Annotated in this window: 37 protein-coding genes, 1 other RNA gene and 3 pseudogenes; 22 read left to right on the top strand and 19 right to left on the bottom strand. The window is 44.0% G+C overall.

The features are described from left to right. From VZ94_RS08080 to VZ94_RS08070, 3 genes are all read right to left on the bottom strand, one after another. On the bottom strand, positions 1-669 hold a 669-nt coding region (locus tag VZ94_RS08080), incomplete at its 3' end, for a magnesium transporter MgtE N-terminal domain-containing protein (protein ID WP_045778832.1). 363 nt (positions 670-1,032) lie between these two features. Continuing rightward, positions 1,033-3,621, bottom strand: a complete 2,589-nt coding sequence (locus tag VZ94_RS08075; protein ID WP_082081464.1) for a glycogen/starch/alpha-glucan phosphorylase — start codon at positions 3,619-3,621, stop codon at positions 1,033-1,035. After that, a complete protein-coding gene (locus VZ94_RS08070; protein WP_045778831.1) occupies positions 3,575-4,327 on the bottom strand; it encodes a ParA family protein in 753 nt (250 codons plus the stop codon). The genes VZ94_RS08075 and VZ94_RS08070 overlap by 47 nt, the downstream gene beginning before the upstream one ends. Before the next feature lie 344 nt (positions 4,328-4,671). Here VZ94_RS08070 and ffs point away from each other — a divergent pair. From ffs to apbC, 11 genes and pseudogenes are all read left to right on the top strand, one after another. After that, an RNA gene (gene ffs, locus VZ94_RS24320) (signal recognition particle sRNA small type) lies at positions 4,672-4,768 on the top strand. 31 nt (positions 4,769-4,799) lie between these two features. Beyond that, a complete protein-coding gene (dnaX, locus tag VZ94_RS08065) occupies positions 4,800-6,401 on the top strand; it encodes a DNA polymerase III subunit gamma/tau (protein ID WP_045778836.1) in 1,602 nt (533 codons plus the stop codon). Between the two features lie 14 nt (positions 6,402-6,415). Next, positions 6,416-6,739 carry a YbaB/EbfC family nucleoid-associated protein gene (locus tag VZ94_RS08060; RefSeq protein ID WP_045778830.1) on the top strand — a complete coding sequence of 108 codons (324 nt, stop codon included), beginning with the start codon at positions 6,416-6,418 and terminating at the stop codon, positions 6,737-6,739. Positions 6,740-6,742: 3 nt separating this feature from the next. Beyond that, on the top strand, positions 6,743-7,339 hold the full coding sequence (gene recR, locus VZ94_RS08055; protein WP_045778829.1) for a recombination mediator RecR: 597 nt from the start codon (positions 6,743-6,745) through the stop codon (positions 7,337-7,339). A gap of 7 nt (positions 7,340-7,346) precedes the next feature. Beyond that, complete coding sequence (locus VZ94_RS08050; protein WP_045778828.1) at positions 7,347-7,685, top strand: histidine triad nucleotide-binding protein; 339 nt, start codon at positions 7,347-7,349, stop codon at positions 7,683-7,685. 82 nt (positions 7,686-7,767) lie between these two features. Continuing rightward, positions 7,768-8,061 carry a phytoene desaturase family protein gene (locus tag VZ94_RS28470; protein ID WP_239649751.1) on the top strand — a complete coding sequence of 98 codons (294 nt, stop codon included), beginning with the start codon at positions 7,768-7,770 and terminating at the stop codon, positions 8,059-8,061. A gap of 48 nt (positions 8,062-8,109) precedes the next feature. Next, positions 8,110-9,261: pseudogene (locus tag VZ94_RS08045) on the top strand (phytoene desaturase family protein); the annotation flags it as partial. Between the two features lie 69 nt (positions 9,262-9,330). After that, positions 9,331-9,528 carry a BrnA antitoxin family protein gene (locus VZ94_RS33180; RefSeq protein ID WP_157844878.1) on the top strand — a complete coding sequence of 66 codons (198 nt, stop codon included), beginning with the start codon at positions 9,331-9,333 and terminating at the stop codon, positions 9,526-9,528. A gap of 308 nt (positions 9,529-9,836) precedes the next feature. Then, entirely contained in the window at positions 9,837-10,367 is a 531-nt protein-coding gene (locus tag VZ94_RS08040) for a hypothetical protein (RefSeq protein ID WP_045778827.1), read from the top strand. 185 nt (positions 10,368-10,552) lie between these two features. Continuing rightward, positions 10,553-10,759, top strand: coding sequence for a type II toxin-antitoxin system HicB family antitoxin (locus VZ94_RS08035; protein WP_045778826.1), 207 nt, complete (start codon positions 10,553-10,555; stop codon positions 10,757-10,759). A gap of 811 nt (positions 10,760-11,570) precedes the next feature. Then, positions 11,571-12,662: an iron-sulfur cluster carrier protein ApbC gene (gene apbC / locus VZ94_RS08030; protein WP_045778825.1), complete on the top strand. Its 1,092-nt coding sequence runs from the start codon at positions 11,571-11,573 to the stop codon at positions 12,660-12,662. Positions 12,663-12,668: 6 nt separating this feature from the next. Here the strand turns inward: apbC and VZ94_RS26920 are convergent, their stop codons facing one another. Genes VZ94_RS26920 through VZ94_RS30430 form a run of 4 tightly spaced genes read right to left on the bottom strand, consistent with a single transcriptional unit; the run spans position 12,669 to position 15,495 of the window. Then, entirely contained in the window at positions 12,669-13,643 is a 975-nt protein-coding gene (locus VZ94_RS26920; protein ID WP_052700323.1) for a putative bifunctional diguanylate cyclase/phosphodiesterase, read from the bottom strand. Between the two features lie 43 nt (positions 13,644-13,686). Then, a complete protein-coding gene (locus tag VZ94_RS26915) occupies positions 13,687-14,208 on the bottom strand; it encodes a diguanylate cyclase domain-containing protein (RefSeq protein ID WP_052700322.1) in 522 nt (173 codons plus the stop codon). After that, positions 14,205-14,594, bottom strand: a complete 390-nt coding sequence (locus VZ94_RS30435; protein ID WP_082081462.1) for a PAS domain-containing protein — start codon at positions 14,592-14,594, stop codon at positions 14,205-14,207. Before VZ94_RS30435 ends, VZ94_RS26915 begins: the two co-directional genes overlap by 4 nt. After that, positions 14,530-15,495, bottom strand: a complete 966-nt coding sequence (locus tag VZ94_RS30430; protein ID WP_045778824.1) for a PAS domain-containing protein — start codon at positions 15,493-15,495, stop codon at positions 14,530-14,532. Before VZ94_RS30430 ends, VZ94_RS30435 begins: the two co-directional genes overlap by 65 nt. A 117-nt stretch (positions 15,496-15,612) precedes the next feature. Between VZ94_RS30430 and VZ94_RS26910 the strand changes: the two genes are divergently transcribed. Together VZ94_RS26910 and VZ94_RS08010 are read left to right on the top strand one after the other, a co-directional pair. Then, positions 15,613-15,951 carry a hypothetical protein gene (locus VZ94_RS26910; protein ID WP_045778823.1) on the top strand — a complete coding sequence of 113 codons (339 nt, stop codon included), beginning with the start codon at positions 15,613-15,615 and terminating at the stop codon, positions 15,949-15,951. A 37-nt stretch (positions 15,952-15,988) separates the two neighbouring features. Continuing rightward, the gene (locus VZ94_RS08010; protein ID WP_204369081.1) at positions 15,989-17,272 is read left to right on the top strand and encodes a sensor histidine kinase; all 1,284 of its coding nucleotides are present in this window, start codon (positions 15,989-15,991) and stop codon (positions 17,270-17,272) included. Between the two features lie 145 nt (positions 17,273-17,417). On the opposite strand, the gene pssA is transcribed toward VZ94_RS08010, so the two are convergent. The 3 genes from pssA to VZ94_RS07995 form a co-directional block, all read right to left on the bottom strand. Further along, positions 17,418-18,158, bottom strand: coding sequence for a CDP-diacylglycerol--serine O-phosphatidyltransferase (gene pssA, locus VZ94_RS08005; protein WP_045778822.1), 741 nt, complete (start codon positions 18,156-18,158; stop codon positions 17,418-17,420). Between the two features lie 183 nt (positions 18,159-18,341). Beyond that, positions 18,342-20,012, bottom strand: coding sequence for an ATP-binding protein (locus VZ94_RS08000; RefSeq protein WP_045778821.1), 1,671 nt, complete (start codon positions 20,010-20,012; stop codon positions 18,342-18,344). A 99-nt stretch (positions 20,013-20,111) separates the two neighbouring features. Further along, complete coding sequence (locus VZ94_RS07995) at positions 20,112-20,702, bottom strand: YigZ family protein (protein ID WP_045778820.1); 591 nt, start codon at positions 20,700-20,702, stop codon at positions 20,112-20,114. Positions 20,703-20,846: 144 nt separating this feature from the next. Between VZ94_RS07995 and VZ94_RS07990 the strand changes: the two are divergent. Beyond that, a pseudogene (locus VZ94_RS07990) lies at positions 20,847-21,420 on the top strand (gamma carbonic anhydrase family protein). 350 nt (positions 21,421-21,770) lie between these two features. Here the strand turns inward: VZ94_RS07990 and VZ94_RS07985 are convergent. The 5 genes and pseudogenes from VZ94_RS07985 to leuS form a co-directional block, all read right to left on the bottom strand. Further along, positions 21,771-25,091 (bottom strand): transglycosylase domain-containing protein, encoded by a 3,321-nt coding sequence (locus VZ94_RS07985; RefSeq protein ID WP_052700320.1) that lies wholly within the window; start codon positions 25,089-25,091, stop codon positions 21,771-21,773. Between the two features lie 258 nt (positions 25,092-25,349). After that, the gene (gene holA / locus VZ94_RS07980; RefSeq protein ID WP_045778819.1) at positions 25,350-26,402 is read right to left on the bottom strand and encodes a DNA polymerase III subunit delta; all 1,053 of its coding nucleotides are present in this window, start codon (positions 26,400-26,402) and stop codon (positions 25,350-25,352) included. Beyond that, positions 26,392-26,568, bottom strand: a complete 177-nt coding sequence (locus tag VZ94_RS33465; protein WP_239649748.1) for an LPS-assembly lipoprotein LptE — start codon at positions 26,566-26,568, stop codon at positions 26,392-26,394. The genes holA and VZ94_RS33465 overlap by 11 nt, the downstream gene beginning before the upstream one ends. Continuing rightward, positions 26,537-26,908 carry an LPS-assembly lipoprotein LptE gene (locus VZ94_RS33460; RefSeq protein WP_239649747.1) on the bottom strand — a complete coding sequence of 124 codons (372 nt, stop codon included), beginning with the start codon at positions 26,906-26,908 and terminating at the stop codon, positions 26,537-26,539. The genes VZ94_RS33465 and VZ94_RS33460 overlap by 32 nt, the downstream gene beginning before the upstream one ends. Positions 26,909-26,913: 5 nt before the next feature. Beyond that, a pseudogene (gene leuS, locus VZ94_RS07970) lies at positions 26,914-29,374 on the bottom strand (leucine--tRNA ligase). An 81-nt stretch (positions 29,375-29,455) separates the two neighbouring features. Between leuS and VZ94_RS07965 the strand changes: the two are divergent. Further along, a complete protein-coding gene (locus VZ94_RS07965) occupies positions 29,456-29,938 on the top strand; it encodes a zinc ribbon-containing protein (protein ID WP_045778818.1) in 483 nt (160 codons plus the stop codon). A gap of 43 nt (positions 29,939-29,981) precedes the next feature. After that, positions 29,982-30,773, top strand: coding sequence for a ParA family protein (locus tag VZ94_RS07960; RefSeq protein ID WP_045778817.1), 792 nt, complete (start codon positions 29,982-29,984; stop codon positions 30,771-30,773). Positions 30,774-30,951: 178 nt separating this feature from the next. Here VZ94_RS07960 and VZ94_RS28445 read toward each other — a convergent pair whose 3' ends face one another. Genes VZ94_RS28445 through VZ94_RS07950 form a run of 4 tightly spaced genes read right to left on the bottom strand, consistent with a single transcriptional unit; the run spans position 30,952 to position 34,747 of the window. After that, entirely contained in the window at positions 30,952-31,344 is a 393-nt protein-coding gene (locus VZ94_RS28445; RefSeq protein ID WP_239649746.1) for a carbonic anhydrase, read from the bottom strand. Positions 31,345-31,358: 14 nt separating this feature from the next. Next, complete coding sequence (locus VZ94_RS28440) at positions 31,359-31,505, bottom strand: carbonic anhydrase (RefSeq protein ID WP_239649745.1); 147 nt, start codon at positions 31,503-31,505, stop codon at positions 31,359-31,361. After that, positions 31,486-33,147: a SulP family inorganic anion transporter gene (locus VZ94_RS07955; protein WP_239649744.1), complete on the bottom strand. Its 1,662-nt coding sequence runs from the start codon at positions 33,145-33,147 to the stop codon at positions 31,486-31,488. Before VZ94_RS07955 ends, VZ94_RS28440 begins: the two co-directional genes overlap by 20 nt. 13 nt (positions 33,148-33,160) lie before the next feature. Beyond that, positions 33,161-34,747, bottom strand: coding sequence for a SulP family inorganic anion transporter (locus VZ94_RS07950; protein WP_045778816.1), 1,587 nt, complete (start codon positions 34,745-34,747; stop codon positions 33,161-33,163). 82 nt (positions 34,748-34,829) lie between these two features. Between VZ94_RS07950 and VZ94_RS31830 the strand changes: the two genes are divergently transcribed. The 6 genes from VZ94_RS31830 to VZ94_RS07930 all read left to right on the top strand — a co-directional run. Then, positions 34,830-35,141 carry a response regulator gene (locus VZ94_RS31830; RefSeq protein WP_338040305.1) on the top strand — a complete coding sequence of 104 codons (312 nt, stop codon included), beginning with the start codon at positions 34,830-34,832 and terminating at the stop codon, positions 35,139-35,141. 65 nt (positions 35,142-35,206) lie between these two features. Further along, on the top strand, positions 35,207-35,497 hold the full coding sequence (locus VZ94_RS31825; protein WP_338040304.1) for a winged helix-turn-helix domain-containing protein: 291 nt from the start codon (positions 35,207-35,209) through the stop codon (positions 35,495-35,497). Further along, a complete protein-coding gene (locus VZ94_RS07940; RefSeq protein ID WP_045778815.1) occupies positions 35,490-36,872 on the top strand; it encodes a sensor histidine kinase in 1,383 nt (460 codons plus the stop codon). The genes VZ94_RS31825 and VZ94_RS07940 overlap by 8 nt, the downstream gene beginning before the upstream one ends. Before the next feature lie 607 nt (positions 36,873-37,479). Beyond that, positions 37,480-39,255, top strand: coding sequence for a beta-ketoacyl synthase N-terminal-like domain-containing protein (locus VZ94_RS07935; protein ID WP_052700319.1), 1,776 nt, complete (start codon positions 37,480-37,482; stop codon positions 39,253-39,255). 119 nt (positions 39,256-39,374) lie between these two features. After that, entirely contained in the window at positions 39,375-40,064 is a 690-nt protein-coding gene (locus tag VZ94_RS22485; protein ID WP_052700318.1) for a phosphopantetheine-binding protein, read from the top strand. Then, a partial coding sequence (locus tag VZ94_RS07930) for a non-ribosomal peptide synthetase (RefSeq protein ID WP_131655503.1) occupies positions 40,009-43,128 on the top strand: 3,120 nt, incomplete at its 3' end. The genes VZ94_RS22485 and VZ94_RS07930, both read left to right, overlap by 56 nt.

Below are 43,128 nucleotides of genomic sequence, written 5' to 3'. Positions count from 1 at the left end.
TAATAAGCGTTGTAGTGGCAAAATTCCTTTGACTTCATTGTCTTGATTCACGACAAATAGCTTATCAGTATGACTCGGTAATTTACCCATTTTGCGGATATACGCTGATATTGCGGCTAGGCTCATATCATCGCGTATGGTAATCATGCCGAAATCCATAAACGCACCGACTTGATCGTCTTGATATGACAAAATCGCGGTTAAATGCGTGCGTTCAGTAGAGTTTAGCGAGCGTAAGATTTTTAACATCGCTCGCTTAGGCAAGTCGGCGGCTAAATCGGCTAATTCATCCGCATCTAAATTACTGGCAACAGAGGCGAGTTCTTCCTCCGCCATGTCAGAAATCAGTGTTTGTCTGACAGCGTCAGAGACTTCCAGTAACACTTGGCCGTCTAGGTCAGATTTAATCGCATCCCACACGGTTTTGCGTTCGGCTAACGGTAACGATTCTAAAATAAATGCAATATCGGCTGGGTGTAAAACGGAAAATTTTTCTTGTAATCGGGTCTGATGCTGCTTATGCAGCACGGCTTCGATAAGCTCGTGTTTGGTGGCGGGGCCTCTATCGACTAAGGATTTTTCTAAACTTTGCTTTGCGAGCAACGTCAGCACTTCCTGTAATTGATGCTGCAAAAATTGCGCGGTATGAAGTTTATCGGTTGTTTCCATAATTAACCAGTGTGTCGAGAGAGTAATAACATGCCGTGGCTTTAATTGTAGGTTGGGTTAGGCGATAGCCGTAACCCAACACCACCGGGTATGGCGTTGAGTTACGTTACCGCTAACTCAACTTACGAGAGATAGGTAAAATTTTCGGTATCCTGGGTTGCTGTAGGGTACGCTGTGCGTACCTTTTTCATTGATTATTAATGATTTTATAAGGTGCGCGTAGCGCACCCTACCTACTCAACTTACAAGATATAGTCGCAAACTTGACCACGCAAAATGTCAGTCGTTATTTAAACGGGAGATGTCATGCATGGCAGCGACGCCTTACCCTCTATCCAGAAACATCAGGTACGCGCGAGTGGCTTAAGTAAATTTTAACCCATAAGGAAATTTAATGGCTTTAGATTGTAGTTTCCAAATGTCATTGTTGTATTCCGTAATTGTTCTATCAGTTGAAAATCTACCGCTATTGGCACAGTTTAAGATACTCATTTTTGTCCATAATTCGGTATTTTGATAAGCATGTTCTACGCGTCGTTGAGCGTCTAGGTAGCTTCTGAAATCGGCTATGGTCATCCACGGATCATCAGGGCTTTTTAACGAGGTAATGAGCGCATCAAAAATGCCTGGCTCGAATTGATTAAAATGGCCTGATTCTAATAAATGCATGACTCGATGTAAGTCTTGGTCTTCGTTGATAATCGTCACAGGATTATAATGGCTTCGTTTAACTTCAATCTCAGCTTCAGTTAAGCCAAATAAGAAAAAGTTTTCCTCGCCCACTTCCTCGCGAATTTCAATATTGGCACCATCTAACGTACCGATAGTAATCGCGCCGTTCATCATGAATTTCATATTACCCGTGCCTGAGGCTTCTTTGCCCGCAGTGGATATTTGCTCGGATAAATCAGCGCCTGGGCAAATCTTTTCCATCGCGGATACTCGATAATCGGTTAAAAAAATCAACGATAATTTACCATGCGTATCCGGGTCTGAATTTATCACATGCGCAACATTATTAATCAATTTAATAATTTTTTTCGCCATAAAATAACCTGGCGCGGCTTTGCCACCGATTAACACACATCTAGGTGTCCAATTTTGCGTGTCACCTCGTTTAATACGGTCGTATAAATGAATGACGTGTAGAACATTAAGGGTTTGGCGCTTATATTCGTGTATGCGTTTGACTTGTACATCGAACAATGCCCCTATGTCGAGATGGACGGGCTCTTGATGTTGTTTTTTGTAATCGATTAAGCGTTGTTTGGCGTTTTGTTTGATTTGACGCCAACGCGCTCTGAATTCAGCATTATCGGCATACGGTGTTAGCTTCTTCAATTCTGATAAATCCGTAACCCATTGTTCACCAATAGTTTCGGTAATAAGCTGAGCTAATTCAGGATTACAGCCAGCAAGCCAGCGTCTAGGGGTCACGCCATTGGTTTTGTTATTGAATTTATGCGGCCATAAGTCGTAAAAATCTTTGAACAAGCCTTGTTGTAATAGCTTAGAGTGCAAATGGGCGACGCCGTTAACGGAAAAACTACCGACAATCGCTAAATAAGCCATGCGTACTTGTTGCACCGGGCCTTCTTCAATAATCGACATTCTACGCAGCCGCTCGTTATCGCCAGGCCAGTGCGCGGCGACTTGCGATAAAAAGCGCGCATTAATTTCAAAAATAATTTCGATTAAGCGAGGTAATAAGCGTCGCATTAATGGTACAGACCATTTTTCGAGTGCTTCGGGGAGTAAGGTGTGGTTAGTATACGCCATGGTCTCATAGGTGATTTGCCAAGCCTCATCCCAAGATAAGCCATGTAAATCCATTAATAAACGCATCAGTTCCGCTATCGCAATGCTTGGGTGTGTGTCATTAAGCTGAAAACAACTTTTATGCGCGAATTGGCTAAAGTCGTGGCCATGTAGTTTAACCCAGTGTGAAACCACGTCTTGTAAACTAGCCGAGGCGAGAAAATATTGTTGTCTAAGTCTAAGTTCTTTGCCGTTCTCATTCGCATCGTTAGGGTATAACACCATGGTAATATGCTCAGCGGTGATTTTAGCGGCTACAGATTCGGCATAATCACCGGCATTAAAGTCTTCTAAATCAAATTCTTCCGTGGCAACGGCTTTCCATAAACGTAAGGTATTGACAGTATTATTGCGATAGCCGGGTACAGGCACATCAAAGGGGATAGCGAGTACATCAGTAGTATTTAACCAACAAACCCGGTGTTTACCTTCTTCGTCGGTTTGTACTTCGGTATGGCCGCCAAATTTGACCGGAATCGCGTATTCTAAGCGTTCGATTTCCCAGATATAGCCGTTTCGCAGCCAATGGTCAGGTTTTTCCACTTGTTCGCCATTGACTATCGTTTGCGTAAACATGCCGTATTCGTAGCGTAAACCATACCCCATAACCGGTAGTTGTAACGTTGCGCAACTATCTATAAAACAAGCGGCAAGTCGGCCTAGACCGCCATTGCCTAAGCCGGCATCGTGTTCACTGTCGATGAGTTCTTCAATTTCTAACCCTAAATCGTACATGGCTTGGGTAATGGTATCGGTAATGCCTAAATTTAACATGGCATTGCTTAGCGTACGCCCCATCAGAAATTCCATAGACAAGTAAAATACGCGTTTGCCACGGGCTTGTTTATAGGTTTTATGGGTAGCCTTCCAGCGTTCCATCAGTCTGTCGCGCACGACTTGCGACAGGGCTTCACCCGCGTAAAAAGGCGAGCGGCAATCTTCATCTCGACCTAAGCAATGCACATAGTATTGCTTGAAGTCAGCAATAAAATCCTCTTTAGTCATGCCTAATTCCGGTAATTCGGTAATTGAGGCATTCGGTTTGCTAGTAATAAAAACGTCTACAAGGCATGGTTGACTCCAAAAATTAAGACTTAGTGGGTAAGTGGGTAAGGATTTCTTGCCATAGTTCATGATAAGCGGTTACTGAGACACTGTTATGAACAAAACAGGGTAAGGGTTTACGTTCTATACCCATGCGCTCAATATCGCTAGCATAAGGGATTACCGTTGAGAGTATCGTCGACTCTGATTGTTCACATTGCTTGATAATGTCTTTATGTAGTTTTTTTCGCTTATCGACCATAGACCAAAATAAAATCAGTGGCAGATAGTTGAGTTCGTGCTCATGCAGAAACACTTTTAATTGTTCTAAGGTGCGCAAAGACAAAGTTGTTGGAATCAGTGGTGAAACCAGCGCGTCAGCGGCAGCAAAAACCGCTTCGGATAACAGTGAAATGTTAGGAGGACAGTCTAAAAAAATCATATCGTATTCGTCAATTAACGGTTTAATCAATTTTTTTAGCTGTTGCTTAGGTTTTTTCTTATTATCTAAGTGTAAGTCTAAATGTCTGAAGGAAAAATCTGACGGCAATAAATCTAGGTTAGCGTAGTCGGTAGCCTTAATGAATTGCTCTAATTCATACTTACCAGCCAGCAACTCTTTTGAACCGCCTTTGACTTTGGCTTTTACCCGGAAATAAAAACTGCTAGCGGCTTGTGGGTCCAAATCCCATACTAAGGTTTTAAACCCACTTTGCCCAGCCAGATACGCTAAATTAACCGCGCTTGCTGTTTTGCCAACGCCGCCTTTGATATTGTAGAACGCCAGTATAGCCATAATAGTTTTGGTAGTATTGTTAATCTGGATTTTTACTTACACGTTACTCGCAAGTCTAATCCCGTTTGCCGCGCCGAGCACCGCAGATTTTGCTGGGATTAGTAGGGTGCGCACAGCGCACCATAAGGCAACACAAGATACCGAATGTGACCGTTCAGAGTATAGCCACATTAAGAACACCACCCTAGTGTTTAATACGGATGTTTGATTGGGAGAGATATAGATAATTTATTTTGGCTAATTTAGCTACACAAAAAAGCCAGTAAAAAAAGAGTTGTCTTAATGGCCGAATTCCAGCATAATGCGCGTCCTTTAGCCATACGGCTAAATCACTATGGTAATCGTGCTGGTTCTCTCGCAACGATATGCTGTAAACCCCGCCAGGTCCGGAAGGGAGCAACGGTAGCAGCAGATTCGTGTGCCGAGATGCGGCTGGTACGATTACCGCCCACTTGGTATGGTTTATCACCGCATGAATTATCAAGTCTTAGCCAGAAAATGGCGTCCTCATAACTTTACAGAAGTTGTCGGCCAAGAACACGTTGTCATCCCATTAATTAATGCGTTACAACACAATCGTTTACATCATGCCTATTTGTTTACCGGTACGCGTGGCGTAGGTAAAACCACACTAGCCAGAATTTTAGCTAAAGCGATTAACTGCGAAAATTTGAAAGACGCTAATCCTTGTGGTGAATGTCGTGTCTGCCAAGAAATCGATGAAGGCCGGTTTTTAGATTTATTAGAAGTCGATGCGGCGTCCCGAACCAAAGTCGAAGATACCCGTGATTTACTGGACAATGCGCAATATGCGCCCAGCCAGGCGCGTTATAAAGTCTATTTAATCGACGAAGTACACATGTTATCAGGCCATAGCTTTAATGCCTTATTAAAAACGCTAGAAGAGCCGCCATTACATGTTAAATTTCTACTCGCAACGACCGACCCGCAAAAAATACCCGTAACGGTATTATCCCGTTGTTTACAATTTAATCTTAAACGTCTTAAGCCTAGCCAAATTCAAGCACAAATGCAGTATATTCTGACTCAGGAAGCGATAGCGTATGAGCTGGCTGCGTTAACATTATTAGCGTATGCGGCAGATGGCAGTATGCGCGATGGCTTAAGTTTATTAGATCAAGCCATTGTGTTCGGTAATGGCCGCGTCAGCGAAGACAGTGTTAACGCTATGTTAGGCTATACTGAGCAACAAGCGGTGTTGGGTTTATTATCCGCACTCGCTGATGGTCAAGCGGAGCCGTTATTTGCGTTAATTAAACGCATTGCCGAGCAACACGTCGATTTTTCTGCGTTGCTGCAACAAATTATTAAGGCCTTGCATAGAATCGCTTTATTTCAACATGTACCGACGCTGTGTGGGGATGATTTGGATGGCGAATTATATAAGAATCTAGCAGGTCGCTTATCATTTGAAGACGTGCAACTGTATTATCAAATCGCGTTACTAGGACAAAAAGATTTAGACTTATCGCCGGATGTGCGCAGTGGTTTTGAAATGCTAATGTTAAGAATGATAGCGTTTAAACCTGTTGCGCCTATGCCGGTAATGTCAAAGGCTAAGCCGCTTGATAAACCTAGTGTTAAACCGGTTGAGCCAGTCGTTCATCATAACCTAGCTGCACAAGACCAAGCCGGATTGTCTGAGACAAGCGCAATAACCGTCTCGCCTGATAGCGCTGAATTAGATTGGGCAGATATGATTAGCGCTATGAAACTTGAAAGTATCACTAAACAATTGGCACAAAATTGTCGCCTAGAGCATTTAGACGACCAGAGTTGCTCGCTATTGCTCGATCAAGCGCAGAAGAATTTACTAAGTCCTATGCGCGAGCAGAAATTGCAATCCGCCTTACAGACATGGACAGGTAAAGCGATTAAACTCAAAATAAGCCTAGGTTCAGCACTTGCCGATACACCTGCGGCACAATTGATTAAGCAACAAGAAGACTTACAGCAAGCGGCTGTTGACGCGATTCAAACCGATACAACCGTTCAATTATTGCAACAACAGTTTGACGCTAAAATTATTCCGGGCACGATTAAGCCTGTTTAACTTGGGAGATAGAGATGAAAGGGGCATTGGGAAATTTAATGCAACAAGCACAGAAAATGCAGGAAGATTTTCAAAAAGTGCAAGATGAAATTGCCGCAACTGAAATACTCGGTGAGTCAGGTGGTGGATTAGTTACCGTGTTTATGAACGGTAAACGCGAAGTAAGAAAAGTAAAAATTGATGCTTCGTTGGTCGGTGATGACAAAGATATGTTGGAAGATTTGGTCGCGGCCGCGATGAATGATGCCGAAATTAAAGTTGAGCGCTTAAAAAAAGATAAAATGTCGGGCATAACCGCTGGCTTTCCATTGCCGCCTGGCTTTCAAATGCCGTTTTAATTTATGCGCAGGACAGGGCTGCTAGCTCAACTTATCCAGAATTTATGCTGTTTGCCAGGCGTAGGACCTAAAACTGCACAACGTATGGCGTTTCAGTTATTGCAGCGTGACAGGCAAAATGCGAAAAACTTAGCCGAAACCTTGCTTAAAGCGGTTAACGAGATAGGCTTTTGTCAGTCGTGTCGTATTTTTACTGAACAAGCTGTTTGCGATATTTGCCAAGATAACAGCCGAGATACTAGCTCAATCTGTGTCGTTGAAAGTTCAGCCGATGTTTGGGTCGTTGAGCAAGCGGCTGTATTTAAAGGTCATTATTTTGTGCTACATGGTCGTTTATCGCCACTAGACGGTATAGGGCCGGATGAGTTAGGTTTGGCGCAGTTTGAGCAGCGCTTAGCACACGGGCAGATTAAAGAACTTATTTTAGCGACTAATTCTACCGTAGAAGGCGAGGCCACCGCTTTCTATATCGCTGAATTAGCTAGAAAACACCAGGTTAAAGCTTATCGTATTGCACATGGCGTGCCTATGGGCGGAGAACTGGAATTTATTGATAGTGGCACATTAGCTCATGCTTTAAACGGGCGACAACAAATTTAGGTGGCTTATGAGTACATGTCTTTTCTGCAAAATGGTATCCGGTGAAATACAACCAGATATTGTTTACCAAAACGATTTTGTGTTGGCGTTTAACGATATTAATCCAAAAGCGCCAGTGCATGTGTTAATTATTCCAAAGCAACACATCGAAACTTTAAACGAGCTAACTGATGCTGGCCTTGCTGGACAGCTATTTTCTGCAGCGCCTATCATTGCTAAGCAATTAGGCTTGAGCGAAAACGGGTATCGCCTCGTGGTCAATTGCAATAAGCATGGCGGACAAGAAGTTTACCACTTACATATACATTTATTAGGTGGTCGGCAAATGACATGGCCGCCAGGCTAGTCGATTGCATACATTAGGGTAGGGTACGCAATGCGTAGCCAGTGTGTTTAATTACTTAGCGTCTTAAGCGGAGAATGGCTTAATGAATTTTTCTGAACGACATGTTGTTGTCATAGGTGCTGGGTTAGGCGGGTTATCGGCGGCCATTTCGCTGGCCTCTGAAGGCTTTAGCGTAGAACTTATTGAAAAAAACGATAAAGTAGGCGGTAAATTAAATATCCTGGTTAAAGACGGCTTTAGCTTTGATTTAGGGCCTTCGATATTAACGATGCCGCATATTTTCGCCGCGTTATTTACCCGCGTAGGGAAAAATATTGAAGACTATGTGCGTTTTGAGCCGGTAGAACCGCATTGGCGTAATTTTTTTTGCGGATGACACGGTGATTGATTTATCCGGTGATGATGGGGTTATGCAGCTGAGCTAGCTAAGCTAGGGCCTGAGGTTTATGAACAATTCTGCCAATTCCTAACTTATTCTAAGCAATTATGTACGACGACGGAGCGGGGCTATTTTGCCCAGGGCTTAGATAGCTTTTGGTCGTTGTTAAACTTCTACGGAATCGCAAGCTTAACCGAATTCGATGTATTTAGAACAATGGATCAAGGGGTTAGGCGTTTTATCAAGCATCCTAAACTGGTCGATATTCTAAATTACTTCATTAAATATGTCGGCTCATCGCCTTATGATGCACCCGCTTTAATGAATTTATTACCGTATATCCAATTCGGCTATGGCTTATGGTATGTGCAAGGCGGCATGTATAAACTGGCGCAAGCACTTGAACGCCTAGCCTTAGAGTTAGGCGTTGTTATACATTTAAATAGTGAAATTACCGAGATTCGGCATCAGCAAAAAACAGCGACTAGCGTGGTGCTAAGCGATGGTCGTGAGTTATCGGCCGATATTGTGGTCAGCAATATGGAAGCCATTCCGGCTTACCAACGCTTGTTAACTGGACAAGAAGCCGAACTTAATCGCTTAAAGAAATTTGCCCCGTCTTGTTCGGGTTTAGTCTTACATTTAGGTGTTGATAAATATTACGACCAGCTAGCACATCATAATTTCTTTTATTCCGAGCACGCGAAAGAGCATTTTGATTCAGTATTCCATAGCGGTCGTTTATCAGAAGACCCGACTATTTACCTAGTTGCACCGGTAAAATCCGATGCGGGTATTGCACCTCCAGGCTGCGAGATTATTAAAATCCTGCCGCACATCCCCAATATTAACCCTGAGCGTCCACTAAGTGCCGATGATTATTGGCAATTACGCGAGCGTGTATTGCTAAAACTTGAAAACATGGGGCTAACTGACTTACGCAAACACATTGTTTGTGAAGAATATTGGACGCCGTTAGACATTCAAGCACGTTATTATTCCAATCAAGGCTCGATTTACGGCGTTGTTGCAGACCGTAACAAAAATCTAGGCTTTAAAATCCCTCAGCGCAGTCGAGTATTAAACAATTTATATTTTGTTGGCGGTAGCGTGAATCCCGGTGGTGGTATGCCTATGGTGACGCTATCAGGGCAACTGGTGCGTGATAAGATTGTTGCGGATTTGACGAGGGGTTAGGGGCGCTAGCAATGCGGTAAGGAATCGTGGTTTTTTGTTGTACACACGCCAAAAGACAATGCCGATCATATTATTTCTATCAGAAAGGCCGAAACCAATAACCAGACTGATTGGGAGGATGCGTTTGCTTGTCATAATGCCCATGACTTGCATAATGAAACGACTTATCGCGCCTGTGGCGCAGGCAAACATCCCATCAAAGAACAGGTCGCTATACGCTTTGACGCTGAGGTGTTAGCCGACTTTCGTGCGAGCAAGGGGTGGTAGAAAGGTTCGGTGGCTTCGTTAAAGCTCAGTGAGCGGCACGGCTTACCGTATAGGCACATCAATAAACAACCAAAAAATCACATGAACATACTAAACGATTTTGGCAACACTGCTAAGAACTTTCAAGAAATCCCCTTGGAATAATCGCTCTTTTTATCGTTTTAATTTATGGATTTGCTGCCTTAGTAGTAGGTTATAGCTCAGAATTAGAGGCAAATGAGCTTTATCCACTTGTTTGGTTTATGGTTATTTTCCCTGTGATTGTTCTCTGTGTTTTTGGATGGCTTGTAAGTTGCCATTACAAATAATTGTATGCACCTCGGGATTTCAATAGCGATGATGGTTTTTTAAAAGCATTACAAGAAAAAAGCGAAGCTCGCCCAGAACTTAAAGAACTAGATAAGCAAATCGAGGAAAAAATAAAATCAGTCTTAACATCTGACAAACTTCTATCAAGTGCGAATAATAAACCTGAATTACAAGAGAGCCTAATAAAGGCGGCAGAGAAAATAACAAATGAAATTAGGAAATCATCCTTTATTACAGTGGATGCACGATCATTTACAGGGTCAGACGATGATTTATACGAATTCCAGGCAAGTGCTTTTTCATCGTTAAACGATTTAACGGACGAAATTTACTTCCAAATCAATAAATTAGTTAAGCCATATGAATATGGTCACACGTGGGTTATTAAAGATAAAGCAACAGACGCAATAATTAAAAACGCACGAATGATTACTGGAACCAAGCCCGGAATTCCTCTACCAGATGGAAGGGCACTTTGGGAAGTAGGCATCAAACCTGGTATGACATTTGAAGTCGTACGCCCAAAATAAGCTTAAGGTAAAAATTCCTGAGTTTAGTCATAAATTAACCCGTAAGGCGTATAGATGTAAGGCGGTAAAGCGCAATAACCAATAGGCATTGCGCCCAATCACAGGCGCTGGGTGTGGGTAGGTTTTTTAGGTGTACTCGCACCCTTAGCATAAAATAAGTAGCAATTACCTTTACGGGAGGCCGTATGAATTTTCACATAGAATACGAACGCGAAGAAGATGGTCGCTGGTTAGCCGAAGTACCTGAAATTCCAGGGGTGCTTGCTTATGGTGTTTCAGCTGAAGACGCAATGGCAAAGACAGAAACATTGGCGCTTCGGGTGCTTGCTGAGCGAATCGAAACAGGAGAAAACCGCCCTATACCCATCAATATTGAGTTCGTGGCTGCATGAGCCAGTGGCCTTCTACAAAGGCTAAGCGCGTTCTTGCCGCATTGCTTAGTATTGGTTGGGTAATTAAGCGTCAATCTGGTTCCCATCGTACTTTATGTCGTAGTGCTGGTCTGATTTTGTTTTTGCATTTCACGATAGTGAAGAAATCGGCCCTCGTATGCTTGCTCGAATATCCAAACATACTGGGCTTAGCCCAAATGACCTATAAGCTTTAGCGTTGTTTTGTTGCTTGGTCTTTTCTATTTAGCGGTAATATGGTTTTGGTGTTCATTATCAAACCCAACAGTCGGTAAAAGAGACGCGCTGCCCGCTGGCAGTTTTGGAGTTTAGTTTTTTATCAGGGCGATAGGATGCGCTGAGAAACGAAGCGCATCATTCGCGTAAACTAATACTCAACCCACATGCTGAAGCGGATTTGATTTTTAAAGATCATATTGTATTGGCGTGAATGGTTATGAACCAGGGCAAACGCATTAAAATTTTTTATTAATATAATCAAATGGATACAAGGCAATAAATTGTCTAAAATGTAGTCATATTTTTTCAACTATTTGATTTAACGATAAATAATAAAGTCAAATGCGTTCGCCCTGGTTGCGTGGTATTGAATAGGCTACCACGCTGAATAGGGCATGATTATTGTTTAGCGTTTCGGTTATGAGTAGGTTAACTTTTTAAGGAGTGTGTCGGCTTACTTTGTTTGCTATTGATAATTTAGTAAAACGTTGAATTTCACTAAACTTGCTTGTAATTTTCGAGTAGCGCCTATATTCTGACTAGATTCTATGGTTTTAGTAAAACAAGGAAACACATGACCCCTATTGAAAAGTCTAGTATTGAAGCGTTATTAAAAACATTTATTGATGTTAACCATAACAAAGATTTAATAGCAGCCAAATCGGTTAAGTCGATTGACGTGGATAACAATAACATCACTATTCGAGTAGAGTTGGGCTATCCGGCTAACTCGATTATCGATGATATGAAAGCAGCTATAAAACAACATGTTAGCGTATTGCCGGACGTTGGTGAGATAAACGTTGATATTACGGTTAATATTATTGCCCACTCGGTACAGCAATCGTTAAAACCGCATCCGCAGGTTAAAAATATTGTCGCCGTGGCTTCAGGTAAGGGCGGGGTGGGCAAATCTACAACAACAGTCAATATCGCATTAGCGTTAGCGGCTGAAGGGGCTAGAGTTGGGATTTTAGATGCTGATATTTATGGCCCTAGTATACCTACTATGTTAGGGCTGTCTGGCTCACCAGAAAGCCATGATAACCGCACGATGATTCCTAAAATGGCTTATGACATACAAACCATGTCTATCGGTTATTTAGTGGCAGCCGATCAAGCCGTCATCTGGCGAGGACCTATGGCGACTAATGCGTTACAGCAATTGTTACGCGATACGAACTGGGATGATTTAGATTATTTAATCATCGATTTGCCACCAGGTACGGGCGATATTCAATTAACATTAGCTCAGCAAATTCCAGTCAGTGGCGCGGTGATTGTGACTACGCCGCAAGATATTGCCCTTATTGATGCACAACGCGGTTTAGCGATGTTTGAAAAAGTCAATGTGCCGGTGTTAGGCATTGTTGAGAATATGAGCTTACATATTTGCTCTCAATGCGGGCATGAAGAAGCTATTTTTGGTAACGGCGGTGGTAAAGCGATGGCTGAGGTTAATAAAGTCGATTTGTTAGGTGCGTTGCCGTTAGATATTGCGATTCGACAAGATGCCGATTTAGGACGCCCGACTGTGGTGGCGGAACCCGATGGCCGTACCGCGCAACTCTATAAAGAGATTGCGCGCAAAATTGCCGCCAAATTGGCGTTGCGGGCAAAGGATTTTAGCCGTAAATTTCCAACGATAGTGGTGCAAAACACTTAGTCGTGATTAGCTCATACTTTCAAACAACTGCTCAAACTCTTCGACGGGGCACGGTCTATTAAACAAATAGCCTTGGTAATAAGGGCAGCCACTCGTGGCTAAAAAATCTAGTTGTGCTTGGGTTTCAACGCCTTCTGCAATGACTTGTAAGCCTAAGCTGTCGGCAAGTTTAATAATGATAGTGGCAATCGCGGCGTCATTTTGGTCAGTTAAAATATTTTTGACAAAACTCTGGTCGATTTTTAACTGATCAAAAGGCAGTTTTTTAAGATAGTTTAGCGAAGAAAATCCTGTGCCGAAATCATCGAGTGAAAAGGAAACGCCTATTTGCTTCAACGCTTTCATTTTCCTAATAATATCGTCTAAATCAGAGGCGATTAAGCTTTCGGTCAGTTCAAGTTTTAGTCTGTTAGGATTCGCGCCCGATTGCCTCAGTGCCATTAAGACTTGGTCGATAAAATTATCTTGTTTAAATTGGCTAACGCTGACATTTACCGCGATGGTGACATGGCTAAATACGGGACTGTTAGCCCAAGCGGCCAATTGCTGGCACGCTGCGGTTAAGACCCATTGACCTAACGGAATAATAAGTCCGGTTTCTTCAGCTAATGGAATAAAATCTGCCGGTGTGACAAAGTTGAGTTGTGGGTGATTCCAGCGTACTAATGCTTCGCAACCCAAAATACGGCCTGATTGCTCGACTTGAGATTGATAATACAACGTAAATTGCCGTTCTAAGATGCCTTTGTGTAAATCTTCTTCCATTAACGCTCGTTGAGTCACCGCTGCCTGCATATCGGCATTGAAAAAACGTAGCGTGTTACGTCCAGCGGCTTTTGCCTGGTACATAGCAATGTCGGATTGCTTTAATAAACTATCAACAGTTTCGTCTTGTGCGCTGAATAACGTGATACCAATACTTGGTGAACTATGATGCTCATGACCTGAAAAATGATAAGGTTGGTTTAAGGCGGCAATCATTTTTTGTGCAACGGCTTCGGCACTTAACGCGGCCCCCGTCGCGTTATCGGTAATTTTTTTCTAACATAACAATAAATTCATCGCCACCTAAACGAGCGATGGTGTCGGCTTCGCGGATACACAGTTTTAATCGATTAGCGACTCCGATTAATAACAAATCGCCAATATCATGCCCTAACGTATCGTTTAGTGTTTTGAAATTATCTAAGTCGATGAATAATAAAGCACCATACAGTTTATGACGTTTCGCGTTGATTAGCGCTTGTTGTAGCCTATCGCGTAATAAGCGTCGGTTAGGTAGTTGGGTTAATGAGTCATAAAAGGCTAATAATTTGATTTCATCTTCTTGTGCTTTGCGAACGCTAATATCGATATGCGTGCCAACATAATTCGTGGTAACGCCATGATTGTCTTTTACGGCGGTAATTGTTAACCATTTGGGATAAATTTCGCCATTTTTGCGTTTATCCCAAACTTCACCTTGCCAAGCGCCGGTGGCATTGACCTGTTGCCACATTTCAGTATAAAACGCGTCATCATGTTTACCCGATTTCAACAGATTCATTTTTTGCCTACTAATTCTTCTACCGAGTAACCGGTTGTATCGCAGAACGTTTTATTAACGCGTAAGATAACGGTCTCTGTGTCGGTGATGACCATGGCTTCTTGTGATTCAAAGGCGGCGGCAGCTATTCTAAATTCAGCTTCGGCTTGTTTACGCTCGGTAATATCGATAGCTGAGCCTATATAACCGCAAAATTCCCCCTTATTATCGTGTAGCGGTACGGCATGGTCTAAAATCCAGCGCCAGTCATTTGAATATTTACGCATTCTATATTCAAAAGTAATGGGTTGGGGATGGCTAAAGCGAATATGCTCGAAAGCACTAATAAAAAGAGCTTGATCGTCTAGGTGGATTAAGGCTAGATGACAATCCCAATTCAAGCGCATCAGCGGGTTTAATACCGGTAAAATTAAGCCAGGTTTGATTGATAAAGCTGAATTTACCTGAGGCATCGGTAATCCAAATCATAGTCGGTGAGGCATTGGCCATACGCCTAAAGCGCTCTTCGCTAGCTTTTAACGCATTTTCTGCTTGTTTTTCTTGCGTAATATCACGTAGCGTACAGGCAAAATATAAGCCTTGTTTGGTGTTAATAATGCTCAATCTAAGTGAAACTTCGATTTCATGGCCGAATTTAGTTAATACTGAAAAAGTTTGGGTAATCGGTTCTAAATCTATCGTTGCGTTATCGATACAGTGCGCGCGTAAACTGGCATAAGCGTTTTTTGATGGCGTAGGGAATAGGTTATCGATGGTCGTGCCAATGAGTTCATCATGTGGGTAGCCCAGTAAATGCTGAGCTTCGTGATTGACCAACGAGATAACGCCTTTATCATCGGTAATTAAAATACTATCGGGTGTACAATCAAATATTGCCCGCATATAGGCTTCGCTAGAGGCTAACGCTTCTGGGCTTGGCAATGACAATAATTTAGGGATTAACGGCCAAATTAATACAGCCGTTATACAAGACGCTAATGCGGTAATCGCTTTAACCCAACCGGCAAGCCAATAGTTGGGATACCATATTGTCCAAATGCTAAGTAGATGCGTAGTGCCGCATAGCAAGATAAAACCGCCGAATAACAAAAACACCCAGCGATACGTCAAGTCAGTACGGCGATGAACAAAATAGCCTAACGCGACTGGAATGGAGTAATAGGCTGACGCAATAAGCGTATCACTAATCACATGCAATAGTAAGATAGACTGTTGCCACAGATAACAAGCGCCATGAGGCATAAAATGATTAGAATTCGATGACAGCTCAGTTAACCAAGTAAACACTCACACTCTCCGCTTAAGATAACGGGACAAGATTTTACGCATAAGTCGTTAATTTGTCGAAATTGACAAAAATATTTTCTTTGATGGGTGACGGATTACCGTTTGAGGCTTGCATTCATGGTTGTGTTTTTATCCTTAGCATGGGGTTCGGGTAAGCCGTTACTACGCTTACGCAGTATTTTATTTGTAGTCATGTTAACAGTATTAATGCTGCCATTAGGCAGCATTTATTTTTTTCGCATTTATGAAAATAGCTTAGTTCGTCAAACTGAGCAGGAATTAATCGCACAAGCGGCAGTATTAGCGGCGACATTTAGGCAAAACGTGCGTAGTTTAACTCACGCTCAAAAACCTTATGGGCGCTTATTAACAACGGCACCGGCAGCATTGCCCATGTATAAACCGGTGCCGCCTATTCTCAGTTTGATTAATCCGATTTTGGCTAAAACGTCCTGATGCACAGTTTTGTCTGTTAAAAGCTGATACGACTAGTGTGAAAATCGCTAATCTTATGACACCTGTGCTGCGAGATACACAACAAGTGATGTTGACCGGTATGCGTGTCTTAGATGCCCAGGGCTTAGTGATTGCGGGTCGAGATGAAGTCGGGTTGTCGTTGGCTCATGTCGAGGAAGTGCAAGAGGCATTAAAGGGCTTTTATAGCGCCCGCATACGGCAGCGACTCTCTGATGAACCGCCGCCGCCACTGTATTCATTGAGTCGAGGCTCTAATATACGTGCGTTTATTGCTTATCCGATTATTGAAACGCTTCCGGTTGTAGAAGATGTTGGTTTAGAGCAGCGTTATCTGCAAGGTGTCATTTATCTGTCTCGTACACCGAATAATATTTTACGGGATTTATATGCGGTTAAAGCTACCGTAGTTTTCGTGTCGTGCAGCGTGTTAGCGATTGTATTTGCGTTAGGCACTTTGGTGTCAGCGACGATTGCAAGGCCCATACGAGAATTGATAGCGCAAACGGAGCGCATTAAACACGGCGAGCAAAAACAGATAAAACCGTTAAAAAACCCGGTGACTTATGAAATTGACCAGCTTTCTAGTAGTTTTGCTGAGATGTCGAAAGCGTTAGTCGAGCGAGGGGATTATATACGTCGCTTTGCTACTCATGTCTCGCATGAATTCAAAACGCCGTTAACGGCGATACAAGGCGCATTAGAACTCATCCAAGAACACGCTGACTCTATGCCAGAGTCAGATAAGCAGCGTTTTATTGCCAATGCGCTAGCTGACACGCAACGATTAAAACAATTAGTGCATCGTTTATTAGAGTTAGCCCGTGCCGACGCGTTAGAGCCTAGTCGTCAAACTTGCCAGCTATCGGAATTATTAGCGACGATTACGCCTCGTTTCAAGGCTCGTGGTCTTGAGTTAATAGCTTATGAACTACCGCGCACGCCGTTAGCCATTGCGCCCGATGCATTGGAAATGGTGTTAGTTAATCTATTCGAGAATAGCGTGCAAAACGGTGCGAGTAGCGTTCAGATTTACGCTGAAGCTAAAAGCGCTCAGTTATCGATAGCATTACACGATAACGGTAGCGGCATCTCAGACGCGAATCGGGATAAAATTTTTACGCCTTTTTTTACGACTAAGCGTAATCAAGGTAGCGCAGGCTTAGGGTTATCGATTTGCTTATCGGTGTTAAAAGCCTACGGCGGACAGCTTGACGTATTGGCCTGCCAGCAAGGCGCATTGTTTAAACTGCTAATCCCTATTGTGGCAGACGCTACCAGTAAATCAGGGCTACCAACTTAAGCCGGGACAGGGCACACGAGCGCAGGACGCCGTAAATACGTCCCTGTAGGCTTGGCGGCAGCATCCCTGCTGCCGACACCTGCACTCGTGTGCCCTGTCCCGGCTTGGTATTGTGTCCCGCCTTAAGTTGGTAGTCCAAATCAGATTAATTTTTACGCTCTGATAAGATGCGTTTACGCTGAGTTAAGGTAATCAAAGGCCCGGATACGGCATAGCCTAAGAACACTAAAAACAACATGGTTTGTGGTTGTGCCATGACGAAGGCAATGGCTAACATAATCGCGATAGCCACGATAAACGGTACGCGTTTTTTTAAATCGATTTGTTTAAAACTAGAGTAGCGAAAATTGCTAACCATTAATAACCCCGTGATAACTGTTAGTGCAATAGCAAAGTATTTAATCACATCGATGTCGTATTGATGTTCTAAACAAATCCAAATAAAGCCCGCTAAAATGGCCGCCGCCGCTGGGCTGGGCAAGCCTTGAAAATAACGTTTATCGGCAGTTTCTATTTGCGTGTTAAAACGGGCTAAGCGTAGCGCGCCACCTGCTGTATGAACGAAGGCTGCGAACAAACCTAATCGGCCTAGGCTGCTAAAAGCCCATAGATACATGACTAGGGCAGGGGCAACACCAAATGACACCATATCCGATAAGCTGTCGTATTGCGCGCCAAATTCGCTTTGAGTGTTCGTTAAGCGGGCGACGCGACCATCTAAACCATCTAAAATCATCGCAACAAAAATAGATGCAACAGCCGTTTCATAATGATGATTCATGGCTGAGGTAATTGCATAAAAACCGGCAAAAAGCGCGCCAGTGGTAAATAAATTAGGTAATAAATAAATGCCGCGACGACGTATCGATTGGGTATTAGTTGCCATAATGTGTTTTCCTGAGACCAGCGAGTGCGGGTCTATTAAGTTAATAAGCGGTTACCAACTTAAGACAGGACGGGGCGTTCAGCGCACAGGACGCTGTAAATACGTCCCTGTAGGCTTGGCGGCAGCCTCCCTGCTGCCGACACCTGCGCTCTAAACGCTCTGTCCTGTCTTAAGTGTGTAGCCTTAATAAGTTTTACGTGTTTGTGTACGCCAGAATTGTACAATTTCTTTAATGTCTAAATCATCAGGACCTTCGCGCCAGCCGGTAAAATAATCGACATCGTTACTTTTAGGTTCTGGATTGGGTCGGTAAATCTGTACCCGCACCGGGATTGGCGTGGCTTCGCCTAAGACTAAGGCTTCACCACGACCTAGTGAGCTTAAAGTATCGGTAATATCGCCTTCGGCCTCAGGGACTAATTTTTTAATATAGGCTTGGTCATCGGGGTTAGATGTGCGTAAACAAATAAATGAGCTGCACTGTGCGAGCATGGTTTCTGATAATTCTGTCGGGCGTTGACTCACCACGCCAATTGACACGCCATATTTACGACCTTCTTTGGCAATACGCTCCATCATGCGTTTAGTGCCTTCAAATTGAGCATTTTTTTCTCTAGGAATATAAGCATGGGCTTCTTCGCAAATTAACGTAATAGGGAAGTCGCGCCGCACTGGGTTCCAATAATTGAATTCATAAGCCAGACGACCTACTTGGGAGCAGACCGCAGGGACGATACCGGTCGGTACTGAGCTTAAATCAATGACCGTGATATTTGCCCGACCATCGATTAAGCCAACAAACTGCCGTAATAAACTAGCTAGGCTGTCAGAGGTTTTGTGTACTCTAGGTTTTAATAAGAAGTTAAAGCGTACATCGTTTAACCGGCTTTGCATACGAATCAAAAATTCGTCGAATTGACCGAATAAGGCGCCTTCTACTTTACCGAATTCTTTGCGCTCTTCGTTGGCATTTTTAAATTGCAGGTATAACTCTGAGAGGGGAAAGTAAATAGGCGTATCGACGGTTGCTGCGGGTAGGCCGATTTCTTTGGCTTCTTTACGCTTTAAATGCTGAATGACTTCACGCATATAGGAAATTTGTAATGATGAGCTTTTATCGTCTCTGTCTACGAATAAGTCGATTAAGTCGGCAAAACTCATAATCCAATACGGCATTTCCATCGTAACAGCATCGACATAATTGACTTCATTTTTACCAAATGCCGAATGTATTTCGCCAAATTTATCTTTCCAACAGTATTCACCGTGTAAATCCAGCAAGATAATGTGGCAATTTGGCATGGCTTTAATCGTACTTTGAATTAAGCTGGTAACCGTCCAAGATTTACCGGAACCGGATTGGCCTACGATAGCAAAGTGGCGACCAAATAAAGAGCGAGGGTCTAAACTTAAATGATAGCTTTTATGCGACGATAAATGGCCAATTAAAAAGTTGTAATTGACGAATTTAGAAAATATCGCATTTATCTCTTTTAGACCAACGGCGTAAACACCGGCACCTGCCGTAGGATATTTACGCACACCACGCAGAAATGCACCGCTGTCGGTAATTTCGCCTACCGGGATTAACGAAATAAAACGATCCGTATGCCGTTGGCCTGTACTATCAAAGCGGTCTTGTTCCCACATTTTATGCACGACGGCGAGCACGCCAATCGTGACTTGTCGAATCACGACATAAGAACCGATTTGCCCAGCGAATAATTCTTCGTCATCAATCGTAATTAATGGCGCACGATTAGCATATTCGTTGGAAATTCTGGCATCCATACCATCGCCACGGACTACGGTTAACGTAGCGATTAAAAAATTAACATGTGATTGTTCAGACATAATACCGCCTCAGAGATAATCGGTGCTTGAGCTATGTATACAGATAGTTTTGTTTTTATGGTATAGGGAAAAAGTATAACCGAAAAAAACACAACGAACTCATGGGTTATCCTGAATGCTGTTAATGGCATCAGCAAAACGGGTATTGAATTGTGCAAGCGAGGGTTTAGGTAATTGCACCTGTAAACGAATGTGGCCTGAAAATTCTTGTTCAAGTATTTTGCCGTCTAATGTCTTTAACGTGTATTCTAGCTGTTGCAAGCGTTCATACGCGAGTGTCATCGACAGCGTAAGCCATTCGATAAACGGCATAAGTTCAGCTTGTTCTAATACTTTGCGCGCGGTATTACCATAAGCGCGGGTTAATCCCCCAGCTCCTAGCTTAATGCCACCAAAATACCGAACGACAATCAGTAGCGCGTTCATCAACTGTTTACCTTCTAATTGTTGCAATAAGGGCTTGCCGGCTGTGCCTGAGGGTTCTCCTGCATCGTAAAAACGATACACTAAGCCTTGACTGGTTTTAATTCTGTACGCATAAACTACATGGCTAGCATCGGCATAATCGGTATTGACGTGTTTGATATAAGCCTGTGCATCAGTTTCTGAATCACAGGGTAACAGCAAGCCGATAAAGCGAGATTTTTTTATTAATTCTTCATAATGATAATCTTTTGTGATGAGTTTCATGTTTTTTCTTGATAAGGCTGAATCGGGCAAGAATCTTAGCTATTAACAGGTACAATACCTTATCACTAGATAAACCTAAAATTTTATGCCATTACGCGATTGATTGCATGGCAACTTATTATTGACTATAAACAAGGAGCAAAAATGCCAATAAAAGCATTTAAAAATCATTTTCCTAAATTAGGCACGTCAGTTTACGTCGATGACAGTGCTGTTATCATTGGCAATGTTAATATAGGAGAAGATGTTTCAATTTGGCCAATGTCAGTGGTCAGAGGAGATGTTGAAAGCATCACGATAGGCGCAGCGACCAACATACAAGATGGTTCCGTATTGCATGTGTCTCATGCCGGAGATTATTCACCACAAGGCCACCCGCTAACGATTGGTAGAGGAGTCACCGTAGGTCATAAAGCCGTATTACATGCGTGTACCGTCGGGGATTATTGTTTGATTGGTGTTGGCGCAGTTGTCATGGATGACGCTGTACTGGAAGACTATGTCATGATTGGTGCAGGTGGTTTAGTGCCTCCGGGCAAAAAATTAGAAAGTGGTTATCTTTATGTTGGTTCCCCTGTCAGACAAATCCGCGCGTTAAAACCTGCCGAGAAAAAAATTCCTAGAATATTCTGCTCATCATTATGTAGAGCTTAAAAATGCCTACTTAGAGCAAAACCAACCGGTTGCGGAAACGCAATTAGTGCGGCGTGTTAAATAACTTACAACAGGGCTCCACGATTCAATCCATCGTCAATAAAATCAGGCTGTAAGGGTATGCATTGCGTACCCTTACAAACACCAGCCTATCTATACTCTACACGGTCATGTTCGGTTTTTTGAGTAGGGTACGCTGTGCGTACCATTAAAAAAATCGCAATAAATCAATAACAAGGTACGCATAGCGTACCCTACAGTGAGCTGTAAAAGCCTAAAACTTAACCCTTTTTTTCTCGTTCCCACGCTTTGGGTGGGAACGCCTACCGGTCTTCGGCTTGGCATGGTTTTCCATTCGTATCAGTGAGATAACTTGAGCATGGGTATGCATTCCCACGCAGAGCAAAGTATATTCTAAGGCGGGGTGGGCGCCTTGCTTTTGGTTTCAGGTTTACTTGTTCGTTTTACGGCTGGTGTAGCCGCATTCGGTTTCGTTACTGGCGGATAAGCATCTTGCGCTCTTCTATAACCCGGCGATGTCGGCGGCTGCGTAGATTTAGGGGGCTGCGCTGGCTTAGGTGCTGGTGTTGGTTTGTAGTCATTAAAATCGGGAAAATCCGAGCGTTTAAATTGAAACACCGGTTTAGCCGCAGGCTTAGGCTTGGGTTTGCTCAGCAAAGGCTTGGCGTCAATGAACGTGGGTGTTTCACCGGTTTTTATACCTTCACCTGCCGGAGCGGTATGCAGCAACGGTGTTAATGTCGGTTTTAAGTGTTTGAGAATTTGCACCGGTAGCGAGCTAGTAAAATGATAGCTACCCGAGTTTTCCCCTGCGACATAGGCGGTGATGACGCCAAAAAAGCGTTGGCCTAGAAAGAACGTAAAGACCGCAGCGCGACTGACAAATTTCGATTCAATTAAGCGTCCGCCTTTACCCCAAATTTCCTTGCGGTGGTCGCCGGTTCCTGTTTTACCGCCGACTAATAAAGGCTTGCCGTTTTGATCAGTATAAATATTGTTTAAACGTGAGGCCGTACCACCTTCGACGATTCCGCTTAAGGCACTACGCGCGGCTTTTGCTACTTCTGCTGGAAAAATACGCTCGCCTTCATCGGGGCGCTTTTTCATCACCGTTTCATAAGGCGTACCTTGCGCGAATTGTAAGTAATCAAAGCGTATCATCGGCAGTTTCACGCCATCGTTTTGTAAAATCCCGACTAATTCCGCTAATGCAGCCGGTCTATCGCCTGATGCGCCTATTGCCGTGGCATAAGAAGGTGTCAGTGCGGCAAAAGGGTAGCCTACCCGTTGCCAGGCGTGGTGTATTTCCCAAAAGGCTTCTGTTTCCAACATATTCATAATGCGGTTTTGCTGCGCTTGACGTTTATGGCTTTTTATTAGCCAGCGATAAACTTGTTGACGTGCATCTGCACCTGCCGCTAAGGCTTGTTCTAAATTAGCCCCCGGATTTTTTGCCATGTAGCCCGCTAGCCATAATTCTAACGAGTGAATTTTGGTGATATAGCCTTGATCTTGTAAATCGAAATTTTTAGGCGAGTATTTATTGTATAACTCATCGATATTTTGTTTAGCGTATTGGCTTTTATCCAGATGCGTTTTTAAAAAATGGCTTAAGGCTTGTTCATCGCGCTCTGGATAAATCGAACGGTATAACATGGCTAAACGTGAGGGTTTAGCGAGTACTCGTTGCGCTAAGCTGGTTAAAATCTCATCAGGTGTTTTGCCGTGATATTTGCTGTAAAAGCGCCGTAAATAAACACTGCCCTCTTTGTCAGCAAAGCGTTGTAAATATTCTTCTCGTTTAGGGCTGTCTGGTATTTCCAACCAACGCGCAATGCCACCCGGCTTATATAAGTGGTGGTAGACTAAATCACGCATCAAGCGGATAAAGACTAAGTTAACCGAATCTCTTAGCGCATGGCGTATAGACATGATTTGGTTGTCTTCGCCTTTGGTAAAGTTACTAAACGTATGTAAGCCGCCGCCGGTGTAAAAACTTTCATTCGGGCTGGCTGAATACGATTTGTCTAGCGCTGAATAGAGTAAATGCTCTAATGAGATATTAGGTTGTATGCGGAGCTGTTCTCTTACCCAGGCTGATAGATAATCTTTAGGGTGAAATTGTAATTGGTCTAGTTCACTACGATTAAGCTTTTGATATTGTTGATACAGCTCCGCAATTAACTCTAAATAATGCACCATAGTGCGTAGTTTAGACGTTGAGCCTAAGTCTAAGCGTATACCTTCGTTAATGTCTAAGGCTTGGTCGTAATTGTCCGTTTGTACGCGCAGTTGATTACCGGTTTTAGTCTTTTCGTACACGATTAAACTGTACACAATTGGGTCTAAATGCAAGGTGTCGCCTAACATGCGAGTGCCGATAATACCGGCTTCGCGGGCTTTGTCAGGATGACTGAGTTCGCGTAATTCCTGAGTAACAGCCAGTTGCGTTTTATAATCTAAGGTGGTTTTAACCGTTAAATCAAATCTATCCATTTCATAGTTAGATTTAACGCCTAAGGCTTTTGCGAGTCGTGCCCGTAAGACGGATTGGGTTTTGCGTTCCAAGGCGAATTTAGTTGGGGCATTGCTGCGACGGGGTGGTAACGGCGTGGTTTCTTTTAATGCTGCATCGCGTAATTCGGGCGAAATGACGCCTTGCTCAGCGAGTAAGCGTAGATAACTGTCGGTTAGTGTTTGTAAAGCACGAAAACCTTTGCCTAATAAATACGTCGGCCTGCGCTGTGATAGTAAGATATTTAACACTTGGCGATAGGCTTTGGCTTGGGCTTTGCTGATGTTTGTCGTGGCTAAGGCTTCAGGCGTCAGCAAGCTGTTAATGTTATTAAAATCTGCGTTAAACCAAGCCGATAAACCATCGCCTAAACCGTGCACTTCACCGTGTTGCGGTGTTGCGGCTAGTGGCATGGTGTTTAAATACGATAAGGCGATTTCTTGCCGCATTGCGCGCGTATCAGCGCCTTCTAAATAGGCTCTAACCGATGCGGTACCCATCTGGCGAAATTTATCAACAATTGAGTTCGTATATCCATTAGGCGAGTGCCGATATTTTTCGATTTGTGTTGCTAAGGTGCTACCGCCAGGCACATTGCTGTCTACGCCAAGTTTATTGGCGATGAGTTGTAAACCCGCAAAACCAAATCTATCCCATTCGATAGCCGGGTTAACTTGGGTATTTTCTTGATTAAGTAATTCCCTGTTTTCTATAAATAACAAGGTATTTAAGACGACAGGCGGTATATCCTGAAATTGCGCATAACCGTGTTCGGGGTAGGTTGCGCTGAAGATGGTGTGATTGTTATTGTCAATAATACGCAAGCCCGCTTGGGATTTTTCGTGATAAACGGTGAATAAGCCATATTCATCGATTAATTCGGTCATGATAGGTGGAAACGCCGCTTGCGCAGTAATTTCATAGCCTAAATTTTGCAGGCGTTTAATCGCCTCAGGCAATGCGGTATAGCCTAAACGTTGGTCATAAGGGCCTGCCTGCGGATAACGTACCGATTGGCTTTGACCTGGCACTAATTTATAACTTAACTGCTTGCTAATTTGCGTTAAGTATTGCGCTTGATATTTTGATGTTTTGACTTCTTGATGAATCAGCCTACCCACAATGACCGCAACCGTAATCAAACCTAAGCCAATGTATACTGTTAACAGCCGATACAGTATTCTTTTAAATCTACGCATCCGTTGCTCGTTGTATAGGCAAAAAAGTTAAAATAAATAAGGAGATAGACATTGTATTTAGATTTTTCCAGAACCTATTGGGTTAGGTTGGTTGGCCAGATTAGTCGAGCTCAGCTATTTTACCGGTTTTTAGGATTGTAGGTTACCAACTTAAGACGGGACAGGTCATTCAGACCGCAGGACGCCGTAAATACGTCCCTGTAGGCTTGGCGGCAGCATCCCTGCTGCCGACACCTGCGTTCTAAACGGCCTGCCCCGTCATAAGTGTGTAGCCGACTTGTATGAATCAGGTTCGAGCAGTACAGGTGCAGAGCACAATAATAAACAAAGTGTTAATAACGTATCCCAGGCATCACCTAATTCTTGCCCTTTTATTTGCCTATCTGCTTTGGCACTGTAAGCGATTATTCGGCTTAAGTCGCGTGGCGTTAATCGGTTCAGTGCTTGATTCAATAATGCTTTACGGTTATCCCATACATACAGTTGTTTATAGGCTGAATCTAATGATTGTCCTAGCGTAAGTGCATTTTTTAGCTTTGCTAATAATCGGGCTTCACGTGTTAACGCCCATAACACAATCGCTGCAGCAATACCTTCGGCTTTTAATGCTGCCAAAATTCTAAAAACCTTAGCTAGATTCGCGCTTAATACGGTATCGATTAATTTATACACATCGAATTTAGCGTTATTGCCAACTGCCTCATCGACTTGGGTAGCATTAATAGTTCCCGCACCGTAATAGCCATATAGTTTGTCGATTTCCTGCGCGGCGGCCAGTAAATTGCCTTCGACACGCATTGCCAAAATATCCAGTCCTTGATCATCTAGCGTTAAACCGCGCTCCGATAAGCGCTGTTTAAGCCAGGGTTTTAGGCTTTTATTTTCAATAGGCCAAACCGATACGATGACGCCGATACTTTCTACTGCTTGGTACCACGCTGATTTAGTCGCATCTTTAGCTAATTTGCCAGAGGTTATTAGCAAGACTGTCTCGCTTGATGGTTTCTGACAGTATTTTGTTATCAGTGCTGCGCCTTGGGCATCGAGCTGAGCCGCCGCTAAGCGTATGTCGAGTATTTTTTTATCGGAAAATAACGAATACTCGCTTAAACTGGTTTGCACAGCTGACCAGGAAAAATCATTGGCATCGGTAGTCACTAACTCGCGTTCTTGGAAACCCGCGTTCGATGCGGCGCTTCTAATTGCATCGGCTGCTTCGTTGAGTTGAAGGGGTTCGTCGCCGGTTAGCCAATAAATCGGCGCTAACCCCCGCTTTAATGCCGAGCCAAGTTGTTCAGGCTTAATCAACATGAGTTGTAGCCGCCAAAACGACACGCGCTCTATCTAATATTGAGCGTACCGCTTGGTTGCGCATTTCAGTGCGAATTACCGATTCTTCATTGGCTTTCGCGACAATATCATCTTGGTTATTAAAATACTCACGCTTAATTTCTACTGCTTGCGCAGGCGCTAACACGTTTTTGCTTGGCATCGAGTATTTCATAATTTAGCCGGTAATACAGCTCTAATTCGTTAGAGCGACCGCGTTCATTAAGCGATAAGACCTGCTGACTGTTTTCCTCGTTAATAATATGGACAATAACACCGGCATTATTGGGTGCTGATAATAATTGTCCTGACGCTGTTCTTAACGCTAGGCGAAACTGTTCGCGTAGCGCCAACGATTCGCCTTGTAAATACATTTGTTTTAAGCGTTCTGGCAAGGCATAACTGCCGCGTAAATGATAACCACAGGCAGTTAGCAGTAGCATCAACGTGACGAGAAAGACTTGTCTTAGGCTTAATGGTTTGCTCATAGCGCTTATACCACGATGTTAATCAGTTTTTTTGGCACGACGATGACTTTTTTAATCGTATGGCCTTCGATGTGTTTTTGTACATGCTCATCGCTTAAGGCTAAAGCTTCTAACTCCGTATTGCTGGCACCCGCACCGGCCGAGATTTTGCTGCGTAACTTACCATTGACTTGCACAATAAATTCTAACTCATCTTGGCTTAGCGCGCTGGCATCATGCTCAGGCCAGGCTTCTAAGCTTACCGACGTGGTATGGCCTAGCTCGCGCCATAGCTGTTCGCAAATATGCGGCACAATAGGGGCTAGCATTAATACAATAAAAGTTAATGCTTCTTGGCGTATGGCTTTGCCGTTGTCAGAGTCATCGGTGAATTTGCTTAAGGTATTGATTAATTCCATATTGGCCGCAATAGCGGTATTGAAAATAAATCTAACCCCCATGTCATGGCTGACTTTTTGCAAAGTATGATGCAATTGACGGCGGACGGCTTTTTGTTCGGAGCTTAGGCTTGCTTTATCGAGCGCAGGGACAGAGCCACTATTGACATGCAAATACACTTGCCGCCAAAGCCGCCTTAGGAAACGGTGCGCGCCTTCTACACCGCTATCTGACCATTCTAAGGATTGCTCAGGTGGTGCGGCAAACATGACGAATAAGCGCACGGTATCGGCGCCATATTGGTCGATTAAGCCTTGGGGATCAACGGTATTACCCTTAGACTTAGACATTTTGCTACCGTCTTTTAATACCATGCCTTGGGTTAATAAGTGGCTAAACGGTTCTGAGCAGGTTAATAAGCCCTCGTCACGCATCAGCTTGTTATAAAACCGTGCGTATAACAAATGCAAAATCGCATGTTCGATACCACCTATGTAATGATCAACGGGCAGCCAGTAATTAGCACGTTCATCGAGCATCGCTACAGAATCTTTGCAGGTGAATTTAGCATAATACCAAGACGATTCCATGAAGGTATCAAAGGTATCGGTTTCTCGGCGCGCCGCTTTGCCACAGAGTGGGCAGTTGACGTGCGAGAAAGTGGGGTGCGCGACTAACGGTGATTGCGAGCCATCTAAAACCACATCACGCGGCAAGCAAACCGGTAAGTCTTGCTCAGGGACGGGTACAACACCGCAATCATCGCAGTAAATCACCGGGATAGGCGCGCCCCAATAGCGTTGTCTGGAGACGCCCCAGTCTCTTAATCTAAAATTAACTTTGCGTTGGCCTTTGCCTTGCTGCTCTAGTGTTTCGGCAATTTTGCTAAAGGCTTGCTCTGACGTTAAGTTATCGAAAGAACCCGAATTTTTTTAGCACTCCTTTAGCGGTAAAGGCATGTTCCGTACAAGAATCATCGATAGCGTTATCAGTATTATCGAGCGCAGCGATGACTGGTTTAACAGGTATTTGATATTTAATGGCAAATTCATAATCACGTTGGTCATGTGCCGGGACGGACATCACAGCGCCCGTGCCATAACTCATTAACACAAAATTGGCAATCCAGACCGGCACTGCATCGCCAGTAATAGGGTGTAGCGCCGTTATACCGGTGGCAATCCCACGTTTTTCCATGGTTTCCATCGCCGCTTCCGAGGTTTCCATGTGTCTACATTGCTCAATAAAGTCGGCAATGGCTGGGTTATTTTGTGCAGCGCTTAAGGCTAGTGGGTGTTCTGAGGCTATGGCTAAATAGGTCACGCCCATTAACGTGTCAGGTCTAGTCGTGTAAATCCGAATAGGCTGAGCTTGACCAGGCACTGCAAAATCCATTTCCACACCTTCGGAGCGGCCTATCCAATTGGCTTGCATGGTTTTGACTTGTTCTGGCCAGCCGGGTAGTGTCGCTAGGTCAGCCAATAATTCATCGGCATAAGCGGTAATACGCATAAACCATTGTGAGATTTCTTTGCGCTCGACCGGGGTATCACAACGCCAACAACAACCGTCTATGACTTGCTCATTTGCTAATACCGTTAAATCGTGTGGACACCAGTTTACCGGCGCGGTTTTTTTTATACACTAAATCTTTAGCTAACAGTTTTAAGAAAAACCATTGCTCGAAGCGATAATACTCAGGGTCGCAGGTCGCAATTTCTCTATCCCAATCATAGCCAAAGCCTAAGCGTTTTAATTGCTCGCGCATGTAAGCAATGTTGCTATACGTCCAATCGGCGGGATGTACGCCGTTTTGCATTGCGGCGTTTTCAGCGGGTAAGCCAAATGCATCCCAACCCATAGGTTGTAATACGTTTTTGCCCAGCATACGTTGATAACGGCTAATCACATCGCCTATGGTGTAATTGCGCACATGGCCCATGTGCAACTTGCCGCTAGGTAGGGGAACATAGACAAGCAATAATATTTAGGCTTATCAGAGGATTCGATAGCTTTAAAAGCGCCAGTGCTAGCCCAGGTGTGTTGTACGTCTTGCTCAATAGTGAGCGGCTGATAATTTTCTTGCATCCTACTCGTCTTTTGCCGATCAAAAGCGCTAGAATACCGTACACTTGCTTAAATCAAAAGTGCCAATTGTAGGAGACAACTATGAATAAGAATAAACTGACCGATGCCTATAGCGATTTAATGGCGAATTTATATGAAGCAATGGATGATACCTTGCATTCTATGGCCGATGCGTTGGATATTGCGAAACGAAAACTACACGATGCCGGTGATTTTAGCGCCGAAGAATTAGATAAATTAGCGCATTTTGTTAAACGCGATGTGGAACATGCGGCGCAAGTAGATACCAAAGCTGACCCGGATTCGTTAAAAGAATGGTTTAAATTTGATGTCGAGCTAATTGAAAATTTTGCCGTCGATGCGTTTTTTAGCTTAGCAGATAAAACGCGGCTAGAACTGGCAAAATTAGATCAACTTTATCATAAGCAAAGCTACCATAGCGGTGAAATAACTGGGCCTGGTACGTTTGTGTGTGCGAGTTGCGGCAAAGAAATCGCATTTAAAATGCCTAGTGAAATTCCTGTGTGCCCTGCTTGTCAAGGCGACACGTTTAACCGCATTTGATATACTCCGCCGAATTTTTAAGCAGTCGTGACAGGATAACTTTATGCGTAGAGTCATATTTAATCAAAAAGGCGGCGTTGGTAAATCAACGATTACCTGTAATTTAGCAGCCATTAATGCGGCAAAAGGCCTTAAAACCTTAGTGATTGATTTAGATATTCAAGGTAACTCTACGCATTATTTATTAGGCGCGAAAGTCACCGATAGCGATAAAACTATTGCGCATTATTTTAAAGACAGTTTGAGTATTTCATTGTTCGGTGGCACGAATGCGGGTTCCGGGCTTGAGGCTCTGATTCATGAATCACCGTTTGCTAATTTATACGTGTTGCCGTCACACCCTGAATTAGAGCCATTACAAGGCCGGTTAGAATCACGTTTTAAAATATTCAAACTCAAAGAAGCGTTAGAAAAACTGCAAGGCTTTGATAACGTTTATATCGATACCCCGCCTATCTTAAATTTTTACAGTCAATCAGCGTTAATCGCTGCACATAAATGCTTAATTCCATTTGATTGCGATACCTTTGCTAGAGATGCGTTATATACGTTGTTACAAGCCGTCGCTGAGGTAAAAGCCGACCATAATCAAGCATTAGATGTCGAAGGCATTATCGTCAATCAATTCCAACGACAAGCCAACTTACCCAGGCAATTAGTCGATGCATTAATTGCCGAGGGTCTACCCGTCTTAAATTCAATGATTTCACCGTCGGTGAAAGTACGCGAATCGCATTCTTTATCGCAGCCTTTAATTCATTATGTGCCAAGTCATAAGCTTAGCGATGAGTTTAGAGCGTTGTATGATGAAATTCATCTTGCTAAAAGTCTCTAAATAGATAGCCAGGGTAAATGTCTAATTATACTGGATAGCTACTTGCTTCTGTGCCATTGCATCTAACGTAGCCATCTTTGGTTTTAACGTGTTAAAGAGCACAGGCGCCACGCTATCGTGAAAAATTGTTTTATTTGGGATAGTCGTTTGGGCGAGTAATAACTACCCGCCCACAGCTTTACACCTCTGAGAAAAACCTAACTCTACCCGTTTCTATATCGTACATCGCACCGACTATACCGATTTCACCTGAGCTTATCATGGCGCGCAAAATAGCGCTTTGTTGCGGAATTGCGTTAACAGTCAGCGCTACGTTTTCTTCGGCTACGCGTAACACTTTTTCATTTTCGTCTAATTCATGTTGACAACAACGGGTTACGTTATCGACGGCAGGTTTAATTTTTTCGAGTAAACCGCTTAAATGATCCATTTTGACTTCTGCACACGCGCCTTTAATTGCGCCACAATGGGTATGTCCTAATACAACAATTAAGCGTGAGCCAGCGACTTTACAGGCATATTCCATGCTGCCTAGAATATCGTCATTGACAATATTGCCTGCAATGCGCACGCTAAAAACATCACCTAAGCTTGGTCAAAAATTAATTCCACCGATGTTCTCGAGTCCATACAGCTTAAGATAATCGCAATAGGAAATTGCCCTTGTCGAGTATCGTTGATTTGCTCTAATAAATTGCGGTTGGCATGTAAATTATTGACAAAAATGCTCATTCCCTTCTTTTAAGATAGTTAATACGGCTGAGGGGGTGAGTGCTTGCTGTGTGTCAAAGGTTGGCGGTCTGGCGTTGCTAAGCGGTGGTAGACTGCCGTAGCCGCGTAAGTTTTTAATCGTTAACGCAATGTTTTTTAATTTGGCTTCGTTGCTAAATTCATTAATCATCTCATACACATCATAATCGATGTATTTCGCGCGAGTTGCATCGATAACGACTTCGGATTTTTCAGGTAATTGCTCTAACGTTTTCTGAATGTTGGCCTTGTTTAAAAACGACACATGCTCAGCTAGGCGTAAAATAATCTTATTGCCAATATGTAACTCACGGAAATAAAACGCGGCTTTGTAGTTTTCCAACAAAATAGCAATAAGCGCGATAACTAAGCCGATAATAATCCCGGTTAATAAATCAGTTAAGACCAAACCGACAATCGTTAAACAAAACGGTACAAAATGGTAGTAACCGGCTTTGTACATGGTTTTAAAGACGACTGGCCTTGCTAAGCGATAAGCGACAACTAATAAAATGGCGGCTAAACTCGCTAAAGGAATTTCATTTAACCAATGCGGAACCAATAAGCAGGTTAATAGCAATAATAAGCCTTGTACAAATGCTGACAGTTTGGTTTTTGCGCCAGCTTGTATATTAAATGAGCTGCGCACCACAACCATGGTTAAGGGCAAGCCACCTAATAAGCCCGACATGATGTTACCTACGCCTTGAGCTAATAGCTCGCGATTGACCGAGGTTTTGTTACGGTAAGGGTCTAATTTATCAATCGCTTCAACAGCGAGTAAGCTTTCCAAGCTGGCGACTAACGCGAGGGTGACCGCTGTTGTATAAACGCCTGGGTGTTGCCAAGCTTGATACGCCGGGCTATGTAGATGTTTAATCAACTCCTGTATTGATGAGGTTTCCGGTATGGTAACGAAATGGTTAGCACTAAGCGCTAAGACTGGCAGGTAAATCATGTATAAATGATTCAGTAAGACGCCAGTGAGCGTGGCGACAACAGGGCTAGGCAGCCAGCGAAACAGTGTGGAGCGTTTAATGGTTGGGCGTTCCCATAATAGCAATACGGTTAACGAGAGTACGGCAATAATCAGCGCGCCTGGTGAAATAAAGTTAACCATGTGTAATAGCTCTGAAAACGATGAGTAGTCATCGTTTTGTAGAAACGCAAAATCACCTTCATAGTCTTTGTCATAGCCTAATGCATGAGGAATCTGTTTTAGTATTAAAATAATACCCATACCAGTTAATACGCCATTAACGACGGCTGATGGGAAATAATAGGCAATGACACCGGCGCGTAAACAACCTAAACCGATTTGTAAGATGCCCGCTAGTATCACCGCCATTAAAAATTCATTAAAACCTAGCTTATTAATAGCCGTTAATACAATTACTGATAAACCCGCCGTCGCGCCGCTAATAGCCAGTCGAGAACCGCTTAACGGTACAACAATTAAGCCGCCAATAATTCCAGCGATTAAACCTGAGAACAAATAAGCGCCAGAAGCTAACGCAATACCTAGCGATAATGGTAAAGACACTAAAAATACAGCGAAGCCTGCTGGTATGTCATACGATAACGCGGAGTTGTTCCAGCGGCTAATAAGGTTGTTTATCGTCATAGGCATTCCTCCTTTAGTCATTCACTGATTCCAAGATTAAAATTGTTTCATGTTTAGGGATGTTTTCTTTGCCGTATAAATCAACGACTTCAACAGTAATTTGGTCGTCGGGTGCGGTTTCCAGAAAATCTTGTAAGGTTTCTAAAATATCGTGATCGATAAATTTAGCTTGGCTAGCATCGATGACTACGGTGCTGTTTTCAGGAATGCGCAAGATTAATTTTCGCAGTAACGCTTTGTTTAAAAATGACACATCTTTATTTAAGCTCAGCGTGTAATGCTGGCCTTGCTGAATTAATGTAATAGCGGCGTGGTAGTTGGCTTTAATGACGAAAAACAAGCCAATAGCCATTCCAATAGCAATGCCGATTAATAAATCGGTGCATAAAATGGCGATGATGGTGATGACAAAAGGCAGTAATTGACTCATGCCTTTGCGGTAATACTCAATAAAAAGACTCGGTTTCGCGAGCTTATAACCGGTATGTAGCAAAATAGCCGCTAAACAAGCCAATGGAATAGCGTTTAAGTATTGGCTAATAAACATGGTGCTTAGCAGTAACAGTAAGCCGTGGAAAAAACACGATACACGGGTTTTACCTCCAGCGTTAATATTGGCAGAACTTCTGACGATGACGGCGGTAATAGGTAAGCCACCTAACATGCCGCTGATGATATTACCAACGCCTTGCGCTTTCAGTTCTCGGTTAGTCGGTGCGATGCGTTTTAATGGGTCTAGCTTGTCAGTGGCTTCTAAGCTTAGTAAGGTTTCAAGACTGGCGATGATGGCAATAGTCAGTGCGACGAGATAGAGCTTTGGATTGGCTAAATAACTGAAATCAGGGAAAGTCAAATGGCTAAAAAAATCCAAAGGCTGATTAAGTACCGGCAGGCTAACCATGTGTTCAGGTTTTACCGTGAATTCCGGTGCGACTAGTGTTGCAATTAAGTTATAGCTAATCCCTAGAATAACAGCTAATAATGGGCCGGGAATTATTTTTAAGAACGATTTTTTTATCGCAGGTAGTTCCCATAACACCAAAATGATTAACGAGGCAACGCTAATAATGACGCAGCTTATCGAAAAACGCTCAAACGCAGCTAAAAACTCAGCAATACTGGAGCTAGCCGATTCTTGCATATAGCTTTCATCGCCTTCAAAGCTAGCATCAAACCCTACTGCGTGTGGCAGTTGTTTGATGATGAGGATTAAGCCTATCGCCGCCAACATGCCTTTAATAACGGCAGCGGGAAAAAAAGCGCCAATAATACCGGCGCGTAAATAGCCTAGACCCAATTGCAAAACACCGCCTAACACGCAAGCGGTTAATAAGCCTTGAAAGCTGCCTAAAGTTTCTATGGCATTAAAGACAATGACGGTTAGACCCGCAGCAGGACCCGATACGCTAAGTTGTGAACCACTCAGCCACGACACGACTAAACCGCCAACAATACCGGCAATCAATCCTGAAAATAGAGGAGCACCCGATGCAAGTGCAATACCTAAACAAAGCGGTAATGCCACTAAAAAGACTACAATGCCAGCGGGTAAGTCGTCTTTGCTATGGTTTAAATAATAGGTTAGATGTTTGTGTATCATAACGATACTCCTTTCAATCAATGTGGTTATACCACTAGCATACGGTTGATAACTTGCAAAAACCTTTCAACGCGTTTTTTTAATGAATATTTTATTAATCGAAGATGATGCTGTGTTAGCGGATGGCTTATTACATACGTTAAGCAGTAATGGTTATACGGTGCTGCGCGCAGATTCAGGCTGTGCGGCGGAGCGTTTACTGGACAGTCAGAATTTTGATTTGATTGTTTTAGACTTAGGTTTGCCTGATATTGATGGTCTGCACTTATTAAAGCGCTTTCGCCAGCATTTATCGCTACCTATTTTAATTTTAACGGCTAGAGATGCGGTCAATGATAGAGTAAAAGGCATAGAACAAGGCGCTGACGATTATTTGACTAAGCCTTTGAGCTGAGGGAATTAGAGGCGCGCATACAAGCGTTAATAAGACGTTGTTATGGCGGTTTTGATAAGCAAATCATGGTAGGTCATCTTTGCCTGGATACCACTCAGCAACGCATTTTAGTTTATGAAGAAGCGTTTCATTTAACGTCAGGCGAATATAAAGTTTTAGAATTGCTAATGCTGCAAACAGGCAAAGTAGTAACGAAAGAACGCATCGCGCAGCGCTTAGCCAGCGACGGCGAGGGTATTAGTGATAACGCCGTGGAGATTTATATACACCGCTTGCGTAAGCGCATTGAACGTTATGGCGTGATGATACGAACCGTGCGCGGCTTAGGCTATTTATTGGTAGCTGCGCATGATTAACAATAAAAGCTTGAAAACAGCGATTTTATTTAGGTTAGTCATACCGCTGTTGTTTTTTGTCATTATTGATGCCGTATTATCCTATTTCGTTACTACGCATTTTGTTGATCAAGCCTATGATCGTTGGCTGCTTGATTCGGTTAACTCGCTGGCGCAAGAAATTAAGATTAATAACGGTCAGATTAGCGTTGAATTACCACCCGCAGCATTAGAAATGTTCAATTGGGACGAGCAAGATCAAACCTATTTTAAGATTAACTCGTCTAGGAATCTCTTATTAGCCGGTGAGGCGAAGTTGCCTGAGTTTAGTACTTCGGGTGAGATGGATTGGTCGCAGCCGGTGTTTTTTAATGCTCGATTTAATGCTCAGCCCGTGCGTATTGCCTCTATGCGTATGGTTTTTTCCGATACCGACGAAGTGGTTTACATTCATGTTGCCGAAACGATGAATAAACGCAACGCGATGATGGTTGATATTTTATTATCCGATTTATTGCCACAGTTGGCGTTAGTACTGATTTCCGGCATTTATTTATTTTCCGGTTTAAATCGAGGCTTACAACCCTTACATACCTTAGCTAAACAAATTGCTGGCCGCTCGGCACGCGATTTAAACCCTATTCCCGAAACCCATGTGTTTATCGAAGTTAAAACGCTGACGGACACAATAAACACCTTATTACAACAACTGACTGACGCGATAGAAACCCAACAGCGTTTTATCGCTAATGCGGCTCATCAATTGCGCACGCCATTGGCTGGTTTAAAGTTACAGGCCGAGCGCGCCTTACGCGAGCAAGACATTCATGCGATGCAACCTGCGCTTAAGCAATTACAAACCAGTGCTGACCGCATGTCACATTTAACCTCGCAGTTACTGGTGTTGGCTAAATCAGAGCCGATTAATCATTATGAGCTACATCCGGTCGATTTAGCAGAGTTAACCCGGCAAGTGTGTATTGCCCAGGTGCCAAAAGCATTACAACGAGACATGGAAATTAGTTTAGACAATCCCCCTGCAAGCATTATGATTTTGGGCGATGAAATTTTGTTAACAGAATTAATGACTAATGTGCTCGACAACGCGGTGACTTATGGGCATCAAGCAGGCAATATTAATGTTAAATTGCTAGATAAACCTGCACCGATGTTGATAATCGAAGACGATGGTCCAGGCATTGCTGAAGCCGAGCGCGCAAAAGTATTAGAACGCTTTTATCGCATACCCGGAAGCTCTGGTGATGGTTGCGGGCTAGGGTTAGCGATTGTCAAAGAAATTGCCGAATTGCATCATGCCGATGTCACGCTAGCGAAGTCGGCAGAGTTAGGCGGCTTGCTAATTAAGGTGGAATTTAGTGGGTTGGTTGCTGATTGATAATTGCATGGGAACGAGAAGAAAGCTCGTCATTCCGGCAGGGAAGCCGGAATCCAGTGCCATGGATGGTAACTTGGCGGTTGCACAGGCGATTATTTAAGCAGAAGTGTAGGCCCAAAGTTTCACATCCCTGTGACTGCATTCCGGCTTCACTGCCGGAATGACGGTTGTAAACACGAACATTATCCATTAGGCCGTGATAACTACCACCAGTTATCAGGGTACTAGGGTCACCCCCAATCAGTTGGAGCGTGGGAACGAGAAAACTTGGCTATAATGGTTGGCAAATGTTCTTGTTTCCACGTTCCGGCGTGGTAACGAGAAAAGAGATGGGTAGGCATTCCCCATGCCGGAGCGCTCATTGTTGTACACAAGTGTCCACGAGACACACAAAGCTCGTCATTCTGGCAGGGATTGCCGGAATCCAGTGCCATGGACGGTAACTTGGCTGTTGCACATACGCTTGATTAAGCAGAAGTGTAAGCCCAAAGTTTCACATCCCTGTGACTGGATTCCGGCAATCCCTGCCGGAATGACGGGTTTAAACAGATGGGTGTATAACGACGAGCGCTGTAGCGTGGGGACGAGACACAACTTCGAGGCAGTTATGAACCTAGAACAACAGTTGCAACGAATTCACGCAGCCATGTTAAGCGCGAGCGTTAAGCAGACAGCGCCATTATCAGATCAAGCGCCTATCGCGATTATCGGCTTGTCGGGTTATTTTCCTAACGCGATGTCGGTTAAGGAATTCTGGACGTTGTTAGACAAAGATCAACAAGCACTAGCGTCAATACCGCTGAGTCGTTTTGATTGGCAGCAAAGTTTTAGTCCAGACGATGTACCCGGCAAGAATCGCAGCCGATGGGGCGGATTTATTCCTGATATTGCCGGTTTTGATCCGTTGTTTTTTCATATCACACCGGCCGAGGCGGCGGAGTTAGACCCTAAGCTGCGTTTATTATTGATGTCGGCTTATTTAACGCTGGGTGATGCAGGCTTAGCACCTAGCCGCTTACGTGAATCGGCTACTGGCGTGTTTATTGCTGCGCAAGATAACGATTACTCAACGCAAGGCTATGCGCAAGCGTGTTTATTGGCGAATCGTTTATCGTATTTTTTTGATTGGCGCGGGACTAGTGAAATTATCGATGCGCAATGTCCAGGCGCGGCGCTGGCGTTACATAGGGCTGTGCAAGCCTTGCGTTCGGGTGAATTAACAATGGCTTTAGTCGGTGCGGCGAATGTGATTTTATCGCCTGAGCCGTATCTGTTATTGTCTGAACATAAACAGCTTAGCCGCCAGCCGCACGTCGCTTCGTTTGGGCGCGATGCTGACGGGCATTTGCGCTCCGAAGGCGTCGCGACAGTGTTATTAAAACCGCTGGCTAATGCGTTAGCGGATGGCGACCCGATTTATGCAGCGATTAAAAACAGTTGGGTGAATTTTAATGGTCAAGGTGGTGCGTCTATCGCTGCGCCGAACGTGGCCAGTCATGTTGAGCTAATTGTTAAGTGTTATGAGCAAACCGGTGTTGATATTCGCCGTATCGCTTATATCGAAGCGCAAGGCATGGGGAATCGATTAGCTGATTTAGCCGAATGGCAAGCCTTTAATCAAGCCTTAACTCAGCTGGCTCAGCGGCAAAAAGTGAGGTTAAGCCCCGGTCAATGTCGAGTCAGTACGCTAAAGCCTCTGTTAGGTCACATGGAATCCGCCTCGGTTTTAGGCGCATTATTTAAAATTATCCGAAGCTTTAAAACCAATACGATTCATAAAATTATTGGCTTTACCGAAGCAAATCCTGATTTAGAGCTGGTCGATGTGCCATGCCGTTTAGTCAAGCAAACCGAGGCTTGGCCTGAGCAAGACTTACCGCGTTTAGCAGGTTTACATGCCTATGCAATGGGCGGCAGTAATGCCCATTTGCTTATCGAAGACTATGTAGCACCTATTACTAAACATTTCGCTAATCCGCACTCACTTAATCAACCCCAAACCGTTTTACCGTCAGAATTAATCGTGTTGTCGGCCGCTAGCCAAGCCAGTTTATTAGGACTGGTGCGAGCTTTAGCTGACTATTTAACTGGCTTAGAAAACCCACCTGAGTTAGCCGATGTCGCCCATACCTTACAAATAGGCCGAGATGACTTTACGCATCGCTTGGCGTTAATCGTCAGTTCGATAAGCGAGTTAAGCACCGCGTTACCATTATTAAGCGCTGAACAGCCTGTACCAGCACAGGTGTTTTTTGCACAAGGCCAAGTAGACGCGAAAGCTTTAACTGAGGTTAAGCCACTATCTATTCAATCGAGTGATGCGGCGAGTTTAAAAACGTTTAGCTCAGCATTGGCTGCAAGGCGGTTTAGTCGATTGGTCTAGCGTCCGGGTAAAACCCGCGCGCCGGATTTCGTTACCGGTTTATGTGTTTGACACAGAGCCGTATTGGCGTGGACAGACAGAGGTTAAGTCTGAAGTGCTCTTGTTGACGCCTGATCAGGATGGCATCCGGCGTTTTTTTAATTGATTATTTAGTCAACGTGTTAGCGATTCCAGAAACTGCGTTAGATGCAGACCAGCATTTTTTCGCTTACGGCATTGATTCAATGTCTAGCTTAAAATTGTTAGAGCAGTTAAATGCGAGGTTAAAAGTTGAGATACGGTCACGCGATTTGTTGGAGCATAACACGGTGAACACCTTGTCGGCTTGGTTGGCGAATAAGGTCGAAATTAATCCGCCGTTGACTAACGATGAATGCCAATCCGACAGAAATGAGGAGCATGATGGTTTATTGATACCCCTCTCGCAAGCCCAGCAAGGCTTATGGGCGTTACAACAAAGCCGTCCCAACGTTAGTGCGTATAACATTCCGTTGTGTTTTAAGCTAGCTGAGCCGGTGGATAGTGCGGCGTTGGCAGAAGCATATCATTGTTTATTAACGCAATACCCGTTGCTAGCCAGTGTTGTCGAAGTCCAGCAAGGTCGCTTGGGCTTAATGCCTAAACCTGAGTTGGCCGCGCCGTTGTTAGTCGAAACTCAGCTAGAACTCACTGAAACAGCGTTATTGGCTTATTTAGCAGAACAGGTTAAACAGCCTTTTTCGTTGACTGAACCGTTAATCCGCGCGCGTTTTAGTGCAACAACAGAACACAAGTTATTTATTACTGTATTGTCATCATATCGTGTTTGATGGTGAGTCGTTTTTACCGGTGGCGACGAGTTTGTTTTCGGCTTATCACGCGTTAAAACAAGGCGTTACTCCCCGCCTTCAGCCACAAAGCAACGCGTTTAGCGCTTATGTCAATGATGAAGCTGCGTTTTTAGTGTCTGCTAAAGCTGAACAACAAAAAGTGTATTGGCGTCAGCAATTAGCCGCACCGTTACCAAGTTTAGCGTTACTGAGCGATTTTCCTCGTGCTGAAGCCCAGGAGTTCGCCGGGGCTTGTTTTAGCCAAGCGTTACCGGAAGCGTTAAGCCAACAGATACGCGCGTTTGCTAAACAACAACATGTCACCGCGTCTACGGTGTTCTTAGCTTGGTACCAATGGTTATTGTCGGTGTATACCGGGCAGCAAGACATTATTATCGGTATGCCAGAAACCGGTAGACGCTCTAGTCGTTATGATGGCGTGGTTGGCTATTTCATTACTATGTTGCCGATTAGAAGCCAAGTAAGCCCAGAGCAAGGTTTTAGCGACTATTTGCCAACGCTGGCGCTAACGTTGGCAGATGCATTAGATCATGCCGGTATTCCGTTTCCTGTCTTAGTGCGGGAGGTCGCGCCAGAGCAGCTAGCGTTAAGCGCGCCAGTGTTTCAAGTCGGGTTTGAGTTTCAGAACGCGTTTTCTGAGCATCAGCTTAAACAATTTCAGCAAACTTTTAATGAACACGCGATTTCTTTTGTGTCTGAACTGGTACAAGCGGGTGAATACGAGTTAGTTTTGGAAGTGAGAGAACAGGCAGGTTGTTTTGTGTTAAATCTGAAATATAACCCGACGCTGTATAGACGCGACACGATAGCGTTAATGCTAGAGCGCTATCAATGTTTGATGCAGCAGACTCTGGAAAATCCTAAGCTCATGCTAGCGGCTTGTGAGCTAGCCAGCGCTAAAGAGCGGCAACAGCTCAGCGCCTGGAATGATACCCATCGTGTTTACCCTGCCCAATGCGTGTATGAATTATTTTTACAACAAGCTCAGCGCACGCCAGACGCGATAGCAGTAAGTTTTGACTACACTCGCTATAGTTATGAAGAGGTCGCTGAACAAACCACACAGCTAGCGGCATTTTTACAAGCGCGTAGTGATAAACAACCGATTATCGCTGTTTGCGTATCACGTTCGCCATTAATGGTGTTGGGATTATTAGGCGTTATGCAATCTGGCGCGGCGTATTTGCCTTTAGACCCGGACTATCCTAATGAGCGTTTGTTATTGATGTTAAAAGACAGCGGTGCGAGTTATGTGTTAACAGAGCAGGTGTTGTTAAGCAAGTTAACGCAGTTAGGCCAAGGTTTAACAACATTAAAATGCATTGCCTTAGACAGTGAATGGTCAACGATTCAGACGGTGAGTGCAAAGCAACCTTGGCAACCTGTCGCTGATGCCTTTAACCGTTTGGCGTATGTGATTTACACGTCGGGCAGTACAGGCGTACCTAAAGGCGTCGCAATTAGTCATTCGGCGTTAACAAATTTTTTAACCGCTATGCAGCAACAACCGGGCATTCAGGCGCGCGATAAATTATTGGCGGTGACAACGTATTGTTTTGATATTGCGGGCTTAGAGTTGTTTTTGCCGTTGATTAGCGGGGCTGAATGTATGATTTGCGCCGCTGACAAGCTACGTGATGCAGAATTATTAAAAGGTGAACTTGCTTTGCGTAAGCCTACGCTAATGCAGGCAACGCCAGCGACATGGACGATGTTATTCCATAGTGGTTGGCGTAATAGCGAGGGCGTTATTGCATTATGTGGTGGTGAAGCGTTACCAGACTGGCTACGTCAGCAATTTTTAGCAACGCATACTCAGGCATGGAATTTATACGGGCCGACTGAAACCACGATTTGGTCGTGCGTGGCTAAGATTGACGCTAGCCCGATTAACATCGGTAAACCCATTGCTAATACCCAAGTGTTTTTATTAACACCTGACCAGCGTTTAGCGTTGCTGGGGTGTGCCGGTGAGTTATGTATTGCTGGGGCGGGTTTGGCGCAAGGTTATTGGCAAAAGCCAGAGTTAACCGCAGAAAAATTTATTCAACACCCGCTGCTAGCTGAAGGCACTGTGTATCGTACCGGAGATTTAGCGCGTTGGCGTTTAGATGGGTGTTTAGAGCATTTAGGTCGTATCGACCAACAGCTTAAGATTCGAGGCTTTAGAGTCGAACCGGGTGAAATCGAGGCCGTGTTAAGCCAGCATCAGCAGGTTAAAACTTGTGCCGTGGTCGCAGTGGAACATGCCGGTAGCAAGCGTTTAGTCGCTTATGCGGTGTTAAATAGCGGGGCGTTAGGGCTGATGCCTGAGCTTAAAGCTTGGTTGAGTCAGCGCATACCGGAGTATTTAATCCCTGATTTTTGCATTGCACTCGCGAGCTTACCGTTAACGCCTAATGGTAAAGTCGATAAAAAAACCTTGGCACAGCGCGAGTTGCTAGTGAGCGCACCGCCTAGTTCGGCAGCGGCTTCTGATTTAGAGCAGCGCGTTTTAGCGTTATGGCAAGAGGTGTTAGCTGTACCTGGCTTAAGTGTTCACGATAAGTTTTTTGAAGTCGGTGGTAATTCAATTAATGCAGCGTTATTAGCGCAACGCTTAAGCGCTGAATTAACGTTAGCCGTGACGACTACGGATTTATTCAAATACGCGACGGTACAACGCTTAGCTAACGCGTTGCAAAACCGCGCTGGACAAGCTGTACCGCCTGAAACGATGCCCATAAGCGAAAAAGCAGCATCGGATTATCCTGACTATTATCAAAACAGCTTAGCGATTATCGGCATGAGTTGCCGCGTGCCGGGCGCTGATGATGTGTACGCATTTTGGCAAAACTTAAGCGCTGGACGATGTGCCGCCGAGCCTGTGACCTTAGACGATTTAACAGCCTTAGGTTTAGAGGCTGACGTGTTTAATCGTCAAGGGTTTGTGCCGCTGAAATATTCGCTGACCGGTAAAGAGCTGTTTGATGCGGAGTTTTTCAATATTTCGCCGAAAAAAAATGCCGAACTCATGGATCCACAATATCGGTTATTGCTGGAA

Source organism: Methylocucumis oryzae, assembly GCF_000963695.1.
Lineage (GTDB): Bacteria > Pseudomonadota > Gammaproteobacteria > Methylococcales > Methylomonadaceae > Methylovulum > Methylovulum oryzae.
The sequence above is the reverse complement of the archived record's forward strand: the minus strand, read 5'-3'. Positions and strand labels throughout refer to the sequence as shown.

Excerpts from the sequence above, each read along its gene's own strand:
- VZ94_RS08075 (WP_082081464.1), bottom strand. The coding sequence starts at position 3,621 with ATGAACTATGGCAAGAAATCCTTACCCACTTACCCACTAAGTCTTAAT.
- VZ94_RS08070 (WP_045778831.1), bottom strand. The coding sequence starts at position 4,327 with ATGGCTATACTGGCGTTCTACAATATCAAAGGCGGCGTTGGCAAAACA.
- dnaX (WP_045778836.1), top strand. The coding sequence starts at position 4,800 with ATGAATTATCAAGTCTTAGCCAGAAAATGGCGTCCTCATAACTTTACA.
- VZ94_RS08060 (WP_045778830.1), top strand. The coding sequence starts at position 6,416 with ATGAAAGGGGCATTGGGAAATTTAATGCAACAAGCACAGAAAATGCAG.
- recR (WP_045778829.1), top strand. The coding sequence starts at position 6,743 with ATGCGCAGGACAGGGCTGCTAGCTCAACTTATCCAGAATTTATGCTGT.
- VZ94_RS08050 (WP_045778828.1), top strand. The coding sequence starts at position 7,347 with ATGAGTACATGTCTTTTCTGCAAAATGGTATCCGGTGAAATACAACCA.
- VZ94_RS28470 (WP_239649751.1), top strand. The coding sequence starts at position 7,768 with ATGAATTTTTCTGAACGACATGTTGTTGTCATAGGTGCTGGGTTAGGC.
- VZ94_RS08035 (WP_045778826.1), top strand. The coding sequence starts at position 10,553 with ATGAATTTTCACATAGAATACGAACGCGAAGAAGATGGTCGCTGGTTA.
- apbC (WP_045778825.1), top strand. The coding sequence starts at position 11,571 with ATGACCCCTATTGAAAAGTCTAGTATTGAAGCGTTATTAAAAACATTT.
- VZ94_RS26920 (WP_052700323.1), bottom strand. The coding sequence starts at position 13,643 with ATGATTGCCGCCTTAAACCAACCTTATCATTTTTCAGGTCATGAGCAT.
- VZ94_RS26915 (WP_052700322.1), bottom strand. The coding sequence starts at position 14,208 with ATGAATCTGTTGAAATCGGGTAAACATGATGACGCGTTTTATACTGAA.
- VZ94_RS30435 (WP_082081462.1), bottom strand. The coding sequence starts at position 14,594 with ATGCGCTTGAATTGGGATTGTCATCTAGCCTTAATCCACCTAGACGAT.
- VZ94_RS26910 (WP_045778823.1), top strand. The coding sequence starts at position 15,613 with ATGGTTGTGTTTTTATCCTTAGCATGGGGTTCGGGTAAGCCGTTACTA.
- pssA (WP_045778822.1), bottom strand. The coding sequence starts at position 18,158 with ATGGCAACTAATACCCAATCGATACGTCGTCGCGGCATTTATTTATTA.
- VZ94_RS08000 (WP_045778821.1), bottom strand. The coding sequence starts at position 20,012 with ATGTCTGAACAATCACATGTTAATTTTTTAATCGCTACGTTAACCGTA.
- VZ94_RS07995 (WP_045778820.1), bottom strand. The coding sequence starts at position 20,702 with ATGAAACTCATCACAAAAGATTATCATTATGAAGAATTAATAAAAAAA.
- VZ94_RS07985 (WP_052700320.1), bottom strand. The coding sequence starts at position 25,091 with ATGCGTAGATTTAAAAGAATACTGTATCGGCTGTTAACAGTATACATT.
- holA (WP_045778819.1), bottom strand. The coding sequence starts at position 26,402 with ATGTTGATTAAGCCTGAACAACTTGGCTCGGCATTAAAGCGGGGGTTA.
- VZ94_RS33460 (WP_239649747.1), bottom strand. The coding sequence starts at position 26,908 with ATGAGCAAACCATTAAGCCTAAGACAAGTCTTTCTCGTCACGTTGATG.
- VZ94_RS07965 (WP_045778818.1), top strand. The coding sequence starts at position 29,456 with ATGAATAAGAATAAACTGACCGATGCCTATAGCGATTTAATGGCGAAT.
- VZ94_RS07960 (WP_045778817.1), top strand. The coding sequence starts at position 29,982 with ATGCGTAGAGTCATATTTAATCAAAAAGGCGGCGTTGGTAAATCAACG.
- VZ94_RS28440 (WP_239649745.1), bottom strand. The coding sequence starts at position 31,505 with ATGAGCATTTTTGTCAATAATTTACATGCCAACCGCAATTTATTAGAG.
- VZ94_RS07955 (WP_239649744.1), bottom strand. The coding sequence starts at position 33,147 with ATGACGATAAACAACCTTATTAGCCGCTGGAACAACTCCGCGTTATCG.
- VZ94_RS07950 (WP_045778816.1), bottom strand. The coding sequence starts at position 34,747 with ATGATACACAAACATCTAACCTATTATTTAAACCATAGCAAAGACGAC.
- VZ94_RS31830 (WP_338040305.1), top strand. The coding sequence starts at position 34,830 with ATGAATATTTTATTAATCGAAGATGATGCTGTGTTAGCGGATGGCTTA.
- VZ94_RS31825 (WP_338040304.1), top strand. The coding sequence starts at position 35,207 with ATGGTAGGTCATCTTTGCCTGGATACCACTCAGCAACGCATTTTAGTT.
- VZ94_RS07940 (WP_045778815.1), top strand. The coding sequence starts at position 35,490 with ATGATTAACAATAAAAGCTTGAAAACAGCGATTTTATTTAGGTTAGTC.
- VZ94_RS07935 (WP_052700319.1), top strand. The coding sequence starts at position 37,480 with ATGAACCTAGAACAACAGTTGCAACGAATTCACGCAGCCATGTTAAGC.
- VZ94_RS22485 (WP_052700318.1), top strand. The coding sequence starts at position 39,375 with ATGGCATCCGGCGTTTTTTTAATTGATTATTTAGTCAACGTGTTAGCG.